General features: G+C 65.2%; 51 protein-coding genes (1 of these 51 running past the window's edge). 24 read left to right on the forward strand and 27 right to left on the reverse strand.

Annotated features, from left to right (window positions below):
- The 10 genes from AC2YJX_RS13335 to AC2YJX_RS13380 all read right to left on the reverse strand — a co-directional run.
- On the reverse strand, positions 1-423 hold the 5' portion of the coding sequence (locus AC2YJX_RS13335) for a DUF47 domain-containing protein (protein WP_055403060.1). It extends 225 nt beyond the left edge of the window; only the first 423 of its 648 coding nucleotides appear in the window; the start codon lies at positions 421-423; the stop codon falls past the left edge of the window.
- Positions 424-571: 148 nt separating this feature from the next.
- The gene (locus AC2YJX_RS13340) at positions 572-934 is read right to left on the reverse strand and encodes a DMT family protein (protein ID WP_055403097.1); all 363 of its coding nucleotides are present in this window, start codon (positions 932-934) and stop codon (positions 572-574) included.
- A 220-nt stretch (positions 935-1154) separates the two neighbouring features.
- Positions 1155-1883: an ABC transporter ATP-binding protein gene (locus tag AC2YJX_RS13345; protein ID WP_055403062.1), complete on the reverse strand. Its 729-nt coding sequence runs from the start codon at positions 1881-1883 to the stop codon at positions 1155-1157.
- 2 nt (positions 1884-1885) lie between these two features.
- Positions 1886-2680, reverse strand: coding sequence for an ABC transporter ATP-binding protein (locus tag AC2YJX_RS13350; RefSeq protein ID WP_055403064.1), 795 nt, complete (start codon positions 2678-2680; stop codon positions 1886-1888).
- A gap of 20 nt (positions 2681-2700) precedes the next feature.
- Entirely contained in the window at positions 2701-3777 is a 1077-nt protein-coding gene (locus AC2YJX_RS13355) for an ABC transporter permease subunit (RefSeq protein ID WP_121505670.1), read from the reverse strand.
- A gap of 13 nt (positions 3778-3790) precedes the next feature.
- Positions 3791-4720 (reverse strand): branched-chain amino acid ABC transporter permease, encoded by a 930-nt coding sequence (locus AC2YJX_RS13360; protein WP_055403068.1) that lies wholly within the window; start codon positions 4718-4720, stop codon positions 3791-3793.
- A gap of 313 nt (positions 4721-5033) precedes the next feature.
- Positions 5034-6386 (reverse strand): replication-associated recombination protein A, encoded by a 1353-nt coding sequence (locus AC2YJX_RS13365; RefSeq protein WP_121505669.1) that lies wholly within the window; start codon positions 6384-6386, stop codon positions 5034-5036.
- 94 nt (positions 6387-6480) lie between these two features.
- Positions 6481-7113, reverse strand: coding sequence for an outer membrane lipoprotein periplasmic chaperone LolA (gene lolA / locus AC2YJX_RS13370; protein ID WP_218300475.1), 633 nt, complete (start codon positions 7111-7113; stop codon positions 6481-6483).
- A gap of 46 nt (positions 7114-7159) precedes the next feature.
- Entirely contained in the window at positions 7160-9496 is a 2337-nt protein-coding gene (locus AC2YJX_RS13375; protein ID WP_487256291.1) for a DNA translocase FtsK, read from the reverse strand.
- A gap of 59 nt (positions 9497-9555) precedes the next feature.
- On the reverse strand, positions 9556-10233 hold the full coding sequence (locus AC2YJX_RS13380) for a Crp/Fnr family transcriptional regulator (RefSeq protein WP_121505666.1): 678 nt from the start codon (positions 10231-10233) through the stop codon (positions 9556-9558).
- A gap of 191 nt (positions 10234-10424) precedes the next feature.
- On the opposite strand from AC2YJX_RS13380, the gene trxB reads away from it, so the two are divergent.
- The 3 genes from trxB (at position 10425) to rpmG (ending at position 11980) form a co-directional block, all read left to right on the forward strand.
- Positions 10425-11378, forward strand: coding sequence for a thioredoxin-disulfide reductase (gene trxB / locus AC2YJX_RS13385; RefSeq protein ID WP_055403077.1), 954 nt, complete (start codon positions 10425-10427; stop codon positions 11376-11378).
- A 186-nt stretch (positions 11379-11564) separates the two neighbouring features.
- A complete protein-coding gene (rpmB, locus tag AC2YJX_RS13390; RefSeq protein WP_007859763.1) occupies positions 11565-11798 on the forward strand; it encodes a 50S ribosomal protein L28 in 234 nt (77 codons plus the stop codon).
- 11 nt (positions 11799-11809) lie between these two features.
- Positions 11810-11980, forward strand: a complete 171-nt coding sequence (gene rpmG / locus AC2YJX_RS13395; protein ID WP_008904999.1) for a 50S ribosomal protein L33 — start codon at positions 11810-11812, stop codon at positions 11978-11980.
- 84 nt (positions 11981-12064) lie between these two features.
- Here the strand turns inward: rpmG and AC2YJX_RS13400 are convergent, their stop codons facing one another.
- Complete coding sequence (locus AC2YJX_RS13400; RefSeq protein ID WP_121505665.1) at positions 12065-13570, reverse strand: aminotransferase-like domain-containing protein; 1506 nt, start codon at positions 13568-13570, stop codon at positions 12065-12067.
- Between the two features lie 235 nt (positions 13571-13805).
- Here AC2YJX_RS13400 and AC2YJX_RS13405 point away from each other — a divergent pair, with 235 nt between their 5' ends.
- The gene (locus tag AC2YJX_RS13405; protein ID WP_176886730.1) at positions 13806-14219 is read left to right on the forward strand and encodes a hypothetical protein; all 414 of its coding nucleotides are present in this window, start codon (positions 13806-13808) and stop codon (positions 14217-14219) included.
- A 62-nt stretch (positions 14220-14281) separates the two neighbouring features.
- Here the strand turns inward: AC2YJX_RS13405 and AC2YJX_RS13410 are convergent, their stop codons facing one another.
- The 3 genes from AC2YJX_RS13410 to AC2YJX_RS13420 form a co-directional block, all read right to left on the reverse strand.
- The gene (locus AC2YJX_RS13410; RefSeq protein ID WP_176886731.1) at positions 14282-15496 is read right to left on the reverse strand and encodes a DesA family fatty acid desaturase; all 1215 of its coding nucleotides are present in this window, start codon (positions 15494-15496) and stop codon (positions 14282-14284) included.
- Positions 15497-15630: 134 nt separating this feature from the next.
- Positions 15631-16905: an RsmB/NOP family class I SAM-dependent RNA methyltransferase gene (locus AC2YJX_RS13415; protein WP_176886732.1), complete on the reverse strand. Its 1275-nt coding sequence runs from the start codon at positions 16903-16905 to the stop codon at positions 15631-15633.
- An 81-nt stretch (positions 16906-16986) separates the two neighbouring features.
- Entirely contained in the window at positions 16987-18840 is a 1854-nt protein-coding gene (locus AC2YJX_RS13420; protein WP_121420859.1) for a M48 family metallopeptidase, read from the reverse strand.
- 68 nt (positions 18841-18908) lie between these two features.
- Between AC2YJX_RS13420 and AC2YJX_RS13425 the strand changes: the two genes are divergently transcribed.
- Positions 18909-19163, forward strand: a complete 255-nt coding sequence (locus AC2YJX_RS13425) for a DUF1653 domain-containing protein (RefSeq protein WP_121420860.1) — start codon at positions 18909-18911, stop codon at positions 19161-19163.
- 11 nt (positions 19164-19174) lie between these two features.
- Here the strand turns inward: AC2YJX_RS13425 and AC2YJX_RS13430 are convergent, their stop codons facing one another.
- Together AC2YJX_RS13430 and AC2YJX_RS13435 are read right to left on the reverse strand one after the other, a co-directional pair.
- Positions 19175-20290 carry an ATP-binding protein gene (locus AC2YJX_RS13430; protein ID WP_487256292.1) on the reverse strand — a complete coding sequence of 372 codons (1116 nt, stop codon included), beginning with the start codon at positions 20288-20290 and terminating at the stop codon, positions 19175-19177.
- Entirely contained in the window at positions 20278-21006 is a 729-nt protein-coding gene (locus AC2YJX_RS13435) for a response regulator (RefSeq protein ID WP_487256293.1), read from the reverse strand. Before AC2YJX_RS13435 ends, AC2YJX_RS13430 begins: the two co-directional genes overlap by 13 nt.
- A gap of 237 nt (positions 21007-21243) precedes the next feature.
- On the opposite strand from AC2YJX_RS13435, the gene xopAW reads away from it, so the two are divergent.
- Positions 21244-22227 carry a XopAW family type III secretion system calcium-binding effector gene (gene xopAW / locus AC2YJX_RS13440; RefSeq protein ID WP_487256294.1) on the forward strand — a complete coding sequence of 328 codons (984 nt, stop codon included), beginning with the start codon at positions 21244-21246 and terminating at the stop codon, positions 22225-22227.
- Between the two features lie 257 nt (positions 22228-22484).
- Here xopAW and purN read toward each other — a convergent pair whose 3' ends face one another.
- Positions 22485-23066 carry a phosphoribosylglycinamide formyltransferase gene (gene purN, locus AC2YJX_RS13445; RefSeq protein ID WP_487256295.1) on the reverse strand — a complete coding sequence of 194 codons (582 nt, stop codon included), beginning with the start codon at positions 23064-23066 and terminating at the stop codon, positions 22485-22487.
- Positions 23067-23349: 283 nt separating this feature from the next.
- Between purN and AC2YJX_RS13450 the strand changes: the two genes are divergently transcribed.
- The 4 genes from AC2YJX_RS13450 to AC2YJX_RS13465 all read left to right on the forward strand — a co-directional run bounded on the left by AC2YJX_RS13450 (position 23350) and on the right by AC2YJX_RS13465 (position 27898).
- Positions 23350-24060, forward strand: a complete 711-nt coding sequence (locus tag AC2YJX_RS13450) for a YceH family protein (protein WP_121420865.1) — start codon at positions 23350-23352, stop codon at positions 24058-24060.
- A 45-nt stretch (positions 24061-24105) separates the two neighbouring features.
- Entirely contained in the window at positions 24106-25287 is a 1182-nt protein-coding gene (locus AC2YJX_RS13455; protein WP_142147827.1) for an acyl-CoA dehydrogenase family protein, read from the forward strand.
- A 12-nt stretch (positions 25288-25299) separates the two neighbouring features.
- Positions 25300-26415 carry an acyl-CoA dehydrogenase family protein gene (locus tag AC2YJX_RS13460; protein ID WP_436129902.1) on the forward strand — a complete coding sequence of 372 codons (1116 nt, stop codon included), beginning with the start codon at positions 25300-25302 and terminating at the stop codon, positions 26413-26415.
- A gap of 88 nt (positions 26416-26503) precedes the next feature.
- Positions 26504-27898, forward strand: coding sequence for an alpha/beta fold hydrolase (locus AC2YJX_RS13465; RefSeq protein ID WP_487256296.1), 1395 nt, complete (start codon positions 26504-26506; stop codon positions 27896-27898).
- Between the two features lie 413 nt (positions 27899-28311).
- Here AC2YJX_RS13465 and AC2YJX_RS13470 read toward each other — a convergent pair whose 3' ends face one another.
- On the reverse strand, positions 28312-28869 hold the full coding sequence (locus AC2YJX_RS13470) for an HNH endonuclease (protein WP_055401504.1): 558 nt from the start codon (positions 28867-28869) through the stop codon (positions 28312-28314).
- Between the two features lie 167 nt (positions 28870-29036).
- On the opposite strand from AC2YJX_RS13470, the gene AC2YJX_RS13475 reads away from it, so the two are divergent.
- The 10 genes from AC2YJX_RS13475 to AC2YJX_RS13520 all read left to right on the forward strand — a co-directional run bounded on the left by AC2YJX_RS13475 (position 29037) and on the right by AC2YJX_RS13520 (position 41336).
- Positions 29037-30086 carry a bifunctional riboflavin kinase/FAD synthetase gene (locus AC2YJX_RS13475; RefSeq protein WP_218300464.1) on the forward strand — a complete coding sequence of 350 codons (1050 nt, stop codon included), beginning with the start codon at positions 29037-29039 and terminating at the stop codon, positions 30084-30086.
- A gap of 109 nt (positions 30087-30195) precedes the next feature.
- Positions 30196-33075: an isoleucine--tRNA ligase gene (ileS, locus tag AC2YJX_RS13480; protein WP_487256297.1), complete on the forward strand. Its 2880-nt coding sequence runs from the start codon at positions 30196-30198 to the stop codon at positions 33073-33075.
- Positions 33075-33578, forward strand: a complete 504-nt coding sequence (lspA, locus tag AC2YJX_RS13485; protein WP_121420870.1) for a signal peptidase II — start codon at positions 33075-33077, stop codon at positions 33576-33578. Before ileS ends, lspA begins: the two co-directional genes overlap by 1 nt.
- Before the next feature lie 159 nt (positions 33579-33737).
- On the forward strand, positions 33738-34757 hold the full coding sequence (locus AC2YJX_RS13490) for a LacI family DNA-binding transcriptional regulator (protein WP_487256298.1): 1020 nt from the start codon (positions 33738-33740) through the stop codon (positions 34755-34757).
- A gap of 17 nt (positions 34758-34774) precedes the next feature.
- Positions 34775-35788 (forward strand): ABC transporter substrate-binding protein, encoded by a 1014-nt coding sequence (locus tag AC2YJX_RS13495; RefSeq protein WP_487256299.1) that lies wholly within the window; start codon positions 34775-34777, stop codon positions 35786-35788.
- 19 nt (positions 35789-35807) lie between these two features.
- On the forward strand, positions 35808-36641 hold the full coding sequence (locus AC2YJX_RS13500) for an ABC transporter permease (RefSeq protein ID WP_487256300.1): 834 nt from the start codon (positions 35808-35810) through the stop codon (positions 36639-36641).
- Positions 36642-36649: 8 nt separating this feature from the next.
- Positions 36650-37447 carry an ABC transporter permease gene (locus tag AC2YJX_RS13505; protein ID WP_487256301.1) on the forward strand — a complete coding sequence of 266 codons (798 nt, stop codon included), beginning with the start codon at positions 36650-36652 and terminating at the stop codon, positions 37445-37447.
- Complete coding sequence (locus tag AC2YJX_RS13510; RefSeq protein ID WP_487256302.1) at positions 37437-38498, forward strand: ABC transporter ATP-binding protein; 1062 nt, start codon at positions 37437-37439, stop codon at positions 38496-38498. The genes AC2YJX_RS13505 and AC2YJX_RS13510 overlap by 11 nt, the downstream gene beginning before the upstream one ends.
- Before the next feature lie 37 nt (positions 38499-38535).
- Positions 38536-39363: a phosphodiesterase gene (locus AC2YJX_RS13515; protein WP_487256303.1), complete on the forward strand. Its 828-nt coding sequence runs from the start codon at positions 38536-38538 to the stop codon at positions 39361-39363.
- A gap of 320 nt (positions 39364-39683) precedes the next feature.
- Positions 39684-41336, forward strand: coding sequence for a Na/Pi cotransporter family protein (locus AC2YJX_RS13520; RefSeq protein ID WP_121422825.1), 1653 nt, complete (start codon positions 39684-39686; stop codon positions 41334-41336).
- A gap of 121 nt (positions 41337-41457) precedes the next feature.
- On the opposite strand, the gene AC2YJX_RS13525 is transcribed toward AC2YJX_RS13520, so the two are convergent.
- Positions 41458-42369 (reverse strand): LysR family transcriptional regulator, encoded by a 912-nt coding sequence (locus AC2YJX_RS13525; RefSeq protein WP_228896560.1) that lies wholly within the window; start codon positions 42367-42369, stop codon positions 41458-41460.
- Between the two features lie 95 nt (positions 42370-42464).
- Between AC2YJX_RS13525 and AC2YJX_RS13530 the strand changes: the two genes are divergently transcribed.
- On the forward strand, positions 42465-43514 hold the full coding sequence (locus tag AC2YJX_RS13530) for an NAD(P)H-binding protein (protein ID WP_487256304.1): 1050 nt from the start codon (positions 42465-42467) through the stop codon (positions 43512-43514).
- Here the strand turns inward: AC2YJX_RS13530 and AC2YJX_RS13535 are convergent.
- A complete protein-coding gene (locus AC2YJX_RS13535; protein ID WP_228896557.1) occupies positions 43468-44325 on the reverse strand; it encodes an NUDIX hydrolase in 858 nt (285 codons plus the stop codon). The genes AC2YJX_RS13530 and AC2YJX_RS13535 overlap by 47 nt on opposite strands.
- Positions 44322-45305, reverse strand: coding sequence for a quinone oxidoreductase family protein (locus tag AC2YJX_RS13540; RefSeq protein WP_487256305.1), 984 nt, complete (start codon positions 45303-45305; stop codon positions 44322-44324). The genes AC2YJX_RS13535 and AC2YJX_RS13540 overlap by 4 nt, the downstream gene beginning before the upstream one ends.
- A 140-nt stretch (positions 45306-45445) precedes the next feature.
- Between AC2YJX_RS13540 and AC2YJX_RS13545 the strand changes: the two genes are divergently transcribed.
- Positions 45446-46345: a DMT family transporter gene (locus tag AC2YJX_RS13545; protein ID WP_121505642.1), complete on the forward strand. Its 900-nt coding sequence runs from the start codon at positions 45446-45448 to the stop codon at positions 46343-46345.
- Between the two features lie 12 nt (positions 46346-46357).
- On the opposite strand, the gene AC2YJX_RS13550 is transcribed toward AC2YJX_RS13545, so the two are convergent.
- From AC2YJX_RS13550 to AC2YJX_RS13560, 3 genes are all read right to left on the reverse strand, one after another.
- A complete protein-coding gene (locus AC2YJX_RS13550) occupies positions 46358-49039 on the reverse strand; it encodes a bifunctional diguanylate cyclase/phosphodiesterase (RefSeq protein WP_207401971.1) in 2682 nt (893 codons plus the stop codon).
- Complete coding sequence (locus AC2YJX_RS13555; protein WP_228896551.1) at positions 49036-50145, reverse strand: TRAP transporter substrate-binding protein; 1110 nt, start codon at positions 50143-50145, stop codon at positions 49036-49038. The genes AC2YJX_RS13550 and AC2YJX_RS13555 overlap by 4 nt, the downstream gene beginning before the upstream one ends.
- A 308-nt stretch (positions 50146-50453) precedes the next feature.
- Positions 50454-51284, reverse strand: coding sequence for an SDR family oxidoreductase (locus AC2YJX_RS13560; RefSeq protein ID WP_487256306.1), 831 nt, complete (start codon positions 51282-51284; stop codon positions 50454-50456).
- A 64-nt stretch (positions 51285-51348) separates the two neighbouring features.
- On the opposite strand from AC2YJX_RS13560, the gene AC2YJX_RS13565 reads away from it, so the two are divergent.
- Together AC2YJX_RS13565 and AC2YJX_RS13570 are read left to right on the forward strand one after the other, a co-directional pair.
- Positions 51349-51960 (forward strand): SH3 domain-containing protein, encoded by a 612-nt coding sequence (locus AC2YJX_RS13565; RefSeq protein WP_121505639.1) that lies wholly within the window; start codon positions 51349-51351, stop codon positions 51958-51960.
- A 10-nt stretch (positions 51961-51970) separates the two neighbouring features.
- Positions 51971-52948: a M48 family metalloprotease gene (locus tag AC2YJX_RS13570; RefSeq protein ID WP_228896545.1), complete on the forward strand. Its 978-nt coding sequence runs from the start codon at positions 51971-51973 to the stop codon at positions 52946-52948.
- A 42-nt stretch (positions 52949-52990) separates the two neighbouring features.
- Here AC2YJX_RS13570 and AC2YJX_RS13575 read toward each other — a convergent pair whose 3' ends face one another.
- From AC2YJX_RS13575 to AC2YJX_RS13585, 3 genes are all read right to left on the reverse strand, one after another.
- Complete coding sequence (locus tag AC2YJX_RS13575) at positions 52991-53920, reverse strand: DMT family transporter (RefSeq protein ID WP_218300452.1); 930 nt, start codon at positions 53918-53920, stop codon at positions 52991-52993.
- 33 nt (positions 53921-53953) lie between these two features.
- Complete coding sequence (locus tag AC2YJX_RS13580) at positions 53954-55576, reverse strand: gamma-glutamyltransferase family protein (protein WP_487256307.1); 1623 nt, start codon at positions 55574-55576, stop codon at positions 53954-53956.
- Between the two features lie 146 nt (positions 55577-55722).
- Entirely contained in the window at positions 55723-56979 is a 1257-nt protein-coding gene (locus AC2YJX_RS13585) for a DUF3422 family protein (protein ID WP_228896822.1), read from the reverse strand.
- Positions 56980-57001: the final 22 nt, after the last annotated feature.

The following is a 57001-nucleotide window of genomic DNA, read 5'->3' on the forward strand; positions in this document are numbered from 1 at the left end:
ATCGGCGATCTTGTCGAGCAACTTGACGGCATCACGCAGGCGTTCGCAGCACTTGAGGCTCAGGTCGGTCAGGCGGGTGATCTCTTCCGTCATGTGGCGCACGTCGTACAGCGCCATGGTCTCGGCAGAGTCCTGAATCAGGTCGGCCACATCGTCCATGGTGTTGATCAGCGTGTGGATCTGCTCGCGGTCGATAGGGGTGATGAAGGTCTTGTGGATGGCCTTGTTCACCTCGTGCGTCACGCGGTCGGCAGCACGCTCGGCGTTGTCCACATCCTGATTGTATTTGTCGCGCAGGTGCGGGTCGCTGTAGTTGGCCACCAGTTGCGAGAAAGCCCGGGCCGCCTCGACGATGCGGTCTGCATGCTGGTTGAACATTTCGAAAAAATTGCCTTCGCGTGGCAACAGCTTGGCAAACAGCATGGAGGCTCCTGGATCGGTATCGATTTTTTGAAAATGAGACAAAGTCATGACAAAACCATGACTTTTGAATGACAAGCGAGTTTAACCGGCCGCCCTCACCCGCAGCCACGGGCGCCCGGCGCGGATACCGGGCAACACGCACCATTCATCAGGCACTGCGGAAAATGAAATACACAGCCCCCACCAGGCACAGGCCTGCCCAGAGGTAGTCCCACTTCAGGGGCTGGCCCATGTAGAACACCGCGAACGGCACAAACACCGCCAGCGTGATCACCTCCTGCATGATCTTGAGCTGCCCCACGTTGAACTGGGTAAACCCGATCCGGTTGGCAGGCACCTGCAGCAGGTACTCGAACAATGCAATGCCCCAACTCACCAGCGCTGCGGTGTACCAGGGTGACGTGGCCAGGTTCTTGAGGTGCCCGTACCAGGCAAAGGTCATGAAAACGTTGCTGGCAATCAGCAGCAACACGGTCTGTAGTGATACGGGCAAGGATTGCAGAGCGGACATCGACATGCGGCGACAGGTGGTGGCGGGGTGGGTGCAAATTATGAACAAAATTGGCATCTGGCGCTGGATACACATCCGCCATAAGCTATAAAAAACATAGCAATCAATCCATACAAACACCAACGCCTGCGCCAAAAAAAAGGCACCGCCGTGTGGCAGTGCCTTGTGCGACGCACCATGCACCTGCCCCACGCAGGGCGGGCCGGGCGGGGGTGTTGCCTTATTCGCCCAGGTAGGCGGCGCGCACCTTGGGATCGTTCAGGAGTTCCTGGCCGGGGCCGGCCATGGTGATCAGGCCGGACTCCATCACGTAGCCACGGTCGGCAATTGCCAGCGCCCGGCTCGCGTTCTGCTCCACCAGCAGAATGGTGACGCCCAGGGCGTACACATCGCGCACCACTTCAAAGATCTTGTCCACCATGATGGGCGACAGCCCCATGGAGGGCTCGTCCAGCAGCAGCACCTTGGGCTGGCTCATCAGCGCACGACCCATGGCCAGCATCTGCTGCTCGCCGCCCGACATGGTGCCAGCGAGCTGGTCCTTGCGTTCGCGCAGGCGCGGGAAGATGGTGAACATCTTTTCGATGTCGGCCAGGATGCCTGCCTTGTCGCGGCGCGTGTAGGCGCCCATCTGCAGGTTCTCGGTAATGGTCATGCGGGCGAACACGCCCCGGCCTTCCGGCACCATCACAAGGCCCTTCTTCACCAGATCCCAGGCGCCCTTGCCCTTGATGCTTTCACCCAGGTAATGGATGTCGCCATCGTTCATGCCCAGGGTGCCGGTGATGGCCTTCATGGTGGTGGTCTTGCCAGCGCCGTTGGAGCCAATCAGCGAAACCAATTCTCCCTCGCGCACTTCAAAGTCCACGCCCTTCACGGCCTGGATACCGCCGTAGGCCACTTTCAGGCCCTTGACCTGCAGCAGTACCTTGTTGGATTTTTCGGCCATTCTCAATGTCCTCCGGTGCCCAGATAGGCCTCAATCACTTTTTCGTTCTTCTGCACGGTGGCAGGCGTACCTTCGGCGATCTGCTTGCCGTAGTCGAGCACCGTCACGCGGTCGCACAGGCCCATCACCAGCTTCACGTCGTGCTCGATGAGCAAGATGGTACGGTTGTCGTTGCGGATGCGGTCGATCAGCTCGCGCAGCAGCACCTTTTCGGTGGCGTTCATGCCGGCTGCGGGCTCGTCCAGCGCAATCAGTTGCGGATCGGTGGCCAGGGCGCGGGCGATCTCCAGGCGGCGTTGGTCGCCGTACGACAGCGTGCGTGCCTTGTAGTCGGCGAACTTGCCAATGCCCACGTAGTCGAGCAGTTCCTGCGCGCGCTTGGCAATGGCCAGCTCTTCTTCCTTGAAACCCTTGGTGCGCAGCACCGCGCCCAGCAGGCCGGACTTGGTGCGGATGTGGCGACCCACCATTACATTTTCCAGCGCCGTCATTTCTGCAAACAGGCGGATGTTCTGGAAGGTGCGGGCAATGCCCGCCTTGGCCACTTCATGCACGGCCGTGGGCTCGTAGGGCTTGCCGGCGAGCTCAAAGGTGCCGCTGTCGGGGGTGTACAGGCCGGTGATCACGTTGAAGAACGTGGTCTTGCCCGCGCCGTTGGGACCGATCAGGCCATAGACCTGGCCACGCTCGATGGTGATGCCCACGTCGGAGAGGGCTTGCAGGCCACCAAAACGCTTGGAAATACCTGCAACCCGCAGAACCACGTCGCTGGCTGATTTCTGAATGTTCTCTGCCATGTTCTAACTTTCTGCGGTGTTCAGGTCTTCTGCGTGAGGCTCTTGCCATGGTCGGGCGCTGGCCACAGACCACGGGGACGCATCAGCATGATGATGATCATGGCCAGTGCGATCAGCAGCTGGCGCAGGATGGCGGAGTCCAGACGGCCGTCCGTCATGGCCTGCAGCGGGCCTGCCACGTAGCGCAGCACTTCGGGCAAGGCCGACAGCAGCACGGCACCCAGGATCACGCCGGGAATGTGGCCGATACCGCCCAGCACCACCATGGCGACGATCATGACCGACTCCATCAGGCTGAACGACTCGGGCGACACAAAGCCCTGGAACGCACCGAACATCGCACCCGACACGCCGCCAAACGAAGCGCCCATGCCAAAGGCCAGCAGCTTCATGTTGCGGGTGTTGATGCCCATCGCCTTGGCGGCGATTTCGTCTTCACGGATGGCCATCCAGGCGCGGCCGATGCGTGAGTCCTGCAGGCGATAGCAAATAACGATGGAGATCACCACCAGAACCAAGAACAGGTAGTAGTACAGCGTGACGGAGCTGATATCAAAGCCGAACACCTCCAGGCGCTTGCCCAGGTCCAGGCCAAAAATCTTGACCGAGTCGATCTGGCCCAGGCCCTTGGGGCCGTTGGTCAGGTTGACGGGGTGGTCCAGGTTGTTCAGGAAGATACGGATGATTTCGCCGAAGCCCAAGGTCACGATGGCCAGGTAGTCCCCGCGCAACTTGAGCGTGGGCGCCCCCAAAAGCGCTCCGAAGAACGCCGCCAGTAATGCCGCCACCGGTATCACAAGCCACAGCGAGGTGTGCAAGCCGTTGGGGAACATGGCGGCAAACGCCGCAAAGTTGTCCGCAAGGTGCGGCGAGGCCATCAAGGCAAACAGGTAGGCGCCCACGGCGTAGAACGCCACGTAGCCCAGGTCCAGCAGGCCGGCGTAGCCCACCACGATGTTCAGTCCCAGGGCCAGCAGCACATACAACAGGGCCAGGTCGGCAATGCGCACCCAGGCGTTGCCGAAGGATTGCAGGATCAGCGGCAGCACCAGCAGCGCGACGGCGCCGATGATCCAGTTGGTTTTGGTGTTCTTCATGGTGTGAGGCTCCTCAGGCGCGATCGGCCACACGCTCACCCAGCAGGCCCGAAGGACGCAGCGTCAGGATGATGATGAGCACGATGAACGCAAAGATGTCGGTGTAGTGGCTGCCCAGCAGACCGCCCGTGAGCGTGCCGATGTAGCCCGAGCCGATGGCTTCGATGAGACCCAGCAAAATGCCACCCACCACTGCACCGGCCAGGTTGCCAATGCCGCCGAACACCGCCGCCGTGAAGGCCTTGAGGCCGGGCAGGAAGCCCATGGTGTGCTGCGCCGTGCCGTAGTTGGAGGCATACATGATGCCGGCCACAGCGGCCAGAATGGCGCCGATGATGAAGGTGGCGGAAATCACCATGTCGGGCTTGACGCCCATCAGGGACGCAACGCGGGGGTTCTCAGCCGTGGCGCGCATCGCGCGGCCCAGGTTGGTGTGGTTCACCAGGTACACCAGCGAGGCCAGGGCAACAGCGGTCACGCCCAGGATCAGGATCTGTGTGGGGGTGATGTAAGCGCCACCCACCTCGAACGGCGCGCTGGGCAACATCGTGGGATAGGGCTTGTAGTTGGGCTTCCAGATGATCATGGCCAGCGTCTGCAGCAGGATCGACATGCCGATGGCGGTGATCAGGGGGGCGAGACGAGGACTGTTGCGCAGAGGGCGGTAGGCCACCTTCTCGATCACAAAATTGAGCGTTGCGGCAACCACGCAGGCAATGAGGGTGGCCAGCAGCAGGATGAGCCAGCCCGGGGCGCCAGGCATTGCAGCCTGCATCATTCCTATACAGCTCCAACTGGTCAGAGCCCCGATCATGAGCACTTCGCCGTGGGCGAAATTGATCAGCTGAATAATGCCGTACACCATCGTGTAGCCCAAGGCTATCAAGGCGTACATGCTGCCGAGTACCAGACCGTTGATGATCTGTTGCAGCAAAATGTCCATAAGAGAAGTCCTTCGTTTGTAACGTACCCACCGCTTTGGCACCGGAATCGGTACAGCCTTGTGGGCCCGACTGCCATCTAGCAAAAAACCCGCCAGAAGTGCAGCTGTGCGGGTTTGTGGACGGGATTGTAGCGAGTAGTCACAAGCGGCCCCCACCAAGCCGGGCGGGGTTTTCCCTCGGGTTGGCGCCACATCAGCGTGCAACGCAATCCATAAGCTCACATGATGCAAGCAGGAAAATTGATGTGCAAACTTATTACCAGCTTCATGCCAAATCAGCATGACGCGGGGTGCGCCTCCCATGGGCAGAGGTTCAGGACTTTTCGTCCGGCCCATCCTCCAGATCGGCTGAAACATTGCGCGCACGCAGCTCACGCAATTTCTGTGCAATCTTGATTTCGAGCCCGCGCTCCACCGGCGCGTAAAAACCGGGCTCCGGCATGCCCTCGGGCAGGTAGTTTTCGCCTGCGGCGAAGCCGCCCTCTTCGTCGTGCGCGTAGCGGTAGCCCTTGCCGTAGTCAAGCTGTTTCATGAGCTGTGTTGGTGCGTTGCGCAGGTGCATGGGCACGGGGCGGGTGCCGTCCTGCTTCACCCAGGCGCGGGCTGCGTTGTAGGCCTTGTAGACCGCGTTGGACTTGGGCGCCACGGCCAAGTACACCACACATTCGGCCAGGGCCAGCTCACCCTCGGGGCTGCCCAGGCGCTCGTACACCTCGGTCGCGTCCAGCGCCAGGCGCAGCGCACGCGGGTCGGCCAGGCCGATGTCCTCGCTGGCCATGCGCACCAGGCGGCGCGCCATGTAGCGCGGGTCGGCACCGCCGTCGAGCATGCGCACCAGCCAATACAGCGCGGCATCGGGGTCGGAGCCGCGCACCGACTTGTGCAGCGCGCTGATGGTGTCGTAGAACTGCTCGCCGCCCTTGTCATAGCGGCGCATGCGCTCGCCCAGCACCTTGAGCAGCCAGGCGTCGGTAATCTCGGACAGCTTTTCCTGCGTGGCCGCCATGGCCAGGGTTTCGAGTGTGTTGAGCAATCTGCGGGCATCGCCATCGGCGTAGGCCACCAGGCGGTCAATTGCTACATCTTCGATAGCTGGTAGCGCTTTCTCCGCCTGCGCCAGAGCCACTATTTGCTTCAAATCCTGTTCGGACAGCGGCTGCAGCACGTACACGGCGGCGCGGGATAGCAGCGCCGAGTTCACCTCGAACGACGGGTTTTCGGTAGTCGCACCAATGAAGGTAAACAACCCGCTCTCCACATGCGGCAAGAAGGCATCTTGCTGGCTCTTGTTGAAGCGGTGCACTTCATCCACGAAGACGATCGTGCGCTGCTGCATCAGACCATCACGCGCGGCCTCGGCACGTTCGACCGCTTCGCGGATGTCCTTGACCCCGCCCAGCACGGCACTGATGCTGATGAACTGCGCGTCAAAGGCATCGGCCATCAGGCGTGCGATGGTCGTCTTGCCCACACCCGGCGGGCCCCAGAGGATGCAGCTGTGCGGGCGGCCCGATTCGAACGCGAGCCGCAGCGGCATGCCCGGACCCAGCACATGCTGCTGCCCGATCACCTCGCCCAGCGTGCGGGGCCGCAGGCGCTCGGCCAGGGGCTGGTGGGCCGAGGGGTGGGCCTGGGAAGGTGCTGCGGAGGCACTGCGTGCTGCCATGTTCGTATCCTGTCTACATCACGCTGGTTTTTAAGCCAAATTGGCCTCTAGCGCTTATCTGATAAGCGCTGGCAGCTATCTTTTTCGCAGCAACTTACTGTTTCACCACATCCGCTCCAGCGGGCGGCTTGAACTGGAAGGTGCTGGCGGGCAGCGCTGCGTTGGCCTGCATGCCATTGAAACGAATCAGGGAGCGCTGGCCAAAGCTGTCCAGAATGTCGAGGGCCGCCAGTTGCTCACCCGCAAAACCCACGCGCACGCTCTTGAGCTGACCATCCTTGGTCTTGGGGCTGGCCAGCACCCACTGCAGGCCATCCTGCTCAGGCGCTGCTTCGAGCGTGAACTCGGCCTTGAGCGCCGACAGGTCGGGGGCCGATGCGAGCAGCGCGGCGGGCGTGCTGCCCAGCGCCTGTGACTGCGAGCGCTGGGTGACCTGGTTCAGGTCCACGTCGTACAGCCACAGGGTCTGGCCATCGGCCACGATGGTCTGCTCGAAGGGTTTCTTGTAGACGAACTTGAAACGCCCGGGGCGCTGGAATTCAAAACTGCCGCTTGATGTCTTGGTGCGCGCGGTCTGGCCGTCCTTGGGGGGCGAAGTCACGGTCTGCGTGAAATCCGCCTTGCCCGTTTGTGTGCCCTTCATGAACGATTCAAGGCTTTTCAAGCCATCAGCGCTTGCCAGCGTTGCGCTGGCAGCTATCAAAATTGCAGTAACGGTCTTTTTCAAAAGGAACTCCTGTGGGGCACGGGCTGGGCGCATCGCCCTGCCCTTGTCATTCGCTGCGCGCGGGAACCAGCACTTCGCGCTGGCCGCTAGTGGTCAGGCCACTCACAAGGCCCGCCTTTTCCATGTCTTCCAGCAGCCGCGCCGAGCGGTTGTAGCCAATGCGCAGCTTGCGCTGCACGTACGAGATGCTGGCCTTGCGGTCCTTGAGCACCACTTCGACGGCCTGGTCGTACATGGGGTCCTTCTCGCCCCCTTCGCCACCACCGCCCTCCCCTGACAGATCACCCTCGCCATCCACAGTTCCACCTTCGAGCACGCCTTCTATGTAGTCCGGCTCCCCTTGTTCCTTGAGGTAACTGACGACACGGTGTACTTCTTCGTCCGACACGAAGGCACCATGCACCCGGATCGGCAGGCCCGTGCCGCTGGCCATGTAGAGCATGTCGCCCATGCCCAGCAGGGCCTCAGCGCCCATCTGGTCGAGGATGGTGCGGCTGTCGATCTTGGAGCCCACCGAGAACGCGATGCGGGTGGGAATGTTGGCCTTGATCAGGCCGGTGATCACATCCACACTGGGGCGCTGCGTGGCCAGGATCAGGTGGATGCCCGCCGCGCGCGCCTTCTGCGCCAGGCGGGCGATCAGCTCTTCGATCTTCTTGCCCACCACCATCATCAGGTCGGCAAGCTCGTCGATGATGACCACGATGTGCGGCAGGCGCTGCAGCGGTTCGGGCTCTTCGGGCGTCAGGCTGAAGGGGTTGTAGATGAACTCCTCGCGCGCCTTGGCTTCATCGATCTTGACGTTGTAGCCCGCCAGGTTGCGCACGCCCAGTTTGGACATGAGCTTGTAGCGCCGCTCCATCTCGGCCACGCACCAATTCAGGCCATGCGCCGCCTGCTTCATGTCGGTGACCACGGGCGCCAGCAGGTGCGGAATACCTTCGTAGACCGACATTTCCAGCATCTTGGGGTCGATCATCAGGAGGCGCACATCGCGCGCCTCGGCCTTGTACAAGAGCGACAGGATCATCGCGTTGATCCCCACCGACTTGCCCGAGCCCGTGGTACCAGCCACCAGCACGTGCGGCATCTTGGCAAGGTCTGCCACCACTGGGTTGCCCACGATGTCCTTGCCCAGGCCCATGGTGAGCATGCTCTTGGCCTCGTGGTAGACCTGCGAGCCCAGGATTTCGGACAGACGGATGGACTGGCGCTTGGCGTTGGGTAGCTCCAGCGCCATGAAGTTCTTGCCGGGGATGGTCTCCACCACGCGGATCGACACCAGGCTCAGCGAACGCGCCAGGTCCTTGGCCAGGCCCACGATCTGCGAGCCCTTCACGCCGGTGGCGGGCTCGATTTCGTAGCGCGTGATAACCGGTCCGGGCATGGCCGCGACCACGCGTACTTCCACGCCAAAGTCCTTGAGTTTTTTCTCGATAAGGCGGCTGGTCATCTCCAGCGTCTCGGGCGCCACGGTTTCCTGGCGCTGCAGCGGGCCATCGAGCAGGTCCACCAGTGGCAGCTTGCTGTCGGGCATCTCGGTGAACAGCGGCTTCTGGCGCTCCTTCACCACGCGGGTGCTCTGCGGCACGTCTACCAGCACGGGTTCGATGATCTGGATCGGTTGGGGGTGGTGCACCTCGCTCTCGGTGCGTTCCTCCAGCACCACCACTTCACGCTCACGCGCGGCCTTGCGGCCCACAGCCACGTCCTTGGCCACTTCGCGCTTGGCCAGACGCGACTGCACCAATGCGTCGATGCGCCCTCCCACAAATTCCGCGACATGGCCCCAGGAGAAACGGAACACCAGCGCCGCCCCCAGCACGGCCAGCACAATCGCCAGCAGGCCCGAGCCTGTAAAACCCAGCCACTTCACACTGGCAGGCCCCGTGATGTAGCCCAGCACGCCACCAGCATGCCCCGGCAGGAACGCTTCAAACCGGTACAGGCGCGACCACTCCAGCGCAGTGCTGGCACACATCAGCACCACCAGCCCCACCCAGAACATGGCCCGCCTGCGCATCGGGCTTACCGCGCCCGGGGCCGATTCGCCGCCACGCATCCACCGCGCCAGCGACGACAACCAGGCCCGCACACCGGCCGCCACACACCACCACACCGAAAAACCCAGTGCAAAGTAGCTGCCATCGGCCAGCCACGCACCAAACCGGCCTGCCCAGTTGGCGACCAAACGCCCACCCCGGGCGCCCGAGGTGGACCAAGCGGCATCCTGCGCGGAATAGCTCAGCAGGGCCAGCAACCAGAAAACCAGGGCCAGCAGCCCCACCATCAGGCCAATTTCGTGGCCAAAACGGGCAGCGCCCGTACGCGGCGGCGACTTCGCCGCAGCCGATGCATTCAGGGTATTGAGGGAATAGGTCATAAGCGTGCCGGGCGAGCTTACCGCAAGCCCCCGGGCATGACACCCGGGCTGAAGCGTTGCTAACTCAACGCGTTCAATCGGTCCTTGAGCACAGTGGCGCCACTGGGCAATGCCTCGATAAAGCCACGCTCTTCCAAATCTTTCATCACGCGGCTGACCATCTCGCGGGAGGCGCCCACCATCTTGGCCAGGTCCTGCCGGGAGATTTTGTCTTTGATCACCAACTGGCCCTGAGCGTCGGGCACCGCAAAGTCCAGCAGGGCATGGGCCACACGCCCATACACATCCAGCAACGCCAGTGACTCAATCTTGCGGTCGGCATGGCGCAGACGCTTGACCAGCCCCCGCATCACCACCAGCGACATGGAGGCGTTCTCTGTGAGGCAACGCGCGAACTCTGCGCGCCCGAGCATGAGCACATCGGTCTGCACCTCGGCACGCACCGTGGCCGAGTGGGGTTCGTTGTCGATGATGCTCATCTCGCCGAGGTAGTCGCCCTGCGCGAGGGTGGCCAAAATCACCTCACGCCCCCGGCTGTCCGATGTCATCACGCGGGCGCGCCCCGTGAGCAGGATGAACAGGGCGTTGGATTTTTGCCCTTGCTCCACCAGCGCCTCGCCACGCTTGAAGCGGCGCTTGATCACCGCACCACTGATCACCTCGGCCTGGGCCACCGTAAGCAGCGAAAACAAGGGCACCCGGCGCAGCAGGTCCAGGTTGGACAACATCGTCGACATGAAAACTCCTCTCTAGAGCGACCCAACCGGAGCCGCACGGGTTGTGCAAGGGGTATCAATGGGTTCTTACAATCGCCGTGATTGAAAAAGGGACCGCTCGCGTGAGCGGTGCACGGTTGATACTTGCCAGTTCAACCCCCAGCTTCCCCAACAGCGCCGCATGTAGCAGGCGCAAAACACAGGCTTTTACCATGTCCACCACCCAACACGCGAAAGTTCTGATCCTTGGCTCTGGCCCTGCGGGCTACACCGCAGCGGTTTATGCCGCCCGCGCCAACCTGAACCCGGTGCTCATCACCGGCATGGCCCAGGGTGGCCAGCTGATGACCACGACCGAGGTGGACAACTGGCCGGCCGACGTGCATGGCGTGCAGGGGCCGGAGCTGATGCAGCGCTTTCTGGAGCACGCCGAGCGCTTCAAGACCCAGATCATCTTTGACCACATCAACAAGGTCGATTTCAGCCAGCGCCCCTTCACCCTCACCGGCGACAGCGGCACCTACACCTGCGATGCGCTGATCCTGGCCACTGGCGCATCGGCCAAGTACCTGGGCCTGCCTTCGGAAGAGGCCTTCATGGGCAAGGGTGTGTCGGGCTGCGCCACCTGCGACGGCTTCTTCTACCGCGAGCAGGACGTCTGCGTGGTCGGTGGCGGCAATACGGCGGTAGAAGAAGCGCTGTACCTGTCGAACATCGCCCGCAAGGTCACCCTGGTGCACCGACGCGACAAGTTCAAGGCCGAGCCCATCCTGGTGGACAAGCTCAACGAAAAGGTCGCGGCCGGCAAGATCGAGCTCAAGCTATTTCACACGCTCGACGAAGTGCTGGGCGACAACACGGGCGTGACGGGCATCCGCATCAAGAGCACCAAGGACGGAAGCACGGAAGACATCAAGCTGCAGGGCTGCTTCATCGCCATCGGCCACGCGCCCAACACCGAGATCTTCCAGGGCCAGCTGGAGATGGAGAACGGCTACATCATCACCCAGGGCGGCCTCAAGGGTTTTGCCACCCAGACCAGCGTGCCCGGCGTGTTTGCCGCAGGCGATGTGCAGGACCATGTGTACCGCCAGGCCATCACCAGCGCGGGCACGGGCTGCATGGCGGCACTGGACGCCCAGCGCTTCCTGGAACAAGAGTCTTGATGAAAAACTGGGCAGCAGGCTATAATCTGCGGCTTTGCTGAATTCGGCCCGTTTTTGCGGTCCTCCGAAACAGGCAAATCAATCGGGTTACCGCCACCCTTTCTGGCGAGGTGAGGCCGCAAGCCAACCTGGGCACACAAGCCCAGGGCCCAGCGAACGGCCGTTAAAAAGTATCGGAGTGTCCTCATGGCACGCGTCTGCGACGTAACGGGCAAGAAGCCCATGGTCGGGAACAACGTTTCCCACGCCAACAACAAAACCAAGCGCCGGTTCCTGCCGAACCTGCAATACCGCCGTTTCTGGGTCGAGACCGAAAATCGCTGGGTTCGCCTGCGCGTTTCGAGCGCTGCCCTGCGTTTGATCGACAAGAACGGTATCGACTCGGTGCTCGCAGACCTGCGCGCACGTGGTCAGGCTTAAGGAGAAGCACCATGGCAAGCAAAGGCGGACGCGACAAGATCAAGCTGGAATCCACTGCGGGTACCGGCCACTTCTACACCACGACCAAGAACAAGAAGACCATGCCCGAGAAAATGCTGATCATGAAATTTGATCCAAAAGCTCGCAAGCATGTGGAGTACAAGGAAATGAAGCTGAAGTAATTCGGCCCGTTCCCTCAAAAAAACCGCCCGTCCAGGGCGGTTTTTTTATGCCTGCTGCGCAGACCTTTCACCCAGACTCTTTGCTCAAGCAACCTTGCGCGGCACGGGCAACTCGGCCATCTGCGCAGCCAGCAAGGCGCCCAGCGTGCGGTAGCCCGCCTCCACTTCGGCCGTGAACGGCATCCCACAGCTCAGCCGCAAGAAGTGCTCATACCGCCCGGTGTTGGAGAACATGGGGCCCGGGGCCACACGGATACCGTTTTGCAGCGCCTCGTCGTACAGGCGCGTGGAAGAGATGCCGACCGGCAGCTCCAGCCACAGGCTCAGGCCACCCGGCGGCAGGCTCAGGCGTGTGCCCATGGGAAAGTAGCGCGCTACGGCCCTCGCCGCCTGTTCTCGCTGGATGCGCAGCTGCGCCCGCATGCGGCGCATGTGGCGCTCGTAGGCCGGAGAGTCCACACTGCGCGCCGCCAGCAGCTGCGACCAGGTCTGCATGTTGCGCGTGCGAGCGAACTTGATCATCTGCACACGGGCCTGCCAGCGCCCCGCGCTCATCCAGCCCTGGCGCAAGCCGGGTGCAAAGCTCTTGCTGAGCGATGCGCAATAGATCACCTGCCCGGCATCGCCCTGCCGGTCCCAGGCCTTGGCGGGCCGCAGCACGTGCGGCGACTCCACGAACTCCCGGTAGATGTCGTCCTCAATGAGGGCTAAGCCATGCTCCACGCACAGCGCTACCAGTCGCTCCTTGTGCGCATCGGGCATCACGCTTCCCTGCGGCATCTGCAGGTGGGGCACCACCACGACACCCTTGAGCCGTGGTTCGTTGCGCGCGGCCAGTTCCAGGGCTTCGAGCGACATGCCGGTGTGCGGGCTGCAGGGGATCTCCAGCGCGCGCAGCCCCCGCACCTCGATGGCCTGCAGGATGCCAAAGAAGGTGGGCGATTCGACGGCGATCACGTCGCCCGGCTCCGCGACGGCGTCCAGCGCCAGGTTCACCGCTTCAGAGTTGCCAAGTGTTGCGCCAATGTCGGCTGGCGCGACACACACGCCGAAGGTGAGCGCATGCCGGGCCATGGCCTGCTGGAATTCGGGGTGGGTGGTGGGCGCGGACGGGCCGTACACCAGGACGTCGGGTTGCTCGCGCAACAGGCCATGGGCCAGGCGGTTGAGCGCTGCCGCATCAAACAGGCTCGGCGCGGGCATGGCGCTGCCTAAGTCCAGCGGCAGAGGGCCCGCGCGGCGGGCTTTTTCGAGAAAACCGGAAATGCGCTCGTTGATGCCCGCAAACACCCGCGGGTCGTGGGCCAGCGGCTCGTGCAACTCGGGCTCGCGCGCCCGGGGCAACGCCACATCGCCCGGCTCCCGCACAAAGTAGCCCACACGCTCGCGCGCCTCCACGCAGCCCAGGGATTCGAGATGCCGCAACACCTGCAGCGCAGTGGTCAGGCTCACTTGGTGCCGCTGGCACAGCTCCCGCACCGACGGCATGCGCATGCCGGGCGTCAGGCTGCCAGCGGCTATGGCCTGTTCGTACAAGGCTGCCAGTTGGCGGTAGAGCGGGGCATCCCGCGAATCGGAGGAATGTGACATGGCGGGTAAGGGGTACTGCTGCCGAGCCGTGGCGCAGGCTCAGAAGCCTAGAGGCGCATCGTGCCCGAGCCCTCTCTGCGGGTACAGATACAGGAACGCACAGATCGGACCATAACAGCACGCCATTAATCTGCGCTGTTCTACCCGTTCCTGCACCGCCGTGTACCTGCCGGGGCAACGCTGCTTTTTTTACGCTACAGCCTCACAGCAGCCCTTCCTTCAGGAGCCCCGCACCATGCCACAGCGCAATCCAACCACCATCCCGCCCACCACCCCATCGGCCGCAGTCACCTTGGGCCTCACACCCGGCCAGAGCCTGTGGCTGTGCCTGCCGCCCGGCAGCGCACTGCACACCACTCAGGGAGAGGTGTCACTTCGCTTTGCTCCACGAGACTTCGGGCACGCGTTGCACACTCTGCCGCAAATGCGGCTTGGGGCGGGCGAACATCTGCCCGAGGGCTGGAACACCAAGGCCGCCTGGGTGCAGGTGGGCAACGCCCTGCACTGCCGCTCTGAGATCCAGGTGATCGAAGGCACTCCCAGGCCGGGACTTTGGCACCAAGTACGGCACCTGCTGCGCTCAGCCTTTGCAGGCCGGGACAAAACCACAAAGAACCGCGCTTTTGGCAAGGTGCCCGCAATGCGGTAACCGCTGCACCAAAGAAAAAGGCCTTGCCAGATGGCAAGGCCTTGGACAATGCGCGGCCCGCTTCAGGCCTGCGCCGCACGCAGCCGTAGCGAGAACTCACGCAGGGCGGCTATACCGCTTTCTTCCGCGCGGCGGCACCAGGCTTGCAGGTCCGCGGTGAGCTGCTCGCGCGATTGCGAGGTGTTGAGCCACAGCTGGCGCAGCTCTTCGCGCATGGTGACCATCTTGTCGAGCGCGGGGTGCGCGGCACGGGCCTGGGCCAGTTGCGGCAATGCGATGGCCGGCACCTTCTCGGCATCGCGGTGCAGCCAGCGCTTGGCGGCCTGGAGCACCGAGGCATCGGCATTGCGTGCCTTGAGCGCTGCGATTTCGTCCTTGCAGGCCTGGCGCACGCCACGTGCATAGCCAGCCATCACCTCATAGCGGTTGGCAATCAGGGCCTCCAGCGTCTTTTCATCGGCTACAGGCTTGACGTCACCCAACTGGAGCTTGGGCGGCACCTTCTTGACCGTGGCCCAGCCAATCTTCTTCATCATGGTGATGTAGACCCAGCCGATGTCGAACTCATACGGCTTGACCGAGAACTTGGCCGACGTGGGATAGGTGTGGTGGTTGTTATGCAGCTCTTCGCCGCCAATGATGATGCCCCAGGGCGAGAGGTTGGTGCTGGCATCCTGCGCCTCAAAGTTGCGGTAGCCCCAGTAGTGGCCCACACCGTTTACCACACCCGCCGCCCAGAACGGAATCCAGAGCATCTGCACCGCCCACACTGCGGCGCCCAGAGCGCCGAACAGTGCAAGGTTCAGGATCAGCATGAGGCCCACACCCTGCCAGCCGTAACGGGTGTAGACGTTGCGCTCCATCCAGTCATCGGGCGTGCCGTGGCCGAACTTCTTCATCGTCTCCTGGTTCTTGGACTCGGCGCGGTACAGCTCGGCGCCACGCCACATCACGGTGTCCAGCCCCCGGGTTTGGGGGCTGTGGGGGTCGTCCACGGTTTCGCACTTGGCGTGGTGTTTGCGGTGGATAGCGACCCATTCCTTGGTGACCATGCCCGTACCGATCCACAGCCAGAAGCGGAAAAAGTGCGAAGGGATGGCGTGCAAGTCCAGCGCGCGGTGCGCCTGCGCGCGGTGCAGGAAAATCGTGACCGCCGCAATGGTGATGTGGGTCGTCGCCAGGGTGTACAGAATGATCTGCCACCAGGCCAGGTTCCACAACCCATGGCCCAGCCAGTCAATGGCAGCGCTCAGTACAGCCCAATCGGGTAACAGCATATTCAGAAAGCCTTACTTCTACAGAGAACCCGTTCGCCAACGGACCGGGTATCTGATTTTAGAGTGGTCCCCACGAAATAGGTTCGGGGGTATCCATGGTATTTACGCTGATTTAGCGCCTTTAGAGGGCCAAGTCAGGCCTTTTTGGACCAGATTGCGGCAAAGAACCCATCCGTTTGGTGCACATGGGGCCACAGGCGCAAATAACCACTGCCCGACTCACCACCGCTGCACAGAGCCTTGGCCCCCTCCACCTTGAGCTGCTCCAGCAGTTCGCCCGCGTCGAGCAGTTCAAAGTCCGGGTGCGATGCGCTGAATGCCTCTGCGATGGCCTCGTTTTCCTGCGGCAGGATGCTGCAGGTGGCATACACCAGACGGCCGCCGGGCTTGAGCAGGCGCGCTGCGCTGTCCAGAATGGCGGTCTGTTTGGCCACCAGCTCTTCGATGGCTTTGGGCGACTGGCGCCATTTGAGGTCCGGGTTCCGCCGCAGAGTCCCCAGGCCTGAGCACGGAGCATCGACCAGCACGCGGTCAATCTTGCCCGCCAGCCGCTTGACGCGGTCATCGCGCTCGTGGGCAATGGCGGCGGGGTGCACGTTCGACAGGCCGCTGCGGGCCAGGCGCGGTTTCAGAGCATCCAGACGGTGCGCCGAGACATCAAACGCATACAGGCGCCCGGTGCTGCGCATGCCCGCGCCGATGGCCAGGGTCTTTCCACCTGCACCTGCGCAAAAATCCACCACCATCTCGCCGCGCTTGGCGTCAAGCAGCAGGGCCAGCAACTGCGAGCCTTCATCCTGCACCTCGATGGCACCGCGCGTGAACGCATCCAGCTTGGTCAGCGCAGGCTTGTCGTCAATGCGCAGGCCCCAGGGCGAATACGGCGTGGAGCTGGCCTTGATACCGGCCTTGGCGAGCTCCTTTTGTACGTCGGCACGCTTGTCTTTGAGGGCATTGACGCGCAAATCCAGCGGGGCGCTCTGCGCCAGGCTTTCCACCAGCGGCCAGAAGCCGTCGCCCAGCTGGTCCTTGAGGGGCTTCACCAGCCATTCGGGCAGGTTGTGACGGTGGCGCTCCATCAGGTCATCGACCGTGACCGCATCGCACTGGTCCAGCCAGTTCTTTTCCTGGTCAGTCAGTGCGCTCTTGAGGAAGTCGCGCGGGCCGTAAAACCCCAGGATGGCCAGACGGCGCTCCTTGGGTCCCGAGCCCGAGGGCGCCATGTGGTCGAACAGGAGCTTCTTGCGCAGCACGGTGTAGACCGTTTCGGCCAGGGTGGCCCGCTCGCGGGGGCCCAGGCCCCGGTTGTCGCGGAAGAATCGTGACACCACCGCATCGGCGGGGTGTTCAAACGTGAGGGTGAGCCTGACCAATTCGGCACAGGCGTCGAGAAGAACTTTGGGATGCATGCCCCGATTGTCCCACTCTGGTCTGATCAACAGCCAACCACAAGGCTCCTTCAAACGACCCGCATCGATCCGTTCGGTTTGTCAACGCGTGTAGACCGGATCAAACGCATAGCGCTGAATCTCCTTCAGGCTGGGCGATTCACCCGCCCACAGCGCCAGCGCGGGGCCGGGAAGGCTCAGATTGCGCTCCAGGGCGCGGCACAGGTGGTAACGGCTTTCATCGTCCATCCCCGGCAGCTCGACAAAGATCAGGTACGCACGGCGCTGCGGATGCTCGCGCAGGTTCTTGCGCACTAGCCAGCAGCGGGCAAGGGGCGCACAGCGGGCCAGTTCCGATTGCAGCTCGGCCAGTTCGAAGGGACTCAGGTCGTGACGCGTGATCTGGCTGAAGAAGGAGGTGCCCGACAGCTCTTCCCAGGCGCGCTCTTCGGATTCCTGCGCGCGCTCCAGCCGCTTGCGCCACTGTTTGAAGGCCGCCGCATCATGCTCCATGCCCATGCGGGGAGTTTCCAGCTCGGCCAGCGCGGTGCGCGCGGCCCAGTAGCGGTCGTTGCTGCCCGCTTCCCACACCCGGTGGAGCAGCAGAAGCTTGCCTTCGCGATCGTCCTCGGGCAGGCAAGGCACCAGTCCACACAGGGCGGGCGCGTACTCGGGGCTGCGCTCCAGCGCCAGCTCATACAAGGCGCGCACATCGGCACGGGGGTCCAGATGGCGCTTGAGGCGGGCCAGCTCCACCAGCTCGGCCGCACTGTTCTGAGCGATGGAAGCCTGCAGCGCCTGGGCGCGTGCGCGCACACGTTCCAGCCACGCGTGGTGCTGCTTCCACTCCGTAGCGTTGTCGCGGCACCATTGTTTGTCGAAGTGTTTGACCCACCGTTTGGCCTCATCGCCCAGCAGGGTCAAGGCATTGCCACGCGACCAGTCGGGCAGTGTAGGCGTGGCATCCAGCGCTTCGATGCGGTCCCGCAAGCCGGGGTGGGTGTCGTCCACACTGCTCAGGCGCTTGAGCGCTTGGCGCAGTGCGTCGTTGGCAAAAGCGGCATCTGGGGCCTCGGCCAGGAAACGACGCATGCTGCGATAAGGCCCCACCGGCAGCGGATTGCCAGCGGCACCGCACCAGTGGTTGCCCCAGAACTCTGCCTGCAACGCTGCGCCCCGGATCTCGATCTCGGCCAGGGCGGCGGCGGTCACATCACGGCCCAGCAGCTTGCCCGCAATGCGGTCGGCCTCGTATTCGTCCTGGCGGGCCAGCGCAAACGTCTTGGCCGAAAAGCGCGGAAAGTACCAGCGCATGAACGCCTGCGTGGCCGCGGCCACCGGGCCTTCGTCGTCGGCCAGACTGTGGTTCAGGCGCATCCACGACAGGCGTGTGCGATAGATCCAGGCCGCAAACCGGCCATGGTCGCCGCGCAAGTGGCCGTACTCGTGTGCCAGCACGGCGAGAAAACGCGGCCGGTCCAACGCCATCAGCAAAGGCAGCCCGATGCTCAGGTGGTTAACGGCGCCACCCAGCAGGCCGTACTTGGGCAGCTGCTGGATGCTCGCATTGAACTCGTCGTTCAGCGTGACCTTGTGGATGGGCGGGCCCTTGATCTTGCGGCGGATGCGCTCCAGCGCCTCAAAAAGCTCCGGTGCCTCCAGCGCCGTGATCTCCACGCCCTCAGGCGCGTCAAAACGCACCCACAGCGCCCGCAGGCTGACCCACAGCAGGCCCGCAGCCCCCAGCAGCAGCCACACCATGGCAAAGCGAAACTTCCCCTGCAACATCTGCGGCACCACCCACAGCAAAATGCCTGCGGCAAGTCCCAGGCACCCCAGCACCCAGGCATAGCCCAGCGCCGCAAACACGGCCACACTGCGGCGGTATGCGCGGCTGTTGTCAGCACTGGCATGCTCGCTCATGCGCACCAGATGCACAAAATCTGCCTGATCCACGGGCTTCCCTCACTCTTGGGTTGTTTTCAACCGCCATCCTAACCACTCACGACCCCGCACCCACCACCATGACCGACGACGACCTGCCAGCACTCATTCGCACACCGCCCGGCCTGTACCGCCACTACAAGGGCATGCTCTACGAGGTGATTGATACCGTGCGCCACAGCGAAACGCTGGAGCCCATGACGCTGTACCGCGCGCTCTATGGCCAGCGTGGGCTGTGGGTGCGACCCGCCGCCATGTTTGAAGAGCAGGTGCTCGTTGACGGTGTGATGCGGCCACGGTTTGAGAAATGCGGGGATGAAACCCCAGCGGGCTGAGCCCGGTGGGCTCACGCCGCAGTGCGCGGAAAAATGGCTGCTGCCACCAAACCACCACCCGCAACATTGCGCAAGGCCAGCCTCCCTCCGTGCCGCCGCACGATATCGCTGGCAATGGTGAGCCCCAGCCCGGCCCCGCCACTCTGGCGGTTGCGCGAGGACTCGATGCGGTAGAACGGCTCCATGACCCGCTCCAGCTCTTCGGCAGGCAAACCCGGGCCATGGTCACGCACCTCGATGGTCAGCGCATCGACCGCATCGTGCAGCGTGACCTCGGCGCTGCCGCCGTAGCGAATCGCGTTGCCCACCAGGTTGTCCAGACAGCGCCGCAGCGCCACGGCCTGCCCCCGCAGCGGGGCCGCCTGCCCCGCCACCGTGACCCGATGGCCCATGGCGAGCTGGTCGTCGGCCATGCTGTCCACCAGGGCCTGCACATCCAGCAGCACCCAGGCCTCGGCGCCAGCCACGCCGCGCAGGTAGTCCAGCGTTGAGGCGATCATGGCGTCCATCTCTGCAATGTCGCGGCGAAACAGCTGCTGGGCGTGGCTATCGTCCAGGCATTCGGTGCGCAGGCGCAGCCGGGTCAGCGGCGTGCGCAGGTCATGCGACACCGCCGCCACAAACCGGTCGCGCTCGGCCAATTGCTGTCGGATGCGCGCCTGCATCTGGTTGAACACACGGCTGGCGTCGCGGCATTCCAGCGTGCCGTCCTCGGGCAGCGGGGGCCGGTCGATATCGCGGCCCAACTCTTGCGCCGCCGTGGCGAGCCGGTGCATGGGGCGCGACAGCCAGCGTGCCGCCCACCAGGCCACGGCCACCAGCGCCGCCAGCCGCACGCTGATGTCGAGCAGCAGCCCCAGTTGCAGCGACGGCGGGGCATTCCACAAGCCCTGCTCTGGACCCGGCGGCGGCAACGGCAAAGTGTGCCCATCGGCTGCCACCCCGGGGGGCTGCGGGCCAGGCGGATGCCCGGGGTGCGCGGGGCGCAGTTCAAACATCAAAGTCAGCGCCAGCACATGGCTCACGATGACGGCCACGATAAGCAGCAGAACGAGCCGGCCAAAAAGGGTGTCAGGCAGCCAGCGCTGCAGCGCCGCAGGCCAGCGCGCAACCATCAATGCGGCCATCCCACCTGCCCCTGCAGCGACTGCACGCTGAACACGTAACCGGCGCCCCGCACAGTGCGGATCATCGAGGGCGAGCGCGGGTCGTCCGAGAGCTTGCTGCGCAGGCGCGAGACCAGCAGATCGATGCTGCGCTCGAATGCGTCCATGGCCCGGCCTCGCGCCTGCTCCATGAGCTGGTCGCGGCTGAAAACGCGGCGCGGCATGCGCAAGAAGGTGCAGAGCAGGCGAAATTCGGCGTTGGACAGCGGCACCACCACACCCTGTGGGGATACCAGGTGCCGCTCGATGCTGTGCAGGGTCCAGCCATCAAAGCGCACCACCCCGTCAGGCTCCTGGGGGGCCGGGGCGCTCTCGCCGCGCGTGCGGCGCAGCACGGTCTGGATGCGTGCCACCAGCTCGCGCGGCTCGAAGGGTTTGCCCATGTAGTCGTCAGCCCCCATCTCCAGCCCCAGCACGCAGTCGTAGGGGTTTGCGCGGGCGGTGAGCATGATGATCGGCACCCGGGAGCGTTCACGCAGCTCCCGCGCCAGGGTGATGCCGTCGGTGCCGGGCAGCATCACATCCAGCACCACCAGGCCGATGGGGTGCGCGAGCATCTGCGCGCGCATCGACGCCGCATCACACGCCGCGTGGGCGGCGTGGCCAAAGCGGGCGAGGTATTCGGTGAGCAGTGTGGTGATCTCCACATCGTCGTCCACCACCAGGATGTGTTGCATGGGATCTGTCGTGCAAAAGAACACCCAAGTTTAGGCAGCTACAAACCACCGCTGGCGACGATCTGGCGGGCATTTCCGCCATTGTTCGGTCCTTGTGGACGCCCTTTGTATCGACCTTGGTACAAAGCAGACAAACCCCGGAGACACGCACAACCAAGAATGGTTACGGGCCATGGCTGAGGGCTTCCGTTTTGGGGGACCAGGCACCGACCCACCCTTGGAGCGAAAGGAACGACGATGACGACCATCAGTAGCGTCAGCAGTGCCTGGTCCAGTGCAAGTGTGCAGCGGGCATCACGCCCGGCGCCCACGCCGGAGCGGCTGCTGTCCAAAATCGATACCGACGGCAACGGCGGCGTGAGTGACACCGAACTGCAGGGCCTCCTGGACGATGTGGCCCAAAAAACCGGCGTCAGCAACCAGGCCAGCGCTGCAGACCTGGTCAAGCAGTACGACAGCAATGGGGACGGCAACCTCAACGCCGACGAGCTGGGCAAGACGATGCAAAGCGTGTTGCCCCCGCCACCGTCCACCATGGCTTTTGCCCAGTCGCGGGGCGACAGCGACACCGCCACCAGCCAGGCGGGCGACGATCTCTTTGGCAAGGTGGACAGCGACGGCGATGGCGCCGTGAGCAAGACCGAGCTGCAGGCCCTGCTGGAGGCGATGTCGGGCGGCACGGCGAGCCAAGCGGGCGTCAGCAGTGACGACGTGTTCAGCCAACTGGATGCAGACGGCGACGGCAGCCTGACCCAAGCCGAATTCGACGCGGTCCGCCCTTCCGGCGCGGCGGGTGAAGCAGGCGGCGGCATGCAGGCCATGGGCGGCATGCCACCGCCACCCGGAGGCCCAGGTGGTGCAAGTGCTTCCGCCGACAGCACCACCACCTACGACGCCCTGGACACCAACGAGGATGGTGAGGTCTCGCTGACAGAACGGCTGGCTGGCAGCACCAGCAGCGTGGAGCAGGACGCGATCACCGCGCTGTTCAACGCCATCGACACCGATGGCGACGCCAGCATCAGCGCCAGCGAATCCAGGACTTTCATCGACCAGTTGACCAGCCAGCTCCAGCAGCCCCCCAGCCAGGCATCGACATCGGACACCAGCCAACGCAACGACCTGGCGCGGCAGGCCGACTTTGCGCGCCAGCAGTACGCAATGGCGGCCAATGACTGGAATTCGCCCGCCAGCACCGGCAGCCTGAGCGCAATGGCCTGATCAAAAGGAAGGGGCTGGCTTGCCACCAGCCGCAGGTTTTCTGGCCACGCAGTGCGATTCGCCCGTCAGTTGACGAGCTGCGTGCGCCGGGATCTCCGAGCCATCCGGCAGCAGAAAATATGAACAAAAACAGGCTCTATCGCTTCATGGACAAGCGCAGTTAGCTACTAATTTTATAGCAAACAATATACCCCCTGAGCTCACCAAGGCCCGTGGGAGGCGAAAGCCGGACGCTCCCAAACCGATCAGCCTGTGGGCTACAAGGCCTGAATCAGCGCCCGCACGGCCCGGGGGTAGATCACGTGCTCCTGCGTCAGCACCCGGGCCGCCAGCGTCTCGGCCGTGTCGCCCGGCAGCACCGGCACCACGGCCTGGTCCAGGATGGGGCCCACATCCAGCTCGGCCGTCACCTGGTGCACCGTTACGCCCGCAAACTTGCAGCCTGCATCGATGGCGCGCTGGTGCGTGTGCAGCCCGGTAAAAGCGGGGAGCAGCGAGGGGTGGATATTGATAAGCCGCCCCGCGTAGTGCGCCACAAAAACCGGGGTGAGGATGCGCATGAACCCGGCCAGCACCACTAACGCGGGTTGGTGGCGGTCAATGGTGGCGGCCAATTCCGTGTCAAATGCTTCGCGGCTGGCAAAGGCCTTGTGGTCCAGCGCCTCGGCGGCGATGTCCTGCTCCCGCGCAAACACCAGCCCGGCGGCATCGGGCTTGTTGCTGATGACGGCCGCGACGCGGGCGCCGTAGCGCTGCTCCCAGTGCTCCTGTTGTGCGGTACGCACGATGGTGGCCATGTTGGAGCCGCCGCCAGAGATCAGAATGACGATGTTCTTCATAAATTGCCATGGATTATCTAGGAGGCTGTCGAGCATGGGGTTGGCTCTGCGCCACCGCCTGGGGGTGCCAGGCAAGGCGCGGGTGAGGCCGTGTGGCCCAGCCACACAACGAACCCGCAACGCAGCATGGCGGCCCCAGGCGGCGGCCCGAAGGGTTGTGCGACAGAGCACGCAGGCGGCGTTGCCCATGCTCGCTGCACAGCCAGTGCAGCTTGCGCTGGGCGCCTAGCCTGCATACTCTGTCGCACAACGCAGCGCCAACCCCAAGCCCGACAGCCTCCTCATGCCCTTCGATCCCGCCACCCGCCCCCTCACCCCCTACGAAGCCCGCGTGCTCGCCACGCTGATGGAGAAGGCCCGCACCGTGCCCGACAGCTACCCCATGTCGCTCAACGGCCTGGTCACCGGTTGCAACCAGAAAACCAGCCGCGACCCGGTGATGAACCTGAGTGACGCCGAGGCGCAGGAAGCGCTGGATTCGCTCAAGCTGCTGACGCTGGCGTTTGAGAGCAGCGGCAACCGCACCACACGCTGGGAACACAACTTTCAGCGCGGCGTGGGCGTGCCCGAGCAGTCGGCCGTGCTGCTGGGCCTGCTGATGCTGCGCGGCCCGCAGACGGCGGGTGAACTGCGCATCAACGCCGAGCGCTGGTACCGCTTTGCCGACATTTCGTCGGTCGAAGCTTTTCTGGACGAGTTGCAGGAGCGCAGCGCCGAAAAGGGCGGCCCGCTGGTCGTGCAGTTGCCCCGCGCGCCGGGTGCCCGCGAGCAGCGTTGGGCGCATCTGATGTGTGGGCCTGTAGACACCAGCGCCGGTGTGTCAGCCCCCAGCAGTGGCGGCGGTGGCAGCACCGGCACGTCTGCCGCACTGCAAGCGCGGGTGGACGCACTGGAGACAGAGGTGGCCAACCTGCGCACCACGGTGCAGCGGCTGTGTTCTGAACTGGGCATTTCCCCAGACTCCGCGCCGATGTCGCCACCCGGACAGGACTAAAACGAACGACCGTGCTACAAATGCGGATCACTTGGAGACAAACCGATGGATCTCGCATTCACCCCCGAAGAACAGGCGTTCCGCGAAGAAATTCGCGCCTGGGTTCAAGCTAATCTACCGAAAGAAATTTCGCACAAGGTCCACAACGCCCTGCGCCTGACCCGCGACGATCTGCAGGGCTGGGCCAAGATCCTGGGCAAGAAAGGCTGGCTGGGCTTCGGCTGGCCCAAGGAGTTTGGCGGCCCCGGCTGGACGGCCGTGCAAAAGCACCTGTTTGAAGAGGAATGCGCCCTGGCCGGTGCGCCCCGTATCGTGCCGTTTGGCCCGGTGATGGTGGCCCCGGTGATCATGGCGTTTGGCAACGCCGAGCAGCAAAAGCGCTTTTTGCCTGGCATCGCCAGCGGCGAAGTCTGGTGGAGCCAGGGCTACAGCGAACCAGGATCGGGTTCGGACCTGGCCAGCGTCAAGACCCGCGCCGAGCGCGTGGGTGACAAGTACATCGTCAACGGCCAAAAGACCTGGACCACCCTGGGCCAGCATGGCGACTGGATGTTCAACCTGGTGCGCACCAGCACCGAGGGCAAGCCCCAGACCGGCATCTCCTTCCTGCTGCTCGACATGAAGTCCAAGGGCGTCACCGTGCGCCCCATCAAGCTGCTGGACGGCGAATGCGAGGTGAACGAAGTGTTCTTCGACAACGTCGAAGTGCCTGCCGAAAACCTGATCGGCGAAGAGAACAAGGGCTGGACCTACGCCAAGCACCTGCTGAGCCACGAACGCACCAACATCGCCGACGTGAACCGCAGCAAGCGCGAGCTGGAGCGCTTGAAGCGCATCGCCAAGACCGAAGGCGTGTGGGATGACCTGCGCTTCCGCGACCAGATCGCACTGCTCGAAGTGGACATCGTCGCGCTGGAAATGCTGGTGCTGCGCGTGCTGTCGGCCGAGAAGTCGGGCAAGAACTCGCTCGACATCGCGGGTCTGCTCAAGATCAAGGGCAGCGAGATCCAGCAGCGCTACGCCGAGCTGATGATGCTGGCCGCAGGCCCCTTTGCCATGCCCTTCATCGAAGAGGCCATGGAAGCTGGCTGGCAGGGCAACTTCCCCGGCGGCGTCGCTGCCAACGCGCCGCTGGCGTCCACCTACTTCAACCTGCGCAAAACCACCATCTACGGTGGCAGCAATGAAGTTCAACGCAACATCGTCGCGCAGACGGTTCTGGGCTAAGGAGACAAGAACATGGATTTCGATTTTTCTGACGACCAGGAGCAACTGCGCGACGCCGTGCGCAAGTGGGTGGACAAGGGCTACACGTTCGAGCGCCGCCGCGCCGCCGTGGCCGCCGGTGGTTTTGACCGCGCCGCCTGGAACGAACTGGCCGAGCTCGGCCTGACCGCCCTCACCGTGCCCGAAGCCCACGACGGGATGGGCCAGGGCGCGATCGACGCCATGGTGGTGGCCGAGGAACTGGGCCGTGGCATCGTTCTGGAGCCCATCGCCCAGGCCTTCATGGCCAGCAGCGTGCTGTCGCACTACGCACCGGCCAACGTGCAATCGGCCTGGCTGCCCCGCGTGGCCAGTGGTGAAGCCCTGGTGGTACTGGCCCAGCAGGAGCGCAAGGCGCGATACCGCCTGGATGTTTGCGAGGCAAAAGCGGCCCCAGCGCAAGATGGATATGCGCTGACAGCTATCAAAAGCGTAGTAGCTGCCGGCGACAAGGCCGATGCGTTCATCGTGCCTGCCCAACTGGACGGCAAGATCGCCCTCTTCCTGGTCGAGCGCACCGCCACTGGCGTGACCACCCAAGGCTACGTCACACAAGACGGCAGCCGCGCCGCCGAGGTGAAGTTCACCAACGCCCCCGCCACGCTCATCACCACCGACGGCCTCGCCGCGCTGGAACTGGCGGTGGACACCGGCATCGCCGCCACCTGCGCCGAAGCCGTGGGCGTGATGGACAAGACCGTGGCCATCACCGTCGAATACATGAACCAGCGCAAGCAGTTTGGCGTGTTCATTGCCAGCTTCCAGGCGCTGCGCCACCGCGTGGCCGACATGAAGATGCAGCTGGAACTGGCCCGCTCGATGAGCTACTACGCCAGCCTCAAGCTGGGCGCCCCTGCCGCCGAGCGCCGCGCCGCCATGGCGCGCGCCAAGGTGCAACTGGGTCAATCGATGCGTTTTGTGGGCCAGCAGGCCGTGCAACTGCATGGTGGCATCGGTGTGACGGACGAGTACATCGTGAGCCACTATTTCAAGAAGCTCACCCAGCTGGAAGTGGCCTTTGGCGACACGCTGCACCATCTGGGCGAAGTGTCCGCCCGCATGCAAGACACCGCAGGCGTGTTTGCCTGATGTGAACTGACGCAGCCATGTAACGCTCGCATGCCATGCTCGTGGATTCACCGATCCACGGGCATTTTTTCTTGTCGGAGACACCTTCATGAACAACAAATTCTGGCTGCAACGCCGATCTCTTCTGCTGGCAACCGCTGCAGCAGCTACCCTGGCCCTGGCAGGCTGCGCCACCAAGGGTCCCAGCCTGGCCGAAGCGCCGCCCATCGTCTTTGTGCACGGCAACGGCGACACCGCCGCACTGTGGCAAACCACCGTGTGGCGGTTTGAATCGAACGGCTGGCCGCGCGAACGCCTGCACGCCATTGACGTGCCCTACCCCCTGTCGCGTGACGAGGACGCCAAACCCCAGGCGGGCCGCACCTCGGCCGCAGAGCACATGGCCTACCTCAAGGCCGAAGTGGACAAGGTGCTCAAGGCCACGGGTGCAAGCCAAGTGGTATTGGTGGGCAACTCGCGCGGCGGCAACGCCATCCGCAACTACATCTACAACGGCGGCGGCGACAAGACGGTGAGCCACGCGATCCTCGGCGGCACGCCCAACCACGGCGTGTGGGCGATACCGGGGTTCCGAGAAGGCAACGAGTTCTCGGGCACGGGCCCTTTCCTCAAAGCCCTGAATGCTCCCAAGAACGCGGCGGGCGACGAGGTGAGCGGCCCCGTGAAATGGATGACGATCCGCTCGGACAACAACGACAAGTTCGCCCAGCCCGACGGTCTGTGGATAGGCCAGAAAGGCAAGCCCACCTACGTGACCGCCGCAGGCCCCGAACTCAAGGGCGCCACCAACGTGGTGATTCCGCGCATCGACCACCGCGAGACGTCGTACTCCCCCGCTGCGTTTGAAGCCACCTACCGCTTCATCACCGGCAAGGCACCACAGGTCACCACCATTGCGGCTGAAAAGCAGGTGGTGCTCAACGGCAAGGTCACCGGCCTGGGCGTGGACCCGGCCGACCCCAAAACCGGCAACTTCAGCAACAACCTGCCCCTGGCGGGCGCGCAGCTGGAGGTGTATGCCACCGACCCCGCCACGGGCGCCCGCGCGGGCAATGCCTTGCTGCGCAAAACCTTGGGTGCGGATGGCCAATGGGGACCGCTGACGGTGCCCAACGGCGCGCCCGTCGAGTTCGTGATCAGCGCACCCGGCTATGCCACCACCCACATCTACCGCAGCGGCTTTCCACGCAGCAGCAACCTCATCCACCTGCGCGCAGAACGCATGGCCGATGCCGACAAAAGCGCCGAGAGCGTGGTGACACTGACCCGTCCGCGCGGCTACCTGGACCCGGCGCGCGACAAGATGCTGCTGGATGGTGCAGTGCCTGCGGGCGTGCCCGCTGGCGCTGGCGTGGCATCTGCCAAGGTCAAGCCCGCGGGGGGCGTGCGCAGTATTGCGGGTGAATTCAATGGCGAACGCGTGGTGGGACAGACCTGGCCCGCTGCCAGCGGCCATCTGGTGTTCCTGGAACTGACTTACTAAAGGAATAGGCGCTGCACCGTGTCTTTGCACCGTGTAGCACGCCCCCAAGAGCGGTCAAGACGGCCCCGATGGCTAGGCGCTCCGTCGCAGACAGTACGAAGGACCTGTCAACCCTCTTTTCGGGGTCGCGAAGGCCCTTGCGGGCGTGCCAATCTAGGCGCGCGACGCAGCGTGCGCTCTTGCACAAGTAAGGAGCGGAACGACGAGTGGCGCGCCCGCAGGGGCCTTCCCTTCGGGTTGCCCGGCCTGGGGGCCGTCTGCGGCGTTGCCCGCGCTTGCAAGGTGCCTACCTTGCTGCGCACAGGCGCCTTGCATCCCACCCCCAGGTCGGGCAACGCGATCCCCGAAAAGAGGGTTGGCAGGCCCTCACGGCAAGACGGAGCAACGACGCCAGTGGGGTCCTATTGGCCGCTCTACGCCAAAAGACGCGAGGACTTGGGGACGTGGGCCATCAGGAACTCCATCTGATCGGCCAGGATGCGCCGGTTACGCAGGATGAAGTCCTCCCACAGACTCGGCACATAGGGCGCATACAGCAGCGGCATGTGTGCCTGCTCTGGAGTGCGGGGGCCCTTGCGGTGGTTGCAGGGGCGGCACGCCGTGACCACGTTCATCCAGTGGTCCTGGCCGTTGCGCGCAAACGGCACGATGTGCTCGCGCGTCAGGTCTTCCTCATGAAAATGCCCGCCGCAGTAGGCGCACACATTGCGGTCGCGGGCAAAGAGCTTGCTGTTGGTCAGGCTGGGCTTGAGCTCGAACGGATTGATGCTGGGCACGCCCTTGGTGCCGATGATGCTGTTGATGGCGATCACCGATTGCTCACCCGAGATGGCGTTGTGCCCGCCCCGGAACCGGGCAATCTGTGCACCAGACTCCCAGCGCACTTCCCCGGCGGCGTAATGAATCACCGCCTGCTCCAGCGAAATCCACGATTGGGGCAGCCCTTGGGCTGACAGCTTCAAGACCTTCAAAACACGCCTCCTGGAACACAAAGTACACAAGGATCGGAACGCAGATGTCTCGCGGGCAGCCCTGCGCGGGGCCAGCCGTGGGTCACAATATACTCCGTTTTCATGACAAATTGGCGTCCTGCGCTTGATGGACTTGCGCATGCTGCTATCAAAAAGATAACAAACCGATGAAGATCTTTCGCGGATTCCACCACCCTGGCATTGCCAATGCCTGTGCGCTGACCATCGGCAATTTCGATGGTGTGCACCGGGGCCACCAGGCCATGCTGGCCTTGCTGAACAGCGAGGCTGCACACAGGGGCGTGGAAAGCTGCGTGCTGACGTTCGAGCCCCACCCCCGCGACTACTTCGCGGGCGCCCACCAAAAGCCCGAGCTGGCACCCGCACGCATCGGCACCCTGCGCGACAAGCTCACCGAACTGGCCCGCTGCGGTGTGCAGCAGACCGTGGTGCTGCCGTTTGACGCGCGGCTGGCCGCCCAGTCGCCCGACGCTTTCATCGACGAGGTGCTGGTGCGTGGCCTGGGGGCCCGGTATGTGCTGGTGGGCGACGATTTCCGCTTTGGCCGCCAGCGCGCCGGCGACTACGCGATGCTGGACGCCGCCGGGCAAGCCAAGGGTTTTGACGTGGCGCGCATGAACAGCTACGAGGTGCATGGGCTGCGCGTGTCCAGTTCCGCCGTGCGCCAGGCGCTGGCCGCAGGCGACATGGAAGCCGCGGCACGCCTGCTGGGACGGCCCTACACCATCAGCGGCCATGTGGTGCATGGCCGCAAGCTCGGGCGCGAACTGGGTGCTACCGCCGCCGGTGCAGGCGACGGCTTTCGCACCCTGAACCTGCGCTTTGCCCACTGGAAGCCTGCCGCCAGCGGCATCTTTGCCGTGCTGGTGCATGGCCTTGCCGCCGAGCCGTTGCCAGGGGTGGCCAACCTGGGCGTGCGCCCCTCGCTGGACCCGAACGACGTCAACGGCGGGCGCGTGCTGCTGGAAACCCATTGCCTGCATTGGCCCGCCGATCTGGGGCCCGAGGGGGCGTACGGTAAAATCGTGCGCGTGGAACTGCTACACAAACTGCACGACGAGCTGAAATACGACGGTCTGGATGCCTTGACGAAGGGCATCGCCAAAGACTGCGCCGACGCGCGTGCCTACTTTGCCTCGGCCCAGGCACCCAACCACACCGAAACCCGGCGCCAGACCACCCGCGACCGAATTTGAGGGAGCTGCTTCTCGCAGCGCCCGCCTGACGGGCCCGCCATCCTTCGCGCTCCAACCCCGTTCTTGCTCCGGGCCTTGCCCCGGAATGCCCCGTTTTTAAGGCTCCCTCATGTCCGACGACAACGCCAGCACTCCTTCCACGGATTACCGCAGCACCCTCAACCTGCCCGACACCTCCTTCCCCATGCGTGGCGACCTGCCCAAGCGCGAGCCGGGCTGGGTCAAGGACTGGGAAGACCAAGGCATCTACAAGCGCCTGCGGGATGCCCGTCGGGGTGCGCCCAAGTTCATCCTGCACGACGGCCCGCCCTACGCCAACGGCCAGATCCACATGGGCCACGCGGTCAACAAGATCCTGAAGGACATGATCACCAAAGCGCGCCAGCTCGAAGGCTTTGACGCGCTGTACGTGCCTGGCTGGGACTGCCACGGTCTGCCGATCGAGAACGCGATCGAGAAGAAACACGGCCGCAACCTGAGCCGCGATGACATGCAGGCCAAGAGCCGCGCGTTTGCCACCGAGCAGATCGCGCAGCAGATGGTGGACTTCAAGCGCCTGGGCGTGCTGGGCGAATGGGACAACCCCTACAAGACCATGAACCCCGCGAACGAAGCGGGCGAAATCCGCGCCTTCAAGCGCGTGATGGAGCGTGGCTTTGTGTACCGGGGCCTCAAGCCCGTGTACTGGTGCTTTGACTGCGGCTCGTCGCTGGCCGAGTTCGAGATCGAGTACCAGGACAAGAAGAGCACCACGCTGGACGTGGCATTCAAATCGCATGAGCCTGCCAAGCTCGCCGCCGCCTTCGGGCTGCCCGCACTGGCCAAGGACGCGTTTGTGGTCATCTGGACCACCACCGCCTGGACCATCCCTGCCAACCAGGCGCTGAACCTCAACCCCGAGATCAGCTACGCGCTGGTGGACACGGGCGAGCGCATCCTGCTCGTGGCCGAGCCGCTGGTGGCCTCGTGCCTGGAGCGCTACGGCCTCACCGGCAGCGTGCTGGCCACCACCCTGGGCGAGAACCTGGGCGGCCTCGAATTCCAACATCCGCTGTACGACGTGGCCAGCGAAGACGGCAGCTTTGGCTACCGCCGCCTTTCGCCCGTGTACCTGGCCGACTACGCCACGGCCGACGACGGCACGGGTATCGTGCACTCCTCCCCTGCCTACGGCCTGGAAGACTTCAACTCCTGTCGCGCGCATGGCATGGCACTGGACGACATCCTGAACCCCGTGCAAGGCAACGGCACCTACGCGGCCGACTTCCCGCTGTTTGGCGGCCAGCACATCTGGAAGGCTGTGCCCGTGATCATCGAAGCCTTGCGCAATGCAGGCCGCCTGATGACCACCAAAGACATCACACACAGCTACCCGCACTGCTGGCGCCACAAGACGCCGGTGATCTACCGCGCCGCCGCACAGTGGTTCGTGCGCATGGACGAGGGCGAAGGCGTGTTCACCCAGCCCGGCATGAAGCCCGCCAAGACGCTGCGCCAGATCGCCCTGGATGCCATCGAGCACACCAGTTTCTACCCCGAGAACGGCAAGGCCCGCCTGCACGACATGATCGCCGGGCGGCCCGACTGGTGCATCTCGCGCCAGCGCAGCTGGGGCGTGCCCATCCCGTTCTTCCTGCACAAGGATTCGGGCGAGCTGCACCCGCGCACCATGGAAATCATGGACCAGGCCGCCGACATCGTGGAAAAGGGCGGTATCGAGGCCTGGAGCCGCGTGACGACCGAAGAAATCCTGGGTGCGGCTGACGCGCCCCACTACACCAAGAGCACCGACATCCTCGAAGTGTGGTTCGACTCCGGCTCCACCTTCAGCCATGTGCTGCGCGGCACGCACCCCGAGGTGCACCACGACACCGGCCCCGAGGCCGACCTGTACCTGGAAGGCCACGACCAGCACCGGGGCTGGTTCCACAGCTCGCTGCTGCTGGCATCGGCGCTGGAAGGCCGCGCGCCCTATCGCGGCCTGCTGACCCATGGCTTCACCGTGGACAGCCAGGGCCGCAAGATGAGCAAGTCGCTGGGCAACGGCATCGACCCGCAGGAAATCAACAAGAAGCTGGGTGCCGAAATCATCCGCCTGTGGGTGGCCGCCAGCGACTACTCGGGCGACATCGCGGGCGACGAGAAGATCCTGGCGCGTGTGGTGGACGCCTACCGCCGCATCCGCAACACACTGCGCTTCCTGCTGGCCAACGTGAGCGACTTCGACCCGGCCAAGGATGCCGTGCCGTTCGACCAGATGCTGGAGATCGACCGTTACGCCCTCACCCGCGCATCCGAGTTCCAGGCCGAGGTGCTGGCGCACTACAAGGTGTACGAGTTCCACCCCGTGGTCGCCAAGCTGCAGCTGTACTGCTCGGAAGACCTGGGCGGCTTCTACCTGGACGTGCTCAAGGACCGCCTGTACACCACGGCGCCCAAGAGCCTGGCCCGCCGCAGCGCGCAGACCGCGCTCTACAACATCACGCACGCCATGCTGCGCTGGATGGCGCCGTTTTTGTCGTTCACGGCCGAAGAGGCGTGGAAGGTGTTCGGCAGCTCCGACTCCATCTTCCTGGAGACCTACGGCAACGTGGCGGGCGCGGGTGCCGGTGCCGACGAAGGCCTGCTGGCCAAGTGGTCGCGCATCCGCGAGATCCGTGATGCGGTGAACAAGGAGATCGAAGCACTGCGCGCCGATGGCAAGGTGGGCTCGTCCCTGCAGGCCACCGTTACCCTCACGGCGGCGCCCGAAGACCATGCGCTGCTGGCCAGCCTGGGCGATGACCTCAAGTTCGTGTTCATCACATCCGCTATCGAATTGGTCGCTGGTAGCGCATTACAGATAAGCGTCAAGCCCAGTTCTTATGCCAAATGCGAGCGCTGCTGGCACTACCGCAGCGATGTAGGGCAGGACGCCGCCCACCCGACGATCTGCGGCCGCTGCACCAGCAACCTCTACGGCGACGGCGAGAGCCGGGAGCACGCCTGATGGACCGCACATTGCAGGCCGGGCGTTCCGGCGCGAGCATGTGGCCCTGGCTGGCCTGGGCTGTGGTGCTTGTGGTGGTCGACCAGATCACAAAGACCCTGATCCTCAACCACTACCAGTTGGGCGATTCCACGTTCATCACCAGCTTCTTCAACATCGTGCGGGCGCACAACACGGGTGCTGCATTTTCGTTCCTGTCGGACGCGGGGGGCTGGCAACGGTGGCTGTTCACCGGCATCGGCGTGGCAGCCACGATCTTCATCGTGTGGCAGCTGCGTGCCCACCCGGGGCAAAAGCTCTTCGGCTTTGCGCTGTCGAGCATTCTGGGCGGCGCGGTGGGCAATGTGGTGGACCGGCTGATGCACGGCTATGTCGTGGACTTTCTGGACTTCCATGTGAGCGGCTGGCACTTTCCGGCGTTCAACGTGGCGGACTCGGCCATCACGCTGGGGGCAGCGTGTCTCATTCTGGATGAGCTGCTTCGCGTGCGGCGCGAGCGCTGACGCCACCGGCATCCCCCTGCAAGCCTTGCAACAGCCCGCCTCGCGCGGGCTGTTTGCTTTGTAGCGCCAGTTGCTCTTGTCGCATGCCGTGTCATGCGCATGTCACGGTCAGCGGTTGCAATGTAAACGTTTACATCAAATGTATTGCACCAAACTGCCATGAGCATTCTGGAAGTCGCCCGCGAGGCCGGTGTGTCGGTTGCCACCGTGTCGCGTGTTTTCAACGTGCCTGACAAAGTGGCCCCGGCCACGCGCGAGCATGTGGAGCACATCGCCCGCACCCTGGGCTATCTGCCCAACGCCAGCGCGCGCACCTTGCGCACCCAGCGCAGCCGCGTGCTGGGCGTGGTGTTGCCCACGCTCACCAACCCCGTGTTTGCCGAATGCCTGGAAGGCATTGCCCAGGCCGCCGTAGCGGGTGGCTACGCCATCTCGCCGTTCACCACCGACTACCGCCTGGACCAGGAAGACCGCGCCGTGAACCTGCTGCTGGCGGGCAACGTGGACGGGATGATCCTGGTGGTTTCGAACCCCGCCACCTCCACCGCACTGCAGCGGCTGGCCGAGGTGGGTCTGCCCTATGTGCTGGCCTACAACCACCACCCCGATCACCCCTGCGTATCGGTGAACAGCGAGCTGGCTGTGGCCGACGTGGTGACCCATCTGGCCACGCTGGGGCACCGCCGCATCGCCATGGTCAGCGGGCTGCTCAGCGCCTCTGACCGCGCGCAACAACGCTGCCGGGGCTACGCGCGCGGCATGGAGCAGGCAGGCCTGCGGGCCCATCCTGTGTTGCAGGTGCCCTTCGTGGCCGCTGCGCCAGAGGTGTTGGGCGAAGCCCTGAACAGCCAAGACCGCCCCACGGCCCTGGTGTGTTCCAACGACCTGCTGGCCATCCGCAGCATCCGCGCCGCGCACCTGGCGGGCCTGGCGGTGCCGCGCGACCTGAGCGTGGTGGGCTTCGACGGCATTGCGCTGGGGCAAGACCTCACTCCGCAACTGAGCACCGTGGTGCAACCCAATGCCGACATCGGCCGCCACAGCGTGGAGCTGCTGGCCCAGGCCGTGGCCAGTGGCAACCCGCTGGGGCCCGACATGGGTCTGACGCTGGCGCACCAGTTCCGCGCTGGCGAGTCCTGCGCACCGCCCGCCTCTTCCCTTGTTCCTCCCCTCACCTGAACCCAAGGAGCTGATCCATGAAAACAACCCTCAAAAACTTCACCCGCGCCACGCTGCTGGCCTGGGGCCTGGCAGTCGGTGCCACGGCCATGGCGCAAAACGCCATCTGCTACAACTGCCCGCCCGAATGGGCCGACTGGGGCAGCCAGATCAAGGCCATCAAGGCCAAGACCGGCATCACCGTGCCACCAGACAACAAGAACTCCGGCCAGTCGCTGGCCCAGCTGGTGGCAGAAAAAGCCAGCCCCGTGGCGGATGTAACCTACCTGGGTGTGACCTTCGCCATCCAGGCGCAAAAGGACAGCGTGGTGGCCGCCTACAAGCCCGCTGCATGGGCCGAGATTCCCGATGGCCTGAAGGACCCTGCAGGCCACTGGTTCACAATCCACTCGGGCACCCTGGGCTTCATGGTCAATGTGGATGCACTCAAGGGCAAGCCCGTGCCGCAGTCCTGGGCCGACCTGCTCAAGCCCGACTACAAGGGCCTCATCGGCTACCTGGACCCGGCATCGGCCTTCGTGGGCTATGTGGGCGCTGTGGCAGTGAACCAGGCGCGCGGCGGCACGCTGGACAACTTCGGCCCTGGCATCGACTACTTCAAGGCGCTGCAGAAGAACGAGCCCATCGTTCCCAAGCAAACGTCTTACGCCCGTGTACTGTCGGGCGAGATCGCGATCCTGCTGGACTACGACTTCAACGCCTACCGCGCCAAGTACAAGGACAAGGCCAATGTGCAGTTTGTGATCCCCACTGAAGGCACGGTGGTGGTGCCCTACGTGATGAGCCTGGTGGCCAACGCGCCGCACGCCGACAACGGCAAGAAGGTGCTGGACTTTGTGTTGTCGGACGAAGGCCAGGCGCTGTGGGCCAATGCCTACCTGCGCCCCGTGCGCGCCAGCGCCATGTCCAAGGAGGTGCAGGCCCGCTTCCTGCCTGCCAGCGAATACGCACGCGCCAAAACGGTGGACTACAGCAAGATGGCCGCAGTGCAAAAGGCCTTCTCGGACCGCTACCTGAAAGAAGCCCAGTAAGCCGGGGCGAGCTGGAGAGATGCACATGCGCCACAACAGCTTTGCTCCATCCCGCGCGCTGCTGCTGGCGTGTACCGCACCTGCCGTGGCATTCTTTGCAGCGTTCTGGCTGCTGCCCATCGTGCAGCTGATTGCGCTGCCCGCCAGCAAGGGCTGGGAGACCTACTTTGTGGTGCTCACCCACCCGCGCTACCTGCAAAGCCTGCTGCAGACACTGGGGCTGTCCCTGGCGGTGACGCTGGCCACCCTGGTGCTGGGCGCGGCCGTGGGCATCACGCTGGCGCGGCACCGTTTTACAGGGCAGCAGCTGCTGCTGTCGCTGCTGACGTTGCCGCTGTCGTTTCCAGGCGTGATCATTGGTTTTTTCATGATCTTGCTCGGTGGCCGCCAAGGCTTGGTGGCCGACCTGACGGACGCGCTGGGCCTGGGCCGCGTCACGTTTGCCTACGGCCTGGCCGGGCTGTTCCTGGCCTATCTGTACTTCTCGCTGCCACGGGCCGTTGCGACCTACACAGCGGCGGCCGGGGCCATGGATGCGGCGCTGGAAGAAGCCGCCCGCTCGCTGGGCGCGCCGCGCTGGCGGGTGGTGTGCGACGTGTGGGTGCCCGAACTCGCGCCCACCACGCTGTCGTGCGGGGCCATTGTGTTCGCCACGGCCATGGGCGCGTTTGGCACCGCGTTCACGTTGTCCAGCAAGTTCGAGGTGCTGCCCATCACCATCTACAACGAGTTCACCAACTACGCCAACTTTGCACTGGCCGCCAGCCTGTCGATCACCCTGGGGCTCATCACCTGGGTGGTGCTGTGGCTGTCCCGCCGTGTTGCGGGCCCGGCACCGGCTGCCGGGGCGTAACCACCACCATGCGCACGACCCAACAAGCCTCCTTCCCCCTGCTGGCGCTCACGGCGCTGGTGGCGGCGTTCATGCTCGCCCCCATCGCGCTGTCGGTGATGGCGGGGCTCGTCAACAACTACAGCACTGGCATTTCCAGCGGGCTCACCACACGATGGCTGCACGAGGTGTGGGACCTGTACGGTGGCACCGTGGGCTGGTCGCTGGGCCTTGCGCTGCTGTGTGTGCTGGGCAACCTGCTGATCGGGGTGCCCTGTGCCTATGCGCTGGCACGCAGCCGCTCGCGCGCCGCACGCCTGTTTGAAGAACTGCTGACCTTGCCAGTGGCCGTGCCCGGCCTGGCCAGCGCGCTGGCCTTGATCCTGGCCTACGGCACGCTGCAAGGCTTTCGCACCAGCTTTGCGTTCATCCTGGTGGGGCACATGGTGTTCACCCTGCCGTTCATGGTGCGCACCGTGGGCGCTGCATTCCAGCGCAAGGAGCTGCTCTCGCTCGAAGAGGCGGCACGCTCGCTGGGTGCCAGCTTCGGGCAGCGCTTTCTGGGTGTGCTGGTGCCCGCCGTGCTGCCCGCCATCGTGGCGGGCAGCCTGATGGTGTTCACGCTGTCGGTGGGCGAATTCAACCTCACCTGGATGCTGCACACCCCGCTGACCCGCACCCTGCCCGTGGGCCTGGCCGACAGCTATGCGTCCATGCGCATCGAGATCGGCTCCGCTTACACGCTGGTCTTTCTTATCGTCATCCTGCCCGTGCTGTGGGGCCTGCAGGCCGTCGGCACCCTGATCGAAAAACACCATGGAACTTGAACGCACGCGCGTGGAGATAAACCAATGCGCCAAAACCTACCCTGATGGCACGCGGGGCCTGCGGCCGACCGACCTCACTGTGGAGCCCGGCGAGGTCGTCGCCTTGCTGGGGCCATCGGGCTGCGGCAAGACCACACTGCTGCGCCTGATTGCCGGGCTGGAGGCGCCCGATGAAGGCAGCCGCATTGCCTTTGGCGGCACCGACGTGACGCGCCTGCCCATCGAGCAGCGTGGCATCGGCATGGTGTTCCAGCACTACGCCTTGTTCCCGCAAATGACGGTGGCCGCCAACATCGGCTACGGCCTCAAGATCCGCAACGTGCCCGAGGCCGAGCGCCGCCGCACCGTGGGCGAGCTGGTGGACCTGGTGCGCCTGCAAGGGTTGGAACACAAGCGCCCCGCCGAGCTCTCCGGCGGCCAGCGCCAGCGTGTGGCCCTGGCCCGCGCCGTGGCGGTGCGCCCCCGCGTGCTGCTGCTGGACGAGCCCTTGACCGCGCTGGATGCCAAACTGAAGGAGTCCCTGCGCGACGAGTTGGCCGACCTGCTGCGGCGCCTGCACATCACAGCCATCCATGTCACCCACGACCAGCAGGAAGCCCTGGCCATTGCCGACCGCCTGGCGGTGATGCACGCGGGCCAGATCGTGCAGGTGGGCGATGGCGAGACGCTGTACCGCGCGCCCACCCACCCCTTTGTGGCGCAGTTTCTGGGCCGCGTGAACCGGCTCCAGCGGGACGCCGCCGCAAGCGCCCAGGCCGTGTTGATGCTGGGTGGGCTGCCTCTGCCCTGCCCTGCCGCCGTGCAGGCCCACACGGCCTTGCTCGTGCGGCCTGAAGACATCGAGGTGTCGGCCCTTCAAACTGGCTGGGGTCAGGCCGAAGTCACGCGCCGCAGCTTTCTGGGCGACCGCGTGCAACTGGTTCTGACCCTGGCCGACCAGCCCCCGCTGATGGCCGATGTGCCGCGCGACCACCCCGCCCGCACGGGCGACACCGTGGGCGTGCGCATCGCCCCCGAGCGCCTCATGCCCTGCCACGAAACCAGCGACTGACCCAGCCAGCCCTACCCCGCCTGCACGCCTTTTAGCCATGACCACCACGCTGCTGCTCCAACTGTCTGACCCCCACATCCGCGAGCCCGGCCGCCTGGCCTATGGCCGCATCAATACCGCGCCCTATCTGGCCGAGGCCGTGGCCAGCGTGAACCGGCTGCCGCAGGCGCCCCATGCCGCCGTCATCACTGGCGACCTGACAGACTTTGGCCGCGCCGCCGAATACGAGCACCTGCGCGCCCTGCTCATGCCGCTGAACATGCCGGTGTACCTGCTGCCCGGCAACCACGACAGCCGCGAGCAGATGCGCGCGAGCTTTCCGCAGCACCACTACCTGGGGTCCGAGGGCTTCATCCAGTACAGCGTGCCGGTGGGCGGCATGCAGCTCATCGCGCTCGATACCGTGGTGCCCGGCGCCAGCGAGGGCAGCCTGTGCACAGAGCGCCTGCAATGGCTGGAGGAAGAGCTGGCACGCCACACCAGCCGCCCGGTGGTGATCGCCATGCACCACCCACCGTTTCGCACGCTGATTGGCCACATGGACGACATCGGCCTGCGCGAAGGCGCCGATGCGCTCGAAGCCATCGTGGCCCGCCACCCGCAGGTGGAGCGTGTGATCTGCGGGCACCTGCACCGGGCCATCCAGGTGCGGTTTGGCGGCACCATCGCGGCCACCGTGCCATCGCCCGCGCACCAGGTGCGGCTGGACCTGGCGCCCGACGCCGCGTCGGCCTGGATGCTGGAGCCGCCCGGCTTTGCGCTGCACGCCCTGCCTGCGGGGGGGCGGCTGGTCAGCCACACCGTGGCCAGCGGCCAATACGCGGGGCCCTACCCGTTTCATGACGGCGGGCAGCTGATCGACTGAAAAAACGGGCCCTGGCGACAAGACCTCCACCGCCGAGCACCCAGCCGCGACAGGGTCATCGCTGCACAACTCCTCAATCAGGAGTATGCTTATATGTCAGTTTTGTGACAAATGGTCCGGGTGCCGCAGTATTTTCTGCGCGCTCTTCATCCCGGAAGCCGAGCAGCCAGGCTCATGCCTCCCCGCCTGCCGCCGCCTACGGGCACAGAAATGAATGAAACCGCTTCCCTGCACGGGCGCCAGCTTTAACGCTTGCGTCTGCGCAGTGCATGGCGCATGCTCGTTTGGGTGGACACAAGAAGAAGAAACAACGGTTTTTCATGAAGCATCTCTTGAATCTGTTGGCAGCGGTGTCGCTGCTGATCTGGGGCACCCACCTGGTGCGCACCGGCATCCTGCGTGTCTTTGGCGCCAATTTGCGCCAGTTGATCGCGCACAGCGTCAGCAACCGGTTCACGGCCGTGCTGTCGGGCATCGGGGTGACCGCCGTGGTGCAGTCGAGCACGGCCACGGCGCTCATCGTGTCCTCGTTCGTGGGCCAGGGCCTGGTGGGCCTGCCCGCCGCGCTGGCTGTGATGCTGGGCGCCGACGTGGGCACGAGCGTGATGGCGGTGGTGTTCTCGATGGATTTGTCCTGGCTGTCGCCCCTGTTCATCTTCGCGGGTGTGGTGCTGTTCATCTCGCGCAAGGACACGGCCGTGGGTCGGGTGGGCAGGGTGCTGATCGGCCTGGGGCTGATGCTGCTGGCGCTGCGCCTCATCACCGAATCGACCACGGTGCTCACCCAGTCACCCACGGTGCGTACGCTGCTCGGGGCGCTGACCAGCGACCTGCTGCTGGAGATCTTCACCGGCGCCATCCTGGCCATCGTGGCGTATTCGAGCCTCGCCACCGTGCTGCTCACCGCCGCGCTGGCAGGCTCCGGCGGCATCCCGCCCGACGTGGCGCTAGGCCTGGTGCTGGGCGCCAACCTCGGCAGCGGCGTACTGGCGGTGCTGACCACGATGAAGGCCAACGTGCAAACGCGCCAGGTGCCACTGGGCAACCTGTTCTTCAAGATCATTGGCGTCATCATCATGACCCCGCTCACCGGGCTGTGGCTGCAGCATGTGCGCCCCTACGTGCCCGAAATCGCAGCACTGGTGGTGCTGTTCCACCTGGCATTCAACGTGGTGGTGGGCATCATCTGCATCGGCCTGACGGGCACAGTGGCGCGCGTGGTGCAACGCCTGCTGCCTAAGGAAAAGGCGCAGGCTGCGGGCACCCGCCCCCAGCATCTGGACCCCTCCGCCCTGGCCACGCCCTCGCTGGCCATTTCGTGCGCCGCGCGCGAGGCCCTGCACCAGGCCGACGTGGTCGAATCCATGCTGCTGGGCCTGCACAAGGTGATCCGCACCGACGACCTGCAGCTGGCGCAGGACCTGCGCAAACTGGACGACGAGGTGGACGGCCTGTACTCGGCCATCAAGTACTACATGACCAAGATCTCGCGCGAGGCCCTGGATGAACGCGAGGGCCGCCGCTGGGCCGACATCATCAGCTTCACGATCAACATGGAGCAGATCGGCGACATCATCGAGCGCGTGCTGATCGACATCGAGGACAAGAAGATCAAGAAGGGTCGCCAGTTCTCCGAAGCGGGCATGGAAGAAATCAACGAACTGCACGCCCGCCTGATCGACAACCTGCGCCTGGCGATGAGCGTGTTCCTCAACGGCAGCGTGCGCGATGCGCAAAAGCTGCTCGAAGAAAAAGCCCGCTTTCGCGACCTGGAACACGCGTATTCCGCCACCCACCTGGCGCGCCTGTCGGACAACACGGTGCAAAGCATCGAGACCAGTTCGCTGCACATCGACCTGATCAGCGAACTCAAGCGCATCAACTCGCTGCTGTGCTCGGTGGCCTACCCGATTCTGGAATCGGCCGGAGCACTGGCGCCCAGCCGGCTAAGGGCGATGGCGGACCAGGCTTGAGAAGCGCCTTCAGCAGAAATTCAAGCCTTTTCTGGTCTCTAGCGCTTTATCCATAAGCGCTAAAAGCTATTATTTTTATAGCAAAACCTCACCACTGCCGCTGTGCGGCGTTGTCTCGCCGTCACTCCACGTCCGCCACGTAGCGCTGCAGCCCCGTCCACAACGCATCCAGCGTGACCTTGCAGCGCGGGCTGGCGCGCAGGTCTTCGTGCATCACCACCCAGGTTTCCAGCCCGTACACAAACTGCTGTGGCAACACATGCACCAGCGCCGGGGTGCTACGGCGCGCCAGTGCCACCTGGCAAACGCCAATGCCGCCCCCGGCGCGCATGAAAGCCAGTTGCGCCACATCGCTGTCGCTGCGCACTGCAAACTGGTCGCGCCGCCACGCGGGCACCGCCTTTTGCGCGGCGCGCAAAAAGGGCGTTTCTGCATCAAAACCAATCAGGCGGTGGTGGGGGAGGTCGGCCAGCGTCTCGGGCACGCCGTGCGCCTGCAGGTAGCTGGGGTGGGCGTGCAGTCCCAAGGGAATGCTGCCGACGCGGCGGGCGATCAATGCGTCCTGGCGGGGCTCGGTCATGCGGATGGCGATGTCGGCCTCGTGCTGCAGCAGGTCCTGCACGCGATTGCTGAGCACCAGTTCCACCGTCAGCGCCGGGTGCTCGGCTTGCAGTTGCGCCAGGATGGGCGGCAGCACCTCCACGCCGATCACCTCGCTGGCCGTCACCCGCACCGTGCCCCGCACGCCGCCGCCATGGCTGTCGGCTGCGCGCACCAGGGCAGCGGCGGTGTGGCCCATGGCTTGCGCGTAGGGGCGCAGCGCCAGCGCCGCCTCGGTCGGCAGCAGGCCCTGCTGCGAGCGGGTGAACAGCACCAGTCCCAGCGCCTGCTCCAGCGCCGCAATGTGGCGCCCCACCGTGGGTTGTGTCACCCCCAGCGCGCGGGCTGCGCCCGAGAGCGATCCCTCTTGCACCACGCCCAGGTACGAGCGGTACAGCTCCCAGCCAATGTCTTTGTGTGCAGGTTGTGTCATACACAAATGTATAGCCATGCGCTGATTTTCGGTAATTCCATTTCACAACACCCACGACCACACTGCATCCATCACCACTTTTTTTGGAGCAAAACATGGCAAACACAGGCAATACGGTTCTGGTTCTCGGTGCGACCGGGGGCATCGGTGGCGAAGTGGCGCGGCAGCTGCGCGACCGGGGATGGCAGGTGCGCGCACTGCACCGGGGCGTGGCGCAGGCCGGGGAGCAACGCGACGGCATGGCCTGGATTCGCGGCGACGCGATGCGGCGCGAGGACGTGGTAGCCGCTGCCGCAGGCTGCGACGTGATCGTGCACGCGGTCAACCCGCCCGGCTACCGGCGCTGGAGCGAGCTGGTGCTGCCGATGATCGACAACACCATTGCGGCGGCCACCGCAGTGGGTGCCACCGTGGTGCTGCCCGGCACGATCTACAACTACGGGCCCGACGCCTTCCCAGTGCTGCGCGAGGACTCACCGCAGCGCCCCCACACCCGCAAGGGCACTGTGCGCGTGGAGCTGGAGCGGCGCCTGCAGCAGGCGACCCAGCCCCACCCGCTGCGCGCGGGCACCTGCCGCGTGCTCATCGTGCGGGCGGGGGACTACTTTGGCCCCCAGGTGGGCAACAGCTGGTTCTCGCAAGGCCTCGTCAAGCCCGGCCAACCCGTGAAGGCGGTGAACCTGCCCGGCGCACCCGGCGTGGGCCACCAATGGTCATACCTGCCCGACGTGGCGCGCACCATGGTGCAGTTGCTGGAGCGCCGCGCCACACTGCCCGCGTTTGCACGCTTTCACATGGCCGGGCACTGGGACGCCGACGGCACGCAGATGGCCGCCGCGATTGGCCGCACCGTGGTGGCACATGGTGGTGCGGCCCCGCACGTGCGGGCCTTTCCGTGGTGGCTGGTCACACTCGCCTCGCCGTTTGTGGCCACGCTGCGCGAACTGCGGGAGATGCGCTACCTGTGGAGGCAACCGGTGCGCATGGCCAACGACCCGCTGCGCGCCGTGCTGGGCGAAGAGCCCCACACGCCGCTGGACGCGGCGGTGCAGGCCACGCTGTTGGGTTTAGGCTGCCTGTCAGGGGCCAAAGCGCCGCTCACAGCCCCAGGAAACCCGCAATCACCAGCCCGGCTTCCAGCGTGAACCGGCCCTGGGCAACCTGCGCGCGCACCTCTTCCAAGGGCAGCAGTGCAAACTCGTCCACCTCGCCGTCCTGGTTGTCGGGCGCCATGCCCTCTGGCACCACGGCGCGGAACCAGTCGATGCGCTCGACCATGTACCCCGCGCCGCCCCCCTCGCTGCTGGGGCGGCTGAACAGCACATGGCCACCGTGCGCCACGCCGGCAAGGGTGTGCACATGCAGCCCGGCTTCTTCCCAGGTCTCGCGCACCAGAGCTTGGGGCAACGAGTCGGCGGCCGAGATCATGCCGCCCATCAGCGTGTCCCACAGGCCTGGGTCGTTGGGTTTGTTCAGCGAACGCTTTTGCACCCACATGCGCCCATCGGGTGCCAGGCCCACCAGGTGCACGGCGCAGGTGGTGATGCCCAGCACACGCACGGCACCCCGCTCCACGGTGCCCACGACTTCGCCGCTGGGGTTGGTCACCGCCAGTTGCTCGTTGCGCCACGGGCCACACAGGTTGGCGTCGCGCAGCGCTTCGGCCAGGGTGTTCAGGGCGTCGGTGGTGGCGTTGACGTTGGCATCAGAGGCAGCTTCGGGCGGCAGATGCAGACTCCATGCAGGGGCGCCGCCATGCTCACCCATTGATAGCTGGTAGCGCTTATCCAATAAGCGCTGGAGGCTTATTTTGCTTAGAAATCCTTCCGCCACCGACCCTACCACCTGCCCCGCCACCCGCAAGGGTTGGCGTGGCTGGCGGGCGGGCTGGTGCGCCAGTTGCCGCGCGCCCACCAGCCACTGGTCGAACGATGCGCCGGGGTAGGAGGCTGTCACAGCGTGAGAATGGTGCAGCCCGTGGTCTTGCGTGCTTCCAGGTCGCGGTGCGCCTGCTGCACGTCGGCCAGCGGGTAGCGCTGGTCGATGTGGATCTTCACCTGCCCACTGGCCACCACGGCAAACAGGTCGTCGGCCATGGCCTGCGTGCTTTCGCGCGTGGCGATGTGGGTGAACAGCGTCTGGCGAGTGACGTAGAGCGAGCCCTTGGCGCCCAGCGAACCCGGTGCAAACGGTGCCACGGGGCCCGAGGCGTTGCCGAAGCTGGCCATGAGGCCAAAGGGACGCAGGCAGTCGAGTGACTTGTCCCAGGTGTCCTTGCCCACCGAGTCGTACACCACCTTCACGCCCTTGCCGCCGGTGATCTCTTTGACCCGGGCTGCGAAATCTTCTTTTTGATAGTTGATGGCGTGCGCCGCGCCGTTGGCCAGGGCCAGCTGGCACTTGGCATCGGTGCCTGCCGTGCCGATGAGCTGCAGTCCCAGCGCCTTGGCCCACTGGCTGGCGATCAGGCCTACCCCACCCGCAGCGGCGTGGAACAGCACATGGTCGCCGGGCTGCAGGCCTTCCACGGGCAGCGTCTTCTTGAGCAGGTACTGCGCCGTCAGGCCCTTGAGCATCATGGCCGCGCCCGTCTCAAAGCTGATGGCATCGGGCAGCTTGCACACACACTTGGCGGGCATCACCCGCACTTCGCAATAAGCGCCGGGGGGCTGGCTGGCGTAGGCAGCGCGGTCGCCCACCTTCAGGTGCGCAACGCCCTCGCCCACGGCTTCGACCACGCCCGCGCCTTCCATGCCGATGGTGGCGGGCATGTTCAGGGGGTACAACCCCGTGCGGTGGTACACGTCGATGAAGTTCAGGCCGATGGCGTGGTGGCGGATGCGGATCTCGCCGGGGCCGGGCTCGCCCACGGTGACGTCAACGATGTGAAGTTCTTCGGGACCACCGTGCTGGCGGATCTGGACGGCAAGGCTCATGGCAAAACGCTCCTGGATAACGGGTGTTGAACGGGTCCCCAACGGGCATGGATAGGGCCTGTAACGGGCGAGACAAACGGCGGCCATCCTGCCATGAATCTGAAAGCCTTGTCCTGCCCTGCACCGTTACAGTGCAGCCCATGACTCAAAGACTCACGCCCGGTACGGCGGCGCTGCTGGTGATACCGCCGCTGCTGTGGGCTGGCAACGCCGTCACAGGCCGGCTGGTGCACGACCTGATCCCGCCCATCACGCTCAATTTCATCCGCTGGGTGCTGGCTTTCTTCATCCTGCTGCCGCTCGCGTACAACGTGCTGCGCAAGGACAGCCCGCTGTGGCCCCACTGGCGCCGCTATGCACTGCTGGGGCTGCTCGGCATTGGCCTGTACAACGCGCTGCAGTACATGGCGCTGCAGACTTCCACGCCCATCAACGTGACGCTGGTGGGCTCCAGCATGCCGGTGTGGATGCTGGCCGTGGGGGCGCTGTTCTTTGGCGCGACGGTCACGCGGCGGCAGCTGCTGGGCGCGCTGCTGTCGATGTGTGGCGTGCTGCTGGTGCTCAGCCGGGGCGAGTGGTCGCAGCTGCTGGCTTTTCGCCTCGTGCCAGGCGATGTGTTCATGCTGCTGGCCACCATCTCGTGGGCGTTCTACAGCTGGCTGCTGTCGCGCACCAGCGAGCCCGCCCGCATCCGGGGCGACTGGGCCGCTTTTTTGATGGCGCAGATGGTGTTTGGCCTGGCATGGTCGGGCAGCTTCGCGGGCGTGGAATGGGCGATGGGCCACACCCACATCGCATGGGGCTGGCCGCTGATCGCAGCGCTGGCTTTCATCGCCGTGGGCCCCGCCGTGCTGGCCTATCGCTGCTGGGGCGTGGGGGTGGAGCGCGCCGGGCCTGCGGTGGCGGGCTTCTTCGTGAACCTCACCCCGCTGTTTGCGGGCATCCTGTCGGCCGCCTTTTTAGGGGAAACCCCACAGCTTTTCCACGGTGTGGCATTCGCACTGATCGTGGGCGGGATCGTGGTGTCGTCGCGGCGATAGCGGCAGGCGGGATCAGCCTGCTGCGCCTTCGGCCGAGGCTTGTGTTGCGGCCTGCTGCAACAAGACTTCGAGCTCCGATACCGGCCCGGGCATGCCCAGCAAATAGCCCTGAAAGAGCTGGCAGCCATAGTCTGCCAGCAGGGCTTTCTGCTGTGCGGTTTCCACACCTTCGGCAATCACATCCAGCTCCAGGTTGCGCGCCATGCCGATGATGGTCTGCACGATCACGTCGTCGGTGTGCCGCACACCCAGGTTGCGCACAAAGGACTGGTCGATCTTGAGCTGGTCCAGCGGCAGCCGCGTGAGGTAGGCCAGCGACGAGTAGCCCGTGCCGAAGTCGTCCACCGAAAAGCGCACACCCTTGGTCTTGAGCAGGCCCATCTTGGCAATGGTGTCGTCCACGTTGTCCAGCACCAGCGACTCGGTCAGCTCCAGCTTGAGCAGGTGGGGCCGCGCGCCGGTCTCGCGCAGCACCTCGACCACGCGGGCCACGAAGTCGCGCTGGCGGAACTGCCGGGCGCTCACGTTGACCGACAGCGGTACGTGCCGGTAGCGGGCATCGTTCTCCCACGCCGCCAGCTGCTCGCACGCGGTGCGCAGCACCCAGTGGCCCATGGGCACGATGAGTTCGCTTTCTTCTGCCACGCCTATGAAGGCGCTCGGCGCAATCAGGCCGCGCTCGGGATGGATCCAGCGGATCAGCGCCTCGGCGCCCACGATGCGCCCGTCCAGATGGAACTGGGGCTGGTAGTGCAGCGCGAACTGCCGCGCGGCCAGCGCGGCCTGCAGATCCCCCTCCAGCTGCGCGCGCACGCTGATGGCAATCTGCATCTGCGGATCGAAAAAACACAGCGCATTGCGGCCCTGCGACTTGACCTGGTACATGGCGATGTCGGCCTGTTTGAGCAGATCGACCGAGGGCTGCAGCGCCCCGCCCATGAGCGTGGCCCCAATGCTGGGCGTGCTGTGGTGGCTGAGCCCGGCCAGCGAGTACGGCATGTTGAGCGTGCGCAGGATCTTTTCGCCCACGCGGCGCGCATAGGCAGCCGCCTCTTCGCTGTGCAGCGACAGCTCGTGCAGCATGACCACGAACTCGTCTCCCCCCAGGCGCGCCACGGTGTCCTCGCGGCGCACGCAGGTCTTCAGGCGCTCTGCCACCTGGCGCAGCAGCATGTCGCCCACCTCATGGCCCATGGTGTCGTTCAGCGTCTTGAAGTGGTCCAGATCCAGGAACAGCAAGGCCCCGTACTGCCCGCTGCGCACACTGGCCGCAATCACCTGCTGCATGCGGTCCATCAGCAGCCGGCGGTTGGGCAGATTGGTCAGAGGGTCGTAGAAGGCCAGGCTCTCAATCTCAGCGCTGGCGCGGCGCAGGGCCGTCACGTCGTGGTAGGTGATGACCAGCCCGCCTTCGGGCGTGGGCCGTTCGGTGATCTGGATCGTGCGGCCATTGGGCAGCACCTGCTCATGGGGCTCATGGTGCTGGTTCTGCTTGAGCAGCCGCAGCTCCACCCAGCGCATGCGTTCTTCCTCGCTGGCGCGCGGCAGATGGTGCCGGGCGGTCTCTTCCATCACGCGCCGAAACGGCACCATGGGCGCCATCACGGCGCGCAGCCAGGGGAAAATTTCCTCAAACCGGCTGTTCCATTGCACCACGCGCTGCTCGCCGTCGAGCAGAACAAAACCACTCACCATCGACTCCAGTGCCTGGTCGAGGGTGGCCTTGGACTGCGCAATGGCAAGCCGCGCCTGGGACATGCGGTCCAGGTAGCGCAGCGCCAGGTTGCCCGCTGCCACGATCATGGCCACAAACAACAGACCCGTCAGTGCAATGGCGTTGCGCTGGTCGCGCCAGCCTGCCAGCGCATCGCGCAGCGGAATGCTCGCCGAGATGCGCAGGTCCTGGTACAGGATGGGTCGGTAGACCACCAGCGCCGGCTCGCCACTCAAGCGGGCGGGTGCCTTCCACGCCTGCCCCAGGGCGGCCACCTCCTGCAGTGGCGGGGACAGCACGGGCGTGATCGCCTCTTCGCGGTTGGGCGCGCTCAGCAGCAGCAGCCCTCCGGCACGCTCCAGCGTCACTTGCAGGCCTGTGATGTCCACACCCTGGACCAGCACCGAGCTGAGCGCCCCCACCGGCAATTCGGCAATGGCCACCACAAGGGAACTGTCGGCCATGCGCAGGTGGCGCGCAAAATACAGCACGCGCTCGGCAGTCGCAAAGCTCACCACCGGCGGGCTGATCATCAGGGTGGAAACGGGCTGCTCCAGCACAGACGCCAGAAAACCGGGAGGCAGCTGCAGCGGCAGCGCACTGCCAGCCGCATCGGAAGAGGCGATGGTCTTGCCGTTCGCGTCCAGCAGCGCCACATAGCGCACCATCAGGTTCTGCCGAGCGGAGCTGCGCAGGCGCTGGCTTGCAAGGTCAGGGTCCACCCATTCGCTCATCGAACCCGACAGGCCCAGCAGTTCGTCCATGCTGGCCAGCAGCACGTCCACCGCCAGCAGGGAACGATTGAGCGCCGCTTCGGCACCCGCCACAAAACGGGTGGCCTGGGCTTCGTAATCGTCCAGCGCCACCTTGCGAGCGTTCCATACCAGCGCGGCAGACACCATCACCACCGCCGCAATGAACACCGCCGCCCCGGCCCATACAAAGGCCCTGATGCGCAGTGGGGTCGTGGTATCCCTCATTTCGCCGGGGCCGCAGCCAGGCCACGGACGGGACCGATCGTCTGGTTCCACACCTGGGCGCAACGCGGCCCGCAGCGCTGCACCCAGCGCGGCAGCACGGTGGAGGCAAGGATCTCCTGGCGGCTGCGTTCATCCTGCGCAGACACCGGCACCACCACCATGCTGCCCTTGCGTCCCCCCACACAGGCGGGGATGCCACGGTTGCAGGCCATGCCGTCGGAGGTTTCGCGCTCGGACTCCTCCCAGATGGCGGCCTCCAGCCGGGGCAGCTCGCGCCGCAGCAGGGCCCGCAGATCGGGTGGCAGAGCCTCCCAGGCGGCCTTGTTGGCGCTGAACACCGCCAGTCCCCAAGTCACGGGCAGCGCATGCACATGGGAGGTCATGGTATGCAGCCCCAGCGTGTTGCCCGACATGGTGCCGGTGATGGCGCACTCGGTATTGCCCGCCGTGAGGCTGGGCACGATCTGCGCGAAGCCAGTCAGCACGGGGATGCCGCCGAGCGCCCCGACAAAATCCGCCTGGGTGGATGACGACACGCGCGTGCGGCGCCCGGCCAGATCGGCCAGCCCGCGCAGGGGCTTCTTGCAAAACACCACCTGGGCCGGATACACATACATCGCCAGCGCCTCCACGCCGTGCTGGTCACGCAGACTCTTCTCCAGGTAAGGGCGAAACGCCGCCAGCGTGGTCTTGAGCGTGGCAATGTCGGGGTTCAGCCCCGCCAGATCGGGTGCGGTGTACTCGGGGTACTGGGCCGTGAACGAGCTCATGAGCGTGGTGCCAAAAGGCACCACACCCAGCTGCAGCAGGCGCAGCATTTCGGCGCCAGGCACGCCCGCTCGGTCAAAGGGCACGATTTCAGCGTCAAACCGGCCACCGCTCAAGCGGAGCAGTTCCTTGCTCCAGAAGGGCTCTTCCTGCCGGGTGTACTGGTTGATACCTGCCAGCCCCCCCACGATGCGCAGCTTGTAGGGCGCAGTGGCCGCTGCCGGGGTGGCCGCAGGCTGGCCCACAGCCTGTGGCGAACAACCCAGCGCGGCCCATGCCACGCACAGTGCAGCGATGCGGTGCAGAAGGCGGGAAGTCACAGCGGGTTTGGGCTGCATGGCAACTTCTGGCTCGTCAACCGGGGGGCAGTGGACGGCCACCGCCGCGCACCCTTCATGCCCAGGGCCATGCCAGCGCCCCAGCGGCATCCATGGATCGCATAGAGGTCTGGAAGGCCGCCCTGGGGAGGGATGCGCGGTGTCATGTTCCGGTACTTTCGGGTTGGAATGCTGGGGCACCATTCTTCACCAAGTTTTCCCCCTCGGCGGGCAAAGCTGTCTGCAAAACGCCACGCCCTGCCGCCAGGGAATCTCCTTCGCCCGCCAGTGACCACAGACGACGGGTTGACCTTCTGTCTCAACCCGGGTCAGAAGGTCCCAGGATAAGCGCCGCCGTCCGCCAGCACGTTCTGCCCGGTCATATAACCCGCCTGCTGGCTGCACAGGAAAGCGCAGATGGCACCAAACTCCTGCGCCGTGCCATACCGCCCTGCCGGAATCTGGGCCTGCTGTTGCGCGCGAACATCGTCCACGCTCTTGCCAGCCTTACCGGCAGCAGCGGTCACGGTGGCGGCCAGTCGGTCGGTGTCGAACTTGCCGGGCAAGAGGTTGTTGATGGTGACGCCCCGTGCAGCGATCTTGCTGCGCGAGACCCCCGCCACAAAGCCCGTGAGCCCGCTGCGCGCGCCGTTGGACAGGCCCAGGATGTCGATGGGCGCCTTCACCGCGCTGGAGGTGATGTTGACGATGCGGCCAAAGCCTCGCGCAGCCATGCCGTCCACTGTGGCCTTGATCAGTTCGATGGGGGTGAGCATGTTGGCGTCCACGGCCTTGATCCATGCATCGCGGTCCCAGTCGCGGAAGTCGCCCGTGGGCGGGCCGCCGGCATTTGTCACCACGATGTCAAAGTCACGGCCCGGGCCACCTGTCACGGAGAACACGGCAGCACGGCCCTCGGCGGTGGTGATGTCAGCAGCTACCGCCAGCACCGTCGGTTTGGAGCTTTTTTGGCCGCCAGCGCTTTCCTGCATTGCGCCTTCAGCTACCAATTGTGTAGCAGCCTGCTCCAGCGCCTGGGCATTGCGGGCGTTGATGACCACATTGACGCCCTCACGCACCAGGGCCAGCGCACAGCCATAGCCCAAACCCTTGCTCGCGCCACACACCAGCGCCCATTTGCCTGCGATACCCAAATCCATAACAATCTCCGGTTCTGCTGCAAGCCGCAGCATTCACAGATCATCATAAGTGGAGAGCTGCAACATGAATTGGCTGCACCGCGGAGCCCTGGCCACCTGGCTGGCATGGGCCGCATTGGCACCCCTGGCAGGTAGCGCGCATGCGCAGGAGGCGGCCGTGGTCAAGCGTGCCACCCAGTTGCGCGACACCCCCGCCGACAGCGGTGCGAGCGTGGCCCCGCTGGAGGCCAACACCGTGGTCACGCGCAGCAACGAGCGCAAGGGCCCCTGGACCAAGGTGAGCACACAGCAAGGCGCCACCGGCTGGGTGCACATGTTCGACCTGGGACCGCAGTCGGGGTCGGCCACGCCCACCAACAACGCCGCCACCAGCGGCCTGCGAGGCCTGGGCGGGCTGTTTGGCGGCAACAGCGGCTCCACCACCACGGCCACGTCCACGGTGGGCATTCGTGGCCTGGATGCTGAAGACATCGCCAATGCGCAGCCCAATCCTGCCGCCGTCGGCCGGGCAGAAAGCCTGCGGGTGAATGCCGACCAGGCGCGCCAGTTCGCCAGCTCGGCGTCCCTGCAATCCCGGGATGTGCCCGCCCTGGCGCAGCCCGCACTGCCCACATCCAGTCGGGGCTCCGGCAGCGGGTCCAGCAACCCCTCCGACCCCAACTACAGCCCTAACTGAGGAAATGGCCATGAACCGGAATTCCACCTGGAAACGCCGCGCGCAGACGGCAGCCTTGTGCGCGCTGCTCGCCGCAGCGCCCCTGGCCGCCCACAGCCAGAACGTGATGAACATCCTCAACTCCCTGGGGGGCGGGCTGGGCTCGGCCATCACGGGGGGCAAAGCCGCTCCGGCGGCGCAGGGTGACGATCTGATCAGCCTGCTCACGCAGTCGATGGAGAACATCGACGAGGCCAAGGAAATCGAGATCGGCCGCCAGCTGGCCGCCCTGCTGCTGGGCGCCAAGCCCGCCCACCCGGACATGGCACTGCAGCGCTATGTGAACCGCCTGGGCCGGTGGGTGAGCCTGCAGTCGTCGCGCCCTGGCCTGCCGTGGACCTTTGTGGTGCTGGACGACGCAGGCTACAACGCCTTTGCCGCGCCGGGCGGCTATGTGTTCGTGACCAAGGGGCTCATTGACCGCTGCGCCGACGAGTCCGAGCTGGCGGGCATCCTGGCGCACGAGATCACGCACGTGACCTCCAAACACCACCTCCAGGCCATCCGGCAAAGCGCCATGGCGGGGGTCGGCACGCAACTGCTGGCCTCGCAGATCCGCACCAGCAACATCGCCGGGCAGCTCGTCAAGGACCAGCTGCTGTCGCTGTTCCGCACCGTCTACACCAAGGGGCTGAGCCAGTCCGACGAATTCGAGGCGGACCGCACCGGGGTGTCGCTGGCGGCCAAGGCGGGTTTTGACCCCTACGGTCTGGTCTCGGTGCTGCAGCAGCTGCGCACCGTCACGCCGGACAACCCCATGTTCACGCTGACGATGTCCACCCACCCCGCCGCACAGGCCCGTCTGGATTACCTGGAGCAGTCCATGGGCCGCCAGCTCGATGGGCTGGGCGGGTCGCGCGCATCGATTGCACAGCGCCTGGGCGGCAGTGCGCCTGCCAATGCACCAGCACCCTCTGCCCGGCCTGCAGCGGCAAAGAAGGCGGGATAAGTCACCCCCAAGGAGAGCGCGCACCCGCTCTCCGCTGCCAGGTCAGGGCGCTTGGCGGCGCGCCAATTGCGTGAACACAAAAATACCCGTGATCACCAGTGCCGTGCCCGCAGCCACCCACACCGTGAACGGCTCACCCAGAATCCACACCCCCATGAGGATGGTGGACAGCGGCCCCACCATGCCGGTCTGCGCGGTCATTCCAGCGCCCACGCGCTCAATGGCCATCATCACCATGAGCACGGGCGCAGCCGTGCAGAGCGTGGCGTTGAGGATAGACAGCCAGATCACCTCGGGCGCCACCACGGCAGCGCTGAAAGGCCGCAGCACCACAAACTGCAGCAGACACAGCAGGCACGCCACGGTGGTGGCCAGTCCCACCAGCCGCAGCGAACCCAGGCGCCGCACCATCTCGCCGCTGTAGACCAGATAGATGGCATAGCTCACCGCACTCAGGAACACCAGCAGGGTGCCCCAGGCTGCGTTGGTGCCCTGCAGGTTGGCTTCGTGGCCGAACACCAGCACCACGCCGCAGTAGCTGATCAGCATGCCCACCGCCTGCCCCCAGTGGATGCCGCGCCGATACAGCACCCAGCCCAGCATTACCACCAGCGTGGGGTTGAGATACAGGATCAGGCGCTCCAGGCTGGCACTGATGTAGGCCAGCCCTGCAAAGTCCAGAAAACTCGCCAGGTAGTAGCCCGTGAGCCCCAGCCCCAGCACGCCCAGCCAGTCCTTGCGGGTCAGGGGGGGCTTGCCCCGGCTGGCCCACCAGGCCATCACGGCGAAGATGGGCAGCGCAAACAGCATGCGGTACATGATGAGCGTGACCGCATCAACACCGTGGCGGTACGCCAGCTTGACGATGATGGCCTTGCCGCTGAAGGCGATGGAGCCCAGCAGGGCCAGGGCAAGACCGGTTGCTACGTTTTTTGTAGCTGCTTGCGCTTGTTCAGATTGCGGTGGAGCCACTTTTTCTTCAAATCCTGATCTGGCGGCAGCCGGTCAATACCCCGCCACTTGGCCGTCGCGACGCGGATCGCTGGCGGCCACATAGCCCTGTACTTTGGGATCGCCCATGCGCCAGATGAACTGGCCGGCGCCAAAGTCCTGGTAGGAATCCTGGATCACCTCCATGCGGTGCCCCAGGCCCAGCAGGCCCTGCACCGTCACGGCGGGCATGGCGGCCTCGACGTTGATCGACAGCCCCTCATTGAAGCGCCAGCGTGGTGCGTCGCAAGCCACCTGCGGGTTCTGGCCGTAGTCCAGCATGCGCACCAGGGTTTGCATGTGGCCCTGTGGCTGCATGTTGGCGCCCATCACTCCGTAGCTCATCACGGGCTGGCCGTTTTGCGTGAGGAAGGCGGGGATGATGGTGTGAAACGGTCGCTTGCCGGGTGCCACCAGGTTGGCTGGGTTGGGGCCCGCCGGGTCGGTGCTGAAAGCCTGGCCCCGGTTCTGCAGGCTGATGCCAAAGGTGGGCTCCACACAACCCGAGCCGAAGCCCATGTAGTTGCTCTGGATGAAGCTCACCATCATGCCGTTTTCGTCGGCCGCAGTGAGGTAGATCGTGCCACCCTTGACCGGATTGCCAGCCCCGAAATCCTGCGCCTTGTTCATGTCGATGAGTTTGGCACGGGAGGCCAGGTACGCGTCATCGAGCATTTGCGCGGGGGTCACCTCCATGGACGATGGCTCGGCCACATGGCGGTACACATCGGCAAATGCGAGCTTCATGGCCTCGATCTGCAGATGCTGGGACGCTGCGCCATCCACGGGATGGCTCGCCAGATCGAATCGGTCCAGTATGCCCAGCGCAATCAGCGCTGCGATGCCCTGCCCGTTGGGCGGGATCTCGTGCAGGGTATAGCCTCGGTAGTTGCGGGCAATGGGCGTAACCCATTCAGGGCGGTGTGCTGCCAGATCCGCCAGCGTCAGGCTGCCGCCCTGGGCCTGCGAGAAGGCGACCAGCGCCTGGGCAATTTCGCCCCTGTAGAACGCCTGGCCCTGTGTGGCCCCGATGGCGCGCAGCGCACGGGCTGCGGCGGCAAACTGGAAGAGCTCACCCACCTGCGGCGCGCGGCCCCAGGGCATAAAGCTTTGCGCAAACCCCGGCTGCGACTGCAGTTCAGGCACTGCAGCAGCCCATTTTTGCTGCACCACCACCGGCACCAGGTAGCCACGCTCGGCAATCTCGGCGGCGGGCTCCATCAGCGCGGCAAAGGGCAGCTTGCCGAAACGCTCGGACAGAGCGACCCACGCGCTGACGGCACCCGGCACAGTGACGGAATCGATCCCGCGTTTGGGAGGGCTCGCCGGGCTCTTGCCGTAGCGGCTGTGAAAGTACCCGGGTGTCCAGGCCGCAGGGGCGCGGCCCGAGGCATTGAGCCCGTGCAGGGCCTGTCCGTCCCACAGGATGCAGAACGCGTCGCTGCCCAGCCCATTGCTCACGGGCTCGCAGATCGTCATGGCCGCTGCCGCCGCCACAGCAGCATCAACGGCATTGCCGCCCTGCTGCAGCATGCGCAGGCCCGCCTGGGCGGCCAACGGATGCGAGGTGGAAACCACATTGCGCGCAAACACCGGCAGGCGGGTGCTGGCATAGGGGTGGGTGTAGCTGAAGTGCATCGAGCCATTATGGGTCGCGTGCCATGTCCGCACACCGGGCGTGCGACAAGGGCCTGCCTGCCCGTAGGGCTTGGCCCCACCCCCAGCATCCCTGCTCAGCACTCAGCACGCCGCGGTGCGCTGAGCTGTCTTCTTGTGGATCCCTGCTAGCCGTGCTTGCGGAACACCCGGTGGTGCAGCCGCCTCAGCGACCACCACACGCCGCCCGCCACCACCGGAATGGCGATGGCCGCCGTGGTTTCCGGCGACAGGGGCCAACCAAGCTTCTGCGCCCCCTTGGCCAGGTAGCTCACCAGGCCCACGATGTAGTACGTGATGGCCGCCACCGACAGGCCCTCCACCGTGGACTGCATCTGCAGCTGCAAATCCTGCCGGTGGTTCATGGTGGTCAGCAGCGCCTGGCTGCTTTGCTGCTGCTCGATCTCCACGCGGGTGCGCAGCAGGTTGCTCATGCGCGAGACACGTTGCGACAGCGCATCCTGGCGCCGCGCCGCCCATTCGCAGGTGCTGCGTGCAGGCGTGAGGCGCCGGTCCATGAATTCCCGAATCGTCTGCATCCCGGCCAGGCGCGATTCGGCAATGTCCTGAATGCGCTTGTCCAGCAGTTCGAAGTACGCGCTGCTGGCCGAAAAACGCGAGTGGGTGGCCGCATACTGGCTCTCCACCTGCCCGGCCAGACGGGTCAGGCGGTCCAGCAGCGCAGGCTCTGCGTCGCGGTTGGCGGTGCGGATGGCGTCGGCCAGTTCGGCCAGTTCGCGTTCGGCAAAAGCCAGCACACTGGCGGCCTCGCGCGCAGCGGGCAGGCCCAGCAAGGCAGCCATGCGGTAGGTCTCGATTTCGAGCAGGCGCTGCACCAGGCGGCCCAGGCGGCGCTGCGTCATGCCGCCCGCGAGCAGCACCATGCGCGAGAACCCATCGGCGTGGATCGCAAAATCGGTGTAGACCTCGCCATGCCCGTCGGCCACCGTGGAGGCCACCAGCGTGTCCTCATGCAGCACATGCTTGACCAGCGACCCCGAACCAAAGGTGTGGGTGGGCAGTACCCACAGGTTCAGGCTGCACAGACAATGCCCGGGCAAAGCCGCCAGCCACCCGCGGGGCACCGCGTCTGCGGCGCTGGCCGGCTCCCGCTCGCCAAAGGCGTCGGCCGCCATGGGCACCATGAAGGTCCAGGACACAAATTCGGTGTGCAGCTCCCAGCGCATGCGGTAAGCCCCCAGGTCCATGCGCAGGTGCGTGGTGTCCGCATCGGGCAATGCCAGGTGGTGGTCGCGCAACAGAGCCGCCACATGGGCCCGGCTCGCTTCACGCCCTGCGGCATCGGCCAGCATCACGATGTGTGCAATGGCCAGCGGGGCCGTCATGGCCTCGGGCGGACGGGCGTGGATTTCGTTGTGCAGCATCGCCCGGTGGGGATGCTGTGGC

The sequence above is a fragment of the Acidovorax sp. SRI_002 genome (genome assembly GCF_057586455.1).

Bases quoted from the DNA above. Each gene is read 5' to 3' on its own strand.
- AC2YJX_RS13340 (WP_055403097.1), bottom strand. From the start codon at position 934: ATGTCCGCTCTGCAATCCTTGCCCGTATCACTACAGACCGTGTTGCTG.
- AC2YJX_RS13345 (WP_055403062.1), bottom strand. From the start codon at position 1,883: ATGGCCGAAAAATCCAACAAGGTACTGCTGCAGGTCAAGGGCCTGAAA.
- AC2YJX_RS13350 (WP_055403064.1), bottom strand. From the start codon at position 2,680: ATGGCAGAGAACATTCAGAAATCAGCCAGCGACGTGGTTCTGCGGGTT.
- AC2YJX_RS13355 (WP_121505670.1), bottom strand. From the start codon at position 3,777: ATGAAGAACACCAAAACCAACTGGATCATCGGCGCCGTCGCGCTGCTG.
- AC2YJX_RS13360 (WP_055403068.1), bottom strand. From the start codon at position 4,720: ATGGACATTTTGCTGCAACAGATCATCAACGGTCTGGTACTCGGCAGC.
- AC2YJX_RS13365 (WP_121505669.1), bottom strand. From the start codon at position 6,386: ATGGCAGCACGCAGTGCCTCCGCAGCACCTTCCCAGGCCCACCCCTCG.
- AC2YJX_RS13375 (WP_487256291.1), bottom strand. From the start codon at position 9,496: ATGACCTATTCCCTCAATACCCTGAATGCATCGGCTGCGGCGAAGTCG.
- AC2YJX_RS13380 (WP_121505666.1), bottom strand. From the start codon at position 10,233: ATGTCGACGATGTTGTCCAACCTGGACCTGCTGCGCCGGGTGCCCTTG.
- trxB (WP_055403077.1), top strand. From the start codon at position 10,425: ATGTCCACCACCCAACACGCGAAAGTTCTGATCCTTGGCTCTGGCCCT.
- rpmB (WP_007859763.1), top strand. From the start codon at position 11,565: ATGGCACGCGTCTGCGACGTAACGGGCAAGAAGCCCATGGTCGGGAAC.
- rpmG (WP_008904999.1), top strand. From the start codon at position 11,810: ATGGCAAGCAAAGGCGGACGCGACAAGATCAAGCTGGAATCCACTGCG.
- AC2YJX_RS13400 (WP_121505665.1), bottom strand. From the start codon at position 13,570: ATGTCACATTCCTCCGATTCGCGGGATGCCCCGCTCTACCGCCAACTG.
- AC2YJX_RS13405 (WP_176886730.1), top strand. From the start codon at position 13,806: ATGCCACAGCGCAATCCAACCACCATCCCGCCCACCACCCCATCGGCC.
- AC2YJX_RS13410 (WP_176886731.1), bottom strand. From the start codon at position 15,496: ATGCTGTTACCCGATTGGGCTGTACTGAGCGCTGCCATTGACTGGCTG.
- AC2YJX_RS13415 (WP_176886732.1), bottom strand. From the start codon at position 16,905: ATGCATCCCAAAGTTCTTCTCGACGCCTGTGCCGAATTGGTCAGGCTC.
- AC2YJX_RS13425 (WP_121420860.1), top strand. From the start codon at position 18,909: ATGACCGACGACGACCTGCCAGCACTCATTCGCACACCGCCCGGCCTG.
- AC2YJX_RS13430 (WP_487256292.1), bottom strand. From the start codon at position 20,290: ATGGCCGCATTGATGGTTGCGCGCTGGCCTGCGGCGCTGCAGCGCTGG.
- AC2YJX_RS13435 (WP_487256293.1), bottom strand. From the start codon at position 21,006: ATGCAACACATCCTGGTGGTGGACGACGATGTGGAGATCACCACACTG.
- xopAW (WP_487256294.1), top strand. From the start codon at position 21,244: ATGACGACCATCAGTAGCGTCAGCAGTGCCTGGTCCAGTGCAAGTGTG.
- purN (WP_487256295.1), bottom strand. From the start codon at position 23,066: ATGAAGAACATCGTCATTCTGATCTCTGGCGGCGGCTCCAACATGGCC.
- AC2YJX_RS13450 (WP_121420865.1), top strand. From the start codon at position 23,350: ATGCCCTTCGATCCCGCCACCCGCCCCCTCACCCCCTACGAAGCCCGC.
- AC2YJX_RS13455 (WP_142147827.1), top strand. From the start codon at position 24,106: ATGGATCTCGCATTCACCCCCGAAGAACAGGCGTTCCGCGAAGAAATT.
- AC2YJX_RS13460 (WP_436129902.1), top strand. From the start codon at position 25,300: ATGGATTTCGATTTTTCTGACGACCAGGAGCAACTGCGCGACGCCGTG.
- AC2YJX_RS13465 (WP_487256296.1), top strand. From the start codon at position 26,504: ATGAACAACAAATTCTGGCTGCAACGCCGATCTCTTCTGCTGGCAACC.
- AC2YJX_RS13475 (WP_218300464.1), top strand. From the start codon at position 29,037: ATGAAGATCTTTCGCGGATTCCACCACCCTGGCATTGCCAATGCCTGT.
- ileS (WP_487256297.1), top strand. From the start codon at position 30,196: ATGTCCGACGACAACGCCAGCACTCCTTCCACGGATTACCGCAGCACC.
- lspA (WP_121420870.1), top strand. From the start codon at position 33,075: ATGGACCGCACATTGCAGGCCGGGCGTTCCGGCGCGAGCATGTGGCCC.
- AC2YJX_RS13490 (WP_487256298.1), top strand. From the start codon at position 33,738: ATGAGCATTCTGGAAGTCGCCCGCGAGGCCGGTGTGTCGGTTGCCACC.
- AC2YJX_RS13495 (WP_487256299.1), top strand. From the start codon at position 34,775: ATGAAAACAACCCTCAAAAACTTCACCCGCGCCACGCTGCTGGCCTGG.
- AC2YJX_RS13500 (WP_487256300.1), top strand. From the start codon at position 35,808: ATGCACATGCGCCACAACAGCTTTGCTCCATCCCGCGCGCTGCTGCTG.
- AC2YJX_RS13505 (WP_487256301.1), top strand. From the start codon at position 36,650: ATGCGCACGACCCAACAAGCCTCCTTCCCCCTGCTGGCGCTCACGGCG.
- AC2YJX_RS13510 (WP_487256302.1), top strand. From the start codon at position 37,437: ATGGAACTTGAACGCACGCGCGTGGAGATAAACCAATGCGCCAAAACC.
- AC2YJX_RS13515 (WP_487256303.1), top strand. From the start codon at position 38,536: ATGACCACCACGCTGCTGCTCCAACTGTCTGACCCCCACATCCGCGAG.
- AC2YJX_RS13520 (WP_121422825.1), top strand. From the start codon at position 39,684: ATGAAGCATCTCTTGAATCTGTTGGCAGCGGTGTCGCTGCTGATCTGG.
- AC2YJX_RS13525 (WP_228896560.1), bottom strand. From the start codon at position 42,369: ATGACACAACCTGCACACAAAGACATTGGCTGGGAGCTGTACCGCTCG.
- AC2YJX_RS13530 (WP_487256304.1), top strand. From the start codon at position 42,465: ATGGCAAACACAGGCAATACGGTTCTGGTTCTCGGTGCGACCGGGGGC.
- AC2YJX_RS13540 (WP_487256305.1), bottom strand. From the start codon at position 45,305: ATGAGCCTTGCCGTCCAGATCCGCCAGCACGGTGGTCCCGAAGAACTT.
- AC2YJX_RS13545 (WP_121505642.1), top strand. From the start codon at position 45,446: ATGACTCAAAGACTCACGCCCGGTACGGCGGCGCTGCTGGTGATACCG.
- AC2YJX_RS13550 (WP_207401971.1), bottom strand. From the start codon at position 49,039: ATGAGGGATACCACGACCCCACTGCGCATCAGGGCCTTTGTATGGGCC.
- AC2YJX_RS13555 (WP_228896551.1), bottom strand. From the start codon at position 50,145: ATGCAGCCCAAACCCGCTGTGACTTCCCGCCTTCTGCACCGCATCGCT.
- AC2YJX_RS13560 (WP_487256306.1), bottom strand. From the start codon at position 51,284: ATGGATTTGGGTATCGCAGGCAAATGGGCGCTGGTGTGTGGCGCGAGC.
- AC2YJX_RS13565 (WP_121505639.1), top strand. From the start codon at position 51,349: ATGAATTGGCTGCACCGCGGAGCCCTGGCCACCTGGCTGGCATGGGCC.
- AC2YJX_RS13570 (WP_228896545.1), top strand. From the start codon at position 51,971: ATGAACCGGAATTCCACCTGGAAACGCCGCGCGCAGACGGCAGCCTTG.
- AC2YJX_RS13580 (WP_487256307.1), bottom strand. From the start codon at position 55,576: ATGCACTTCAGCTACACCCACCCCTATGCCAGCACCCGCCTGCCGGTG.
- AC2YJX_RS13585 (WP_228896822.1), bottom strand. From the start codon at position 56,979: ATGCTGCACAACGAAATCCACGCCCGTCCGCCCGAGGCCATGACGGCC.